Origin of the sequence: Virgisporangium aurantiacum, from assembly GCF_016863635.1 — a bacterium.
Classification (GTDB): domain Bacteria; phylum Actinomycetota; class Actinomycetes; order Mycobacteriales; family Micromonosporaceae; genus Virgisporangium; species Virgisporangium aurantiacum.
Genome location: NZ_BOPG01000069.1, coordinates 1 through 57671 on the forward strand (window position 1 = coordinate 1; position 57671 = coordinate 57671).

Annotated in this window: 56 protein-coding genes and 2 pseudogenes (1 of these 58 running past the window's edge); 43 read left to right on the top strand and 15 right to left on the bottom strand. The window is 69.8% G+C overall.

Translation table 11 applies throughout. The features are described 5' to 3' along the window. On the top strand, positions 1–293 hold a 293-nt coding region (locus Vau01_RS45770), incomplete at its 5' end, for a hypothetical protein (RefSeq protein ID WP_204006734.1). Between the two features lie 51 nt (positions 294–344). On the opposite strand, the gene Vau01_RS45775 is transcribed toward Vau01_RS45770, so the two are convergent. Beyond that, positions 345–782, bottom strand: coding sequence for a hypothetical protein (locus Vau01_RS45775; protein ID WP_204006736.1), 438 nt, complete (start codon positions 780–782; stop codon positions 345–347). A 114-nt stretch (positions 783–896) separates the two neighbouring features. Here Vau01_RS45775 and Vau01_RS45780 point away from each other — a divergent pair, with 114 nt between their 5' ends. Further along, complete coding sequence (locus Vau01_RS45780) at positions 897–1379, top strand: PH domain-containing protein (protein WP_239152378.1); 483 nt, start codon at positions 897–899, stop codon at positions 1377–1379. Here the strand turns inward: Vau01_RS45780 and Vau01_RS45785 are convergent. Then, positions 1357–3315 (bottom strand): SpoIIE family protein phosphatase, encoded by a 1959-nt coding sequence (locus tag Vau01_RS45785; protein ID WP_204006737.1) that lies wholly within the window; start codon positions 3313–3315, stop codon positions 1357–1359. The genes Vau01_RS45780 and Vau01_RS45785 overlap by 23 nt on opposite strands. 113 nt (positions 3316–3428) lie before the next feature. Between Vau01_RS45785 and Vau01_RS45790 the strand changes: the two genes are divergently transcribed. Further along, entirely contained in the window at positions 3429–7853 is a 4425-nt protein-coding gene (locus tag Vau01_RS45790) for a HAMP domain-containing protein (protein WP_204006740.1), read from the top strand. Continuing rightward, positions 7850–8422, top strand: a complete 573-nt coding sequence (locus tag Vau01_RS45795; protein ID WP_204006742.1) for a response regulator — start codon at positions 7850–7852, stop codon at positions 8420–8422. The genes Vau01_RS45790 and Vau01_RS45795 overlap by 4 nt, the downstream gene beginning before the upstream one ends. Here Vau01_RS45795 and Vau01_RS45800 read toward each other — a convergent pair. Beyond that, positions 8419–8739: an STAS domain-containing protein gene (locus Vau01_RS45800; RefSeq protein WP_204006743.1), complete on the bottom strand. Its 321-nt coding sequence runs from the start codon at positions 8737–8739 to the stop codon at positions 8419–8421. The genes Vau01_RS45795 and Vau01_RS45800 overlap by 4 nt on opposite strands. Before the next feature lie 118 nt (positions 8740–8857). On the opposite strand from Vau01_RS45800, the gene hemL reads away from it, so the two are divergent. Genes hemL through Vau01_RS45845 form a run of 9 tightly spaced genes read left to right on the top strand, consistent with a single transcriptional unit; the run spans position 8858 to position 17519 of the window. After that, positions 8858–10186, top strand: coding sequence for a glutamate-1-semialdehyde 2,1-aminomutase (gene hemL / locus Vau01_RS45805; protein WP_204006851.1), 1329 nt, complete (start codon positions 8858–8860; stop codon positions 10184–10186). After that, complete coding sequence (locus Vau01_RS45810; RefSeq protein ID WP_204006745.1) at positions 10183–10827, top strand: histidine phosphatase family protein; 645 nt, start codon at positions 10183–10185, stop codon at positions 10825–10827. Before hemL ends, Vau01_RS45810 begins: the two co-directional genes overlap by 4 nt. 2 nt (positions 10828–10829) lie before the next feature. Beyond that, a complete protein-coding gene (locus Vau01_RS45815; protein ID WP_204006747.1) occupies positions 10830–11327 on the top strand; it encodes a TlpA disulfide reductase family protein in 498 nt (165 codons plus the stop codon). Positions 11328–11332: 5 nt separating this feature from the next. Further along, entirely contained in the window at positions 11333–12082 is a 750-nt protein-coding gene (locus Vau01_RS45820; RefSeq protein ID WP_204006852.1) for a cytochrome c biogenesis CcdA family protein, read from the top strand. Next, positions 12079–13677 carry a cytochrome c biogenesis protein ResB gene (gene resB / locus Vau01_RS45825; protein WP_204006749.1) on the top strand — a complete coding sequence of 533 codons (1599 nt, stop codon included), beginning with the start codon at positions 12079–12081 and terminating at the stop codon, positions 13675–13677. Before Vau01_RS45820 ends, resB begins: the two co-directional genes overlap by 4 nt. Then, the gene (gene ccsB / locus Vau01_RS45830) at positions 13601–14548 is read left to right on the top strand and encodes a c-type cytochrome biogenesis protein CcsB (RefSeq protein WP_204006751.1); all 948 of its coding nucleotides are present in this window, start codon (positions 13601–13603) and stop codon (positions 14546–14548) included. The genes resB and ccsB overlap by 77 nt, the downstream gene beginning before the upstream one ends. A gap of 25 nt (positions 14549–14573) precedes the next feature. Next, positions 14574–16034 carry a menaquinone biosynthesis decarboxylase gene (locus Vau01_RS45835; protein WP_204006752.1) on the top strand — a complete coding sequence of 487 codons (1461 nt, stop codon included), beginning with the start codon at positions 14574–14576 and terminating at the stop codon, positions 16032–16034. Beyond that, positions 16027–16896, top strand: a complete 870-nt coding sequence (mqnP, locus tag Vau01_RS45840; RefSeq protein WP_239152379.1) for a menaquinone biosynthesis prenyltransferase MqnP — start codon at positions 16027–16029, stop codon at positions 16894–16896. Before Vau01_RS45835 ends, mqnP begins: the two co-directional genes overlap by 8 nt. Next, positions 16896–17519: a UbiX family flavin prenyltransferase gene (locus Vau01_RS45845; protein ID WP_204006757.1), complete on the top strand. Its 624-nt coding sequence runs from the start codon at positions 16896–16898 to the stop codon at positions 17517–17519. Before mqnP ends, Vau01_RS45845 begins: the two co-directional genes overlap by 1 nt. Positions 17520–17543: 24 nt before the next feature. On the opposite strand, the gene Vau01_RS45850 is transcribed toward Vau01_RS45845, so the two are convergent. Then, the gene (locus Vau01_RS45850) at positions 17544–17750 is read right to left on the bottom strand and encodes a BldC family transcriptional regulator (protein ID WP_239152392.1); all 207 of its coding nucleotides are present in this window, start codon (positions 17748–17750) and stop codon (positions 17544–17546) included. A 134-nt stretch (positions 17751–17884) separates the two neighbouring features. On the opposite strand from Vau01_RS45850, the gene Vau01_RS45855 reads away from it, so the two are divergent. Beyond that, positions 17885–18340 carry an Lrp/AsnC family transcriptional regulator gene (locus Vau01_RS45855; protein WP_204006761.1) on the top strand — a complete coding sequence of 152 codons (456 nt, stop codon included), beginning with the start codon at positions 17885–17887 and terminating at the stop codon, positions 18338–18340. A 58-nt stretch (positions 18341–18398) separates the two neighbouring features. Continuing rightward, on the top strand, positions 18399–19499 hold the full coding sequence (locus tag Vau01_RS45860) for a MalY/PatB family protein (protein WP_204006853.1): 1101 nt from the start codon (positions 18399–18401) through the stop codon (positions 19497–19499). Here Vau01_RS45860 and Vau01_RS45865 read toward each other — a convergent pair. Further along, positions 19476–19907, bottom strand: coding sequence for a hypothetical protein (locus Vau01_RS45865; RefSeq protein WP_204006764.1), 432 nt, complete (start codon positions 19905–19907; stop codon positions 19476–19478). The two genes, Vau01_RS45860 and Vau01_RS45865, sit on opposite strands and share 24 nt — an antisense overlap. Positions 19908–21438: 1531 nt before the next feature. On the opposite strand from Vau01_RS45865, the gene Vau01_RS45870 reads away from it, so the two are divergent. Next, positions 21439–21996, top strand: a complete 558-nt coding sequence (locus Vau01_RS45870; RefSeq protein ID WP_204006766.1) for a hypothetical protein — start codon at positions 21439–21441, stop codon at positions 21994–21996. Between the two features lie 440 nt (positions 21997–22436). Here Vau01_RS45870 and Vau01_RS45875 read toward each other — a convergent pair whose 3' ends face one another. Beyond that, positions 22437–23816: a C40 family peptidase gene (locus Vau01_RS45875; protein WP_204006768.1), complete on the bottom strand. Its 1380-nt coding sequence runs from the start codon at positions 23814–23816 to the stop codon at positions 22437–22439. Between the two features lie 185 nt (positions 23817–24001). Here Vau01_RS45875 and mqnE point away from each other — a divergent pair, with 185 nt between their 5' ends. The 4 genes from mqnE (at position 24002) to Vau01_RS45895 (ending at position 27825) form a co-directional block, all read left to right on the top strand. Then, positions 24002–25171: an aminofutalosine synthase MqnE gene (mqnE, locus tag Vau01_RS45880; RefSeq protein ID WP_204006770.1), complete on the top strand. Its 1170-nt coding sequence runs from the start codon at positions 24002–24004 to the stop codon at positions 25169–25171. 78 nt (positions 25172–25249) lie between these two features. Beyond that, positions 25250–25645: a hypothetical protein gene (locus Vau01_RS45885; protein ID WP_204006772.1), complete on the top strand. Its 396-nt coding sequence runs from the start codon at positions 25250–25252 to the stop codon at positions 25643–25645. Positions 25646–25650: 5 nt separating this feature from the next. Then, complete coding sequence (locus tag Vau01_RS45890; RefSeq protein WP_239152394.1) at positions 25651–25899, top strand: DUF4229 domain-containing protein; 249 nt, start codon at positions 25651–25653, stop codon at positions 25897–25899. 90 nt (positions 25900–25989) lie between these two features. After that, complete coding sequence (locus tag Vau01_RS45895; protein ID WP_204006776.1) at positions 25990–27825, top strand: M14 family metallopeptidase; 1836 nt, start codon at positions 25990–25992, stop codon at positions 27823–27825. Between the two features lie 30 nt (positions 27826–27855). Here Vau01_RS45895 and Vau01_RS45900 read toward each other — a convergent pair whose 3' ends face one another. Genes Vau01_RS45900 through Vau01_RS45915 form a run of 4 tightly spaced genes read right to left on the bottom strand, consistent with a single transcriptional unit; the run spans position 27856 to position 32277 of the window. Beyond that, positions 27856–29502 carry an alpha-amylase family protein gene (locus tag Vau01_RS45900; RefSeq protein ID WP_204006778.1) on the bottom strand — a complete coding sequence of 549 codons (1647 nt, stop codon included), beginning with the start codon at positions 29500–29502 and terminating at the stop codon, positions 27856–27858. A gap of 30 nt (positions 29503–29532) precedes the next feature. Continuing rightward, on the bottom strand, positions 29533–29925 hold the full coding sequence (locus tag Vau01_RS45905; RefSeq protein WP_204006780.1) for a hypothetical protein: 393 nt from the start codon (positions 29923–29925) through the stop codon (positions 29533–29535). Continuing rightward, positions 29918–30277 carry a hypothetical protein gene (locus Vau01_RS45910; RefSeq protein WP_204006781.1) on the bottom strand — a complete coding sequence of 120 codons (360 nt, stop codon included), beginning with the start codon at positions 30275–30277 and terminating at the stop codon, positions 29918–29920. Before Vau01_RS45910 ends, Vau01_RS45905 begins: the two co-directional genes overlap by 8 nt. Further along, the gene (locus tag Vau01_RS45915) at positions 30274–32277 is read right to left on the bottom strand and encodes a HelD family protein (protein WP_239152380.1); all 2004 of its coding nucleotides are present in this window, start codon (positions 32275–32277) and stop codon (positions 30274–30276) included. The genes Vau01_RS45910 and Vau01_RS45915 overlap by 4 nt, the downstream gene beginning before the upstream one ends. A gap of 287 nt (positions 32278–32564) precedes the next feature. Here Vau01_RS45915 and Vau01_RS45920 point away from each other — a divergent pair. Together Vau01_RS45920 and Vau01_RS45925 are read left to right on the top strand one after the other, a co-directional pair. Next, positions 32565–32780, top strand: a pseudogene (locus Vau01_RS45920) (type II toxin-antitoxin system RelE/ParE family toxin); the annotation flags it as partial. Further along, a complete protein-coding gene (locus tag Vau01_RS45925) occupies positions 32777–33097 on the top strand; it encodes a helix-turn-helix domain-containing protein (protein WP_204006783.1) in 321 nt (106 codons plus the stop codon). The pseudogene Vau01_RS45920 and the gene Vau01_RS45925, both read left to right, overlap by 4 nt. Here the strand turns inward: Vau01_RS45925 and Vau01_RS45930 are convergent, their stop codons facing one another. Beyond that, positions 33098–34474 (bottom strand): ATP-binding protein, encoded by a 1377-nt coding sequence (locus Vau01_RS45930; protein ID WP_204006784.1) that lies wholly within the window; start codon positions 34472–34474, stop codon positions 33098–33100. It lies immediately after the preceding gene. 102 nt (positions 34475–34576) lie between these two features. Between Vau01_RS45930 and Vau01_RS45935 the strand changes: the two genes are divergently transcribed. Further along, positions 34577–35194: an ArsR/SmtB family transcription factor gene (locus Vau01_RS45935; RefSeq protein WP_239152382.1), complete on the top strand. Its 618-nt coding sequence runs from the start codon at positions 34577–34579 to the stop codon at positions 35192–35194. A gap of 71 nt (positions 35195–35265) precedes the next feature. After that, positions 35266–36492, top strand: a complete 1227-nt coding sequence (locus Vau01_RS45940) for an MFS transporter (protein ID WP_204006785.1) — start codon at positions 35266–35268, stop codon at positions 36490–36492. On the opposite strand, the gene Vau01_RS45945 is transcribed toward Vau01_RS45940, so the two are convergent. After that, positions 36478–37347 (bottom strand): hypothetical protein, encoded by an 870-nt coding sequence (locus Vau01_RS45945; RefSeq protein WP_204006786.1) that lies wholly within the window; start codon positions 37345–37347, stop codon positions 36478–36480. The two genes, Vau01_RS45940 and Vau01_RS45945, sit on opposite strands and share 15 nt — an antisense overlap. 37 nt (positions 37348–37384) lie before the next feature. Here Vau01_RS45945 and Vau01_RS45950 point away from each other — a divergent pair, with 37 nt between their 5' ends. Next, the gene (locus tag Vau01_RS45950) at positions 37385–38221 is read left to right on the top strand and encodes a menaquinone biosynthetic enzyme MqnA/MqnD family protein (protein ID WP_204006787.1); all 837 of its coding nucleotides are present in this window, start codon (positions 37385–37387) and stop codon (positions 38219–38221) included. Positions 38222–38254: 33 nt separating this feature from the next. Further along, positions 38255–40510 (top strand): reverse transcriptase domain-containing protein, encoded by a 2256-nt coding sequence (locus Vau01_RS45955; protein WP_204006789.1) that lies wholly within the window; start codon positions 38255–38257, stop codon positions 40508–40510. Here the strand turns inward: Vau01_RS45955 and Vau01_RS45960 are convergent, their stop codons facing one another. Beyond that, entirely contained in the window at positions 40511–41371 is an 861-nt protein-coding gene (locus tag Vau01_RS45960) for a serine hydrolase (protein ID WP_204006791.1), read from the bottom strand. A 165-nt stretch (positions 41372–41536) separates the two neighbouring features. Here Vau01_RS45960 and paaA point away from each other — a divergent pair, with 165 nt between their 5' ends. The 7 genes from paaA (at position 41537) to Vau01_RS45995 (ending at position 46575) form a co-directional block, all read left to right on the top strand. After that, the gene (gene paaA / locus Vau01_RS45965; RefSeq protein WP_204006792.1) at positions 41537–42571 is read left to right on the top strand and encodes a 1,2-phenylacetyl-CoA epoxidase subunit PaaA; all 1035 of its coding nucleotides are present in this window, start codon (positions 41537–41539) and stop codon (positions 42569–42571) included. After that, complete coding sequence (gene paaB / locus Vau01_RS45970) at positions 42568–42849, top strand: 1,2-phenylacetyl-CoA epoxidase subunit PaaB (protein WP_204006794.1); 282 nt, start codon at positions 42568–42570, stop codon at positions 42847–42849. The genes paaA and paaB overlap by 4 nt, the downstream gene beginning before the upstream one ends. Positions 42850–42925: 76 nt before the next feature. After that, positions 42926–43609, top strand: a complete 684-nt coding sequence (gene paaC / locus Vau01_RS45975; protein WP_204006796.1) for a 1,2-phenylacetyl-CoA epoxidase subunit PaaC — start codon at positions 42926–42928, stop codon at positions 43607–43609. Continuing rightward, on the top strand, positions 43606–44088 hold the full coding sequence (paaD, locus tag Vau01_RS45980; protein ID WP_239152384.1) for a 1,2-phenylacetyl-CoA epoxidase subunit PaaD: 483 nt from the start codon (positions 43606–43608) through the stop codon (positions 44086–44088). The genes paaC and paaD overlap by 4 nt, the downstream gene beginning before the upstream one ends. Then, the gene (gene paaE, locus Vau01_RS45985; protein ID WP_204006800.1) at positions 44088–45194 is read left to right on the top strand and encodes a 1,2-phenylacetyl-CoA epoxidase subunit PaaE; all 1107 of its coding nucleotides are present in this window, start codon (positions 44088–44090) and stop codon (positions 45192–45194) included. Before paaD ends, paaE begins: the two co-directional genes overlap by 1 nt. Before the next feature lie 59 nt (positions 45195–45253). Beyond that, positions 45254–45823 carry an ECF RNA polymerase sigma factor SigK gene (gene sigK / locus Vau01_RS45990; protein ID WP_239152386.1) on the top strand — a complete coding sequence of 190 codons (570 nt, stop codon included), beginning with the start codon at positions 45254–45256 and terminating at the stop codon, positions 45821–45823. A 2-nt stretch (positions 45824–45825) separates the two neighbouring features. Further along, positions 45826–46575 carry an anti-sigma factor gene (locus Vau01_RS45995; RefSeq protein WP_204006802.1) on the top strand — a complete coding sequence of 250 codons (750 nt, stop codon included), beginning with the start codon at positions 45826–45828 and terminating at the stop codon, positions 46573–46575. Here the strand turns inward: Vau01_RS45995 and Vau01_RS46000 are convergent. Next, positions 46559–47500, bottom strand: a complete 942-nt coding sequence (locus Vau01_RS46000; protein WP_204006857.1) for an aldo/keto reductase — start codon at positions 47498–47500, stop codon at positions 46559–46561. The two genes, Vau01_RS45995 and Vau01_RS46000, sit on opposite strands and share 17 nt — an antisense overlap. A 44-nt stretch (positions 47501–47544) precedes the next feature. Here Vau01_RS46000 and mqnC point away from each other — a divergent pair, with 44 nt between their 5' ends. From mqnC to Vau01_RS46015, 3 genes are all read left to right on the top strand, one after another. Next, the gene (gene mqnC, locus Vau01_RS46005; RefSeq protein WP_204006804.1) at positions 47545–48729 is read left to right on the top strand and encodes a cyclic dehypoxanthinyl futalosine synthase; all 1185 of its coding nucleotides are present in this window, start codon (positions 47545–47547) and stop codon (positions 48727–48729) included. Between the two features lie 150 nt (positions 48730–48879). Further along, the gene (locus tag Vau01_RS46010) at positions 48880–50409 is read left to right on the top strand and encodes a DUF11 domain-containing protein (protein WP_204006806.1); all 1530 of its coding nucleotides are present in this window, start codon (positions 48880–48882) and stop codon (positions 50407–50409) included. Between the two features lie 74 nt (positions 50410–50483). Further along, the gene (locus Vau01_RS46015; RefSeq protein ID WP_373320411.1) at positions 50484–51176 is read left to right on the top strand and encodes a demethylmenaquinone methyltransferase; all 693 of its coding nucleotides are present in this window, start codon (positions 50484–50486) and stop codon (positions 51174–51176) included. A gap of 14 nt (positions 51177–51190) precedes the next feature. Here Vau01_RS46015 and Vau01_RS46020 read toward each other — a convergent pair whose 3' ends face one another. Then, positions 51191–52087 (bottom strand): type IV toxin-antitoxin system AbiEi family antitoxin domain-containing protein, encoded by an 897-nt coding sequence (locus Vau01_RS46020; RefSeq protein WP_204006810.1) that lies wholly within the window; start codon positions 52085–52087, stop codon positions 51191–51193. A gap of 199 nt (positions 52088–52286) precedes the next feature. Here Vau01_RS46020 and Vau01_RS46025 point away from each other — a divergent pair, with 199 nt between their 5' ends. The 7 genes and pseudogenes from Vau01_RS46025 to nuoF all read left to right on the top strand — a co-directional run. Next, on the top strand, positions 52287–53546 hold the full coding sequence (locus Vau01_RS46025) for a geranylgeranyl reductase family protein (RefSeq protein ID WP_204006812.1): 1260 nt from the start codon (positions 52287–52289) through the stop codon (positions 53544–53546). A 108-nt stretch (positions 53547–53654) separates the two neighbouring features. After that, positions 53655–54020 carry an NADH-quinone oxidoreductase subunit A gene (locus Vau01_RS46030; RefSeq protein WP_444546053.1) on the top strand — a complete coding sequence of 122 codons (366 nt, stop codon included), beginning with the start codon at positions 53655–53657 and terminating at the stop codon, positions 54018–54020. Position 54021: 1 nt separating this feature from the next. Continuing rightward, positions 54022–54696: a NuoB/complex I 20 kDa subunit family protein gene (locus tag Vau01_RS46035; protein ID WP_204006816.1), complete on the top strand. Its 675-nt coding sequence runs from the start codon at positions 54022–54024 to the stop codon at positions 54694–54696. 80 nt (positions 54697–54776) lie between these two features. Beyond that, positions 54777–55520, top strand: a complete 744-nt coding sequence (locus Vau01_RS46040; protein ID WP_239152388.1) for an NADH-quinone oxidoreductase subunit C — start codon at positions 54777–54779, stop codon at positions 55518–55520. Then, positions 55517–56827 (top strand): NADH-quinone oxidoreductase subunit D, encoded by a 1311-nt coding sequence (locus Vau01_RS46045; protein ID WP_204006818.1) that lies wholly within the window; start codon positions 55517–55519, stop codon positions 56825–56827. Before Vau01_RS46040 ends, Vau01_RS46045 begins: the two co-directional genes overlap by 4 nt. Further along, a pseudogene (nuoE, locus tag Vau01_RS46050) lies at positions 56824–57501 on the top strand (NADH-quinone oxidoreductase subunit NuoE); the annotation flags it as partial. The gene Vau01_RS46045 and the pseudogene nuoE, both read left to right, overlap by 4 nt. Positions 57502–57506: 5 nt before the next feature. Continuing rightward, positions 57507–57671, top strand: the beginning of a protein-coding gene (gene nuoF, locus Vau01_RS46055) for an NADH-quinone oxidoreductase subunit NuoF (RefSeq protein WP_204006822.1). It continues 1155 nt past the right edge of the window; only the first 165 of its 1320 coding nucleotides appear in the window; the start codon lies at positions 57507–57509; its stop codon lies off the right edge, out of view.

Below are 57671 nucleotides of genomic sequence, written 5' to 3' on the forward strand. Positions count from 1 at the left end.
GGGCCGATCGGCCGCTGAACGGGTCGATCGCGCCGAAGCTCAACCAGGCGCTGGCGCAACTGGACGCCGATGCGGCGAGTCCGATCGTGGTCGACCTGGTCCGGGTGGCCGCCCTTGACGAGGGCGTGACGCTGGTGCTCGCGGCCGCGGCCGTGCGCGCCGGGCGGCGGGGGCGCGGCCTCGAACTGCGGCTTTCGAGGGGACGCTCAGCAACCGTGGCCAACGAGGCCCAGTTGCGAATGGTCCTCCGCGAAGCGTTCCCGACCGATGAGGCATTTCCGAACGCGGCATAAGGCGTCGAGAGCAACGCGGCGTAAGAGAAGCGCGGCGTAAGAGCCACACGCTCAGACGAACACGGGCTCGCGCCCGAACACACGGTGCAGCGCCGCGGCCGACGCCTCGACCGCGGCCGTACGGATCCAGAAGTGCTCCCGCACGCCGTCGATGGCGGTCGCCGACAGCGCGATCGCGCCCAGCTGCGGCTCCGGCGTCCAGATCACGTCCATCAGGTGGCGCGGGTCGGCATTCAGGTGCAGGTGCTGGCGGCGCAGCACCCGGGTCTCCCGGGTGACGACCAGCCGGCGGTTGGTGAGCAGCAGCAGATAACTGGCCCGGTCACCGGGACGGCTGGCGCGTGCGACGAGCACCGGCTCGTCGTCCTTCGGCAGGCAACTGTGCAGGATCGGCAGGTGCCGGCAGACCGTTGCGGCGTCTGCGCCCGTCCGCTTGGCTGCTGCGACGAGGCGGTCGAGCAGGCGTCGGGTCTTGGCTCGCGGCTCCATGTCACGGGTAACGACCCGCTCGCCGCGCAGGCTGCGGCCTGTTCTCCGGATCGCACACGCGGTGCGGTGATCAACTTAGCTGGCTCTTAAATGTCCGGCCGATAGGCTGACCGCGTGGACCTACGCGCCCCGATGCCGGATCCCCCTCCGGGCGAGAGCGAAACACCGATACCCACCGAGGCGACCTGGCGGGTCGACATGCGCCTCACGGTGGGCAAATGGGCCGGCGCCGCGATCTTCGTGCTCGCTGCGGCGATCGGATTCCGCGATCCCGGCCAGCTGATCGTGGTCGGTATCGCGGCGGCGCTGCTGCTTGTGCTCGGCCTGCGTGACGTGATCGCGCCGGTGCGGCTGGCGGCGGGTCCGCCCGGCGTCACGGTGGTGACGGGCTTCGCCGGCCGGCGATTGATCCCGTGGGAGCAGATCGACCGCATCCGGGTCGACGCCCGGCGCGGCATGCTGCTGCGCAGCCAGGTCCTCGAACTCGACGCGGGCGACCAGTTGTACTTCTTCAGCGTGAACGAGCTGAACACGCCGTGCGACGAGGTCGCCGGCACGCTGCGGGCGATGAGCGTCAGGTTTCTATCCGAACGGTGAGCACCGCGATGTCGTCGCGGGGCGGCTCGGGGGAGAACGTCACCGCGGCGGTGCGCAGCCGGGCGGCCACCACCTCGGCCGGGAACCCGGCCAGCGTCGACGCCTCGGCCCGGAGCCGGTCGACGCCGAACAGCACGCCCCGGTGCCGCCGCTCGGTGACGCCGTCGGTGGTGAAGATCAGCATGTCGCCGGCGTTGAGCTGCACCTGCTCGACCGGCGACTTGACCACCGGCAGCAGCCCGAGCGCGGTGCCGCAGCGCCCGACGAGCCGGGTGCGCCCGTCCGGGTGCACCAGCACCGGCTGATCGTGCCCGGCCAGGTGCAGCGCGACGTCGACCACGCCGTCCGGACGCCGGGCGAGCACCGCCAGTGCCAGCGTGCAGAACCGGCCGGATCCCCGCTCGACCAGCGTCTCGTTGAGCCGGCTCAGCGTCTCCGCGATCGGCCGGCCGTCGCGCACCAGCGCCCGCGTGACGTCGCGGACCAGCCCGGTGACGATCGCCGCCTGCACACCCTTGCCCGACACGTCGCCGATCACCACGAGCCACCGGCCGTCGGGCAGCCCGACGATGTCGTAGAAGTCGCCACCCACGTCGACCTCGGTCGAGTAGGAGCCGGCCGGCACGTACTCGGCGCCGAGGTCGACACCCTCGATCTCGGGCAGTTGCGGCGGAAGCAGCGAGCGCTGTAGCGCGGTGGCGATCGCGCGTCGCTCGGCGTAGATGCGGTTGTTGTCGATGGCCACGGCCGCGCGCCGGGCGAAGTCCTCGATCGCGGCGATCTCGTCGGCGCCCTGCCGGCCGTCGGCGTCCCGGCCGACCGCGATCGTGCCGAGCCGCTGGCCGCGGGCCACCAACGCCACCGCCACGCCGTCGGCCGGCGCCGCGAGCGGCACCGGCGCGTCGAGGCCGAGCGCTTCGAGAAGCTGCGGCCGCGCGGCGTCGAGAAGATCCAGAAGCTTCGGGACGGACGCCTCGTCGCTGTGCGTGCTGGTGGCGAGCCGCAGTTCGCCGTCTTCGCCCAGGGCGTGCACCGCGCACCACAGCCCGAGCCGGGGCACGATCAGGCGCGGGATCAACGCGAACGTGAGCTCGACGTCGAGCGACTGGGCGAGCAGTTCGCCGGCTTCGGCGAGGAACGTCAGCCAGCCCTGCCGGGCCAGGTCGGCGCGGCGCAGCCGGTGGTTCTCCACCAGCAGACCGATCCGCTCGGCCGCGAGCGCCACCAGCGGCTCGGTGCCCGCGTACGCCGGGTGCAGCGTCAGTTCGCCGCGCCAGGGGCGGGACAGCCGCAGCGGGACGCGGGTGCTGCCGTCCGGCGGAACGCCGGTGCCGAGCGCGGCGGTGGTGCGCGGGCCGTGGTCGTCGCCGTGGTCGATCAGGATCGTGGCGCTGGTCGCGGCCGTGGCGTGGGCGAGCCGGCGGAGCATGTCCTCCAGCTGCTCGGACAGGCCGCCGTTGTCGGCCAGCGAGCCGAGGACCGCCAGCGGGTCGACCGTCGGCCACGGGGTGGTACCGGGTGCCGTCGGCGCCGCCGCCGTGCCCGGCCGGGCCAGGTGGAACCACACGCCCTTGCCACCCGGGTGATGCACTGTTCCCCAGCGCTGCGACATCCCGTTCACCAGCAGCAGGCCGCGGCCGCGCTCGTCTTCGGCGCGATCACCGTCGGTGTTGGGGAGGAGCGGCCCGGGCAGCTCGTCGAGCACGGTGATCGTGAGCCCGGTGGCGTCGGCGGACACCTCGACGGTGACCTGGGTGGCGGCGTGCACCACGGCGTTGGTGACCAGTTCGGTGGTGAGCAGCAGCGCCTCGTCGAGCACGTCGGTGAGATCACCCTCGGTGGCGACAGCACGCACGATCGACCGTGCTGCACCCGGCGAGCGAAGCTCGGCCGGCAGCAACGTACGCCGCACGATCGGCGCGCCCGAGGCGGTCACAGTCGCAGTCTCCCCTGCCTGGCTGTAACAATCCAACCGGGGCACGCTTCATGCGCCGGGCTTACAGCCGGGTGGGTACCCGCCCTCCGTGGGACACCCGGAAAGGGGACACCATGACCACAGTCGACCAGGTCAAGTCACCGCGAGCGGATGGCGACACGCCGGATGAAACACTCCTGCGTGAACTCACCGATGCACTCGATCGGGTGGCTGCCGGCGACCTGAAGGTCCGGTTGGGCCGCCGTACCGGTGCCGCCGGTGAGGTGGTCGACAGGTTCAATCGCCTGATCGAGATGCAGCAACGGCAGACCCGCGACCTGTTGCGCATCAGCCGGGTCGTCGGCCGGGAGGGCCGGCTGACCGAGCGGCTCGACGAGGAGGGCGTGGAGGGCGCCTGGGGTGACCGCGTCAAGGCGGTGAACTCGCTCATCGACGAACTGGGCCGGCCCACCCAGGAGATTGCCCGGGTCATCGCGGCTGTCGCCGACGGCGACCTCACCGAGCACATGGCCCTGGAGATCGAGGGACGTCCGCTGCGCGGTGAGTTCCTCCGCATCGGCCGCACCGTGAACACGATGGTCGACCAGCTGTCGTCGTTCGGCGAAGAGGTCACCCGGGTGGCCCGCGAGGTGGGTACCGAGGGCAAGTTGGGCGGCCAGGCCGAGGTCCGCGGCGTCGCCGGCACCTGGAAGGACCTCACCGACGCGGTGAACACGATGGCCGCGAACCTCACCGGTCAGGTGCGGTCGATCTCGACCGTGGTCACCGCCGTGGCGAAGGGCGATCTGTCGCAGAAGATCACGGTGGCCGCGAAGGGCGAGGTCGCCGAGCTCGCCGAGACGATCAACTCGCTCACCGACACGCTGCGCGTGTTCGCCGACGAGGTCACCCGCGTGGCGCGCGAGGTGGGCACCGAGGGCAAGCTCGGCGGTCAGGCACAGGTCACCGGCGTGAGTGGTACCTGGCGCGACCTCACCGACGCGGTCAACTACATGGCGTCGAACCTCACCGGCCAGGTCCGGAACATCGCCCAGGTGGCCACCGCGGTCGCCCGGGGCGACCTGTCGCAGAAGATCACGGTGGCGGCGCTCGGCGAGATCCTGGAGCTGAAGGACACCGTCAACACGATGGTCGACCAGCTGTCGAGCTTCGCCGACGAGGTCACGCGCGTGGCGCGCGAGGTGGGCACCGAGGGCAAGCTCGGCGGTCAGGCGCAGGTGTCCGGCGTCGCCGGCACCTGGCGCGACCTCACCGAGAACGTCAACCAGCTCGCCGGGAACCTCACCGGCCAGGTGCGGAACATCGCCCAGGTCACCACCGCGGTCGCGAAGGGCGATCTGTCGCAGAAGATCACGGTGGACGCGAAGGGCGAGATCCTCGCGCTCAAGAACACCGTCAACACGATGGTCGACCAGTTGTCGAGCTTCGCCGACGAGGTCACGCGCGTGGCCCGCGAGGTGGGCACCGAGGGCAAGCTCGGCGGCCAGGCCCAGGTGAAGGGCGTGAGCGGCACCTGGCGCGACCTCACCGACAACGTCAACTACATGGGCTCGAACCTCACCGCGCAGGTCCGCAACATCGCCCAGGTGGCAACCGCGGTCGCGAAGGGCGACCTGTCGCAGAAGATCACGGTGGACGCCCGCGGCGAGATCCTGGAGCTGAAGTCCACGGTCAACACGATGGTCGACCAGTTGTCGAGCTTCGCCGACGAGGTCACGCGCGTGGCCCGCGAGGTGGGCACCGAGGGCAAGCTGGGCGGCCAGGCACAGGTCACCGGCGTCTCCGGCACCTGGCGCGACCTCACCGACAACGTCAACTACATGGCGTCGAACCTCACCGCGCAGGTCCGGAACATCGCCCAGGTCGGTACGGCGGTGGCGAAGGGCGACCTGTCGCAGAAGATCACGGTGGCGGCGCAGGGCGAGATCCTGCAGCTGAAGGACACCGTCAACACGATGGTCGACCAGTTGTCGAGGTTTGCCGACGAGGTGACCCGCGTGGCCCGCGAGGTGGGTACCGAGGGCAAGTTGGGCGGTCAGTCGCAGGTCACCGGCGTGAGTGGTACCTGGCGCGACCTCACCGACAACGTCAACTCGATGGCGTCGAACCTCACCAGCCAGGTGCGGAACATCGCCCAGGTCACCACCGCCGTGGCAAAGGGCGACCTGTCGCAGAAGATCACGGTCGACGCGCAGGGCGAGATCCTCGAACTGAAGAACACCGTCAACACGATGGTCGACCAGTTGTCGAGCTTCGCCGACGAGGTCACCCGCGTGGCCCGCGAGGTCGGCTCGGAAGGAAAGCTGGGCGGCCAGGCCAGGGTCCGCGGCGTCTCCGGGACGTGGGAGGACCTCACCGAGAACGTCAACCAGCTCGCCTCCACGCTCACCACGCAGCTGCGCGCGATCGCCCAGGTGTCCACGGCGGTGACCCGCGGTGACCTGACCCAGCGCATCGCCGTCGAGGCGCAGGGCGAGGTCGCGGAGCTGAAGGACAACATCAACCAGATGATCGTGACGCTCCGCGAGACCACGAAGAAGAACGCGGAGCAGGGCTGGCTCGACTCGAACCTGGCCCGCATCGGCGGCCTGCTGCAGGGCCAGCGCGACCTCGACGAGGTCTCCCGCATGATCATGACCGAGGTCACCCCGCTGGTCGACGCGCAGATCGGCGCGTTCTTCCTGGCCGGCTCCACCGACGACGGCGCGTTCCGGCTGCGGCTGGGCGCCAGCTACGGCTACGCCGCTCCGGACCACCCGATCACGTTCGCACCCGGTGAGGGCCTGGTCGGGCAGTCCGCGATGTCGCGGCGGGCGATCCGGGTCAGCGCGCCGCCGGACGGCCGGCTGGTGGTCCGTTCCGGACTCGCGGCGACACCGCCGGCCGACCTCGTGGTGCTGCCGGTGCTGTTCGAGGGCGAGCCGCTGGGCGTCATGGAGTTCGCCTCGGTGGCCGCGTTCAGCGAACTGCACCTGAGCTTCCTCGACCGGCTGGTGGTCACGATCGGCGTCGCGCTCAAGACGATCCTGGCGAACCGGCGCACGGAGGAACTGCTCTCGCAGTCGCAGCGGCTGGCCCTGGAACTGCAGGACCAGTCGGCCGAACTGCAGCGCACCAACGCCGAGCTGGAGGAGAAGGCGGCGCTGCTGTCGGAGCAGAAGGCCAGCATCGAGATGCAGAACCGCGAGATCGAGATGGCCCGGCTCGGCCTGGAGGAGAAGGCGCAGCAGTTGGCGCAGGCGTCGCAGTACAAGTCGGAGTTCCTGGCCAACATGAGCCACGAACTGCGGACGCCGCTCAACTCGATGCTGCTGCTCTCGCGTCTGCTGGCCGAGAACACCGACCACAACCTCACGGGCAAGCAGACCGAGTTCGCCCGCACCATCCACAGCGCCGGCTCCGACCTCCTCGGCCTCATCAACGACATCCTCGACCTGTCGAAGATCGAGGCGGGTCGCATGGACGTCGAGCCGGGCGAGGTGGCGTTCGACGACGTCCGCTCCTACGTGGAGCAGGCGTTCGGGCCGCAGGCCGAGGAGAAGGGCCTCGACTTCACGGTCAACATCGCCGGCGACCTGCCGCCGGTGATGGTCACCGACCCGCAGCGGGTGCAACAGGTGCTGCGCAACCTGCTGTCGAACGCGGTGAAGTTCACCGACACCGGTTCGGTGGAGCTGTCGATCGCGCTCGCGGCGGCCGACACCCAGTTCGACGTCCCGGCCCTCGACGGCGCCCGGCGCGTGATCGCGTTCTCGGTTGCCGACACCGGAATCGGCATCTCGCAGGACAAGCTCTCGCTCATCTTCGAGGAGTTCCAGCAGGCCGACGGCACCACCAGCCGCAAGTACGGCGGCACCGGCCTCGGGTTGTCGATCTGCATGAAGCTGGCCCGGCTGCTCGGCGGCGTGATCCAGGTGTCGTCGTCGCTCGGCGAGGGGTCGACGTTCGTCCTGTACCTCCCCGACGTGCTGCGCACCGACCTGCTTCCGGTGCCCGGCTCGTACGACGGCGCGGCACCGGCCACCCCGATCCTCGGCGGGCTTCCCGCGTCGTTGCCGGCGCTACCGGTGCCGCCGCCGCTGCGCGCCGCGCCGAGCCCGTTGCGTCCGATCAAGGACGGCGACCGCCGGGCCACCTCCGCCGCCCAGCAACTCGACGGTGCCACGGTGCTGATCGTCGACGACGACGTCCGCAACGTGTTCGCCCTGACCAGCGCGCTGGAGATGCACGGAATGACGGTGCTCTACGCCGACAACGGCGCCGACGGCGTACGGCTCCTGTCCGAGCACCCGGAGGTCGACGTGGTATTGATGGACGCAATGATGCCCGAAATGGACGGCAACGAGACCACCCGGGCGATACGCCGCAACCGGCGCTTCGCCGATCTGCCGGTCGTCTTCCTCACTGCGAAGGCGATGCCGGGTGACCGGGAGTCGAGCTTCGCGGCCGGCGCCAGCGACTACATCACCAAACCGGTCGACCTCGACGAACTGCTGGAGACCATGGCCGGCTGGGTGACCGGGCGGCGCTCCTCATGACGGTGGCCCGGGTACTGCTGGTCGACGACCGGAAGGACAACCTGCTCGCCCTGGAGGCGATCATGCAGGGCCTTCCGGTGCAGACCGTCGCCGCGCACAGCGGCGAGGAGGCGCTGAAACACCTTCTGGTGGAGGACTTCGCGCTGATCCTGCTTGACGCCCAGATGCCCGACATGGACGGCTTCGAGACCGCCCGGCACATCAAGCGGCGCGAGCGCACGCGGCACGTCCCGATCATCTTCCTGACGGCCGCCGACCGCGACTCCCACCTCGCGATGCGGGGGTACGCGGTCGGTGCCGTCGACTACCTCACCAAGCCGTTCGACCCGTGGGTGCTGCGGGCGAAGGTGTCGGTGTTCGTCGAGTTGTGGGCGAAGACCGAGCAGCTGCAGGCGCAGGGGGAGGCGGCCCGGGTGCGCGACAACGCCATGCGGGCGGCCGGCGTGGCGGTCGGCGAGGCGTTGACGGCGCTGAACAGCACCGAGACCACGGGCGGCGACCTGTTGCCGGCGCAACTCGACCGCGCGCTGGCCGCCCTCGACCGGGCGCAACGTCACCTGGGAATTTAATTGATCATGAGGGCGCCGCGCAGGCCCGTGATGTCGAGCACGCGCAGCAGGAAGTCGCCCACGTTGGTGAGCACGAGATGGCTCTGCACCAGCCCGGCCTTGCGGCTCAGCACCACCAGCGTGCCGAGGCCCTGCGAGTCGCAGAACGTGACCTCGCTCAGGTCGAGCACCACGCGCGGCGGCGGCTCGTTCGCGAGCATGTCGCCGACCACTTTGGACAGTCGCTGAACCGTGGACATGTCGATCTCGCCTGCCAGCTTGACGACTGCCTCGGCAGCCGTTCGCTCCACAGCGATACTGAGATCCGGCCGATCCACGTCGGAAGCTTAACCTGGCGCATCGGGGGCGGCAGGTCGGGCCGCCCGGTAGCCCCGGAAGTGGCCCGGAAGTGACTTAGTGCGCACCGGCGAGGCCCCGATCGGTGATCCCCCGTTCGTGGGTCACAATGGGCGCACCGTGGAAAGTCGAACCAGCGCCAGCGCAGAATTGTTCGCCCGTGCCCGGGCCATCGTGCCGGGTGGGGTGAACTCTCCCGTGCGCGCATTCCAGGCGGTGGGCGGCACGCCCCGGTTCATGGTGCGCGGCGAGGGCTGCCACATGTACGACGCCGACGGCAACCGCTACGTCGACCTGGTGTGCTCGTGGGGCCCGCTCATCCTGGGTCACGCGCATCCCGAGGTGATCGCGGCGGTCACGGCCGCGGCCGTCAAGGGCACCAGCTTCGGGACGCCGACACCGGGCGAGGTCGAGCTCGCCGAGGAGATCGTCGCCCGCACTCCGGTGCAGCAGGTGCGCCTGGTCAACTCCGGCACCGAGGCCACGATGACGGCGATCCGGCTGGCCCGCGGCTTCACCGGCCGAACGAAGATCGTCAAGTTCGCCGGCTGCTACCACGGCCACGTCGACGCGCTCCTGGCGAGCGCCGGTTCCGGCGTCGCGACGCTCGGCCTGCCCGACACTCCCGGCGTCACCGGCGCGAGCGCGGCCGACACGATCGTGCTGCCCTACAACGACGTCGGCGCAGTCGAAGCGGCCTTCGCCGAGCATGGCGCGGGCATCGCGGCGGTCATCACCGAGGCCGCGGCCGGCAACATGGGCGCGGTCGCCCCGCACGACGGGTTCAACGCGGCGCTGGCCCGCATCGCCCACGCCAACGGCGCGCTGCTGATCGTCGACGAGGTGATGACCGGGTTCCGGGTGAGCCGCGCGGGTTGGCACGGGATCGACCCGGTCGACGCCGATCTGTACACCTACGGCAAGGTCATGGGCGGCGGCATGCCGGCGGCGGCGTTCGGCGGCCGGGCCGAGATCATGGGCCGGCTCGCCCCGGCCGGGCCGGTGTACCAGGCCGGCACGCTCTCCGGTAACCCGCTCGCCTGTGCGGCGGGCCTGGCCACGTTGCGGAACTGCACTCCCGAGGTCTACGGCCGCCTTGACGAAACCGCGTTTACCATCGGGAAGATGGTCACCGAGGCGCTCACCACTGCCGGCGTGCCGCACCGCCTCTCCACAGCGGGCAGCATGTTCTCGGTGTTCTTCACCGATTCGCCGGTGGCGAACTTCGCCGACGCCAAGACCCAGAACGTGGCCGCGTTCAAGGCGTTCTTCCACGCGATGCTCGACCGGGGCGTGTACCTGCCGCCGAGCGCGTTCGAGGCCTGGTTCGTCAGCGCCGCGCTCGACGCCGAGGCGATCGAGGTGATCGCGGGGGCACTGCCCGCGGCGGCTTCGGCCGCCGCGGAGGCTTTTGAGGGACGCGCATGAGGACGGTCGTTCACGTGCTGCGCCACGGCGAGGTCCACAACCCCGACAAGATCCTGTACGGCCGGTTGCCCGGGTTCAAGCTCTCCGAACTCGGCCGCCAGATGGCGAAGGCGGCCGCCGAGGCGCTCGTCGACAACGACGTCACGCACATCGTCTCCTCGCCCCTGGAACGCGCGCAGGAGACGGCCGAGCCGTTCGCCGCCCGGTTCAAGGTGACACCCGAACTCGACGAGCGGCTGCTGGAGAGCGTCAACAAGTTCGAGGGCAAGGAGTTCGGTGTCGGCGACGGCGCGCTGAAGCATCCCCGGAACTGGTGGATGCTGCGCGACCCGTTCACACCATCGTGGGGCGAGCCCTACAAGAAGATCGCGGCGCGGATGTTCGGCGCGGTCGAGTCGGCCCGCGACGCGGCCCGGGGGCACGAGGCGGTGTGCGTCTCGCACCAGTTGCCGATCTGGACGCTGCGCCGGTTCGTCGAGCGCAAGCGGCTGTGGCACGACCCGCGGCTGCGCCAGTGCGCGCTGGCCAGCCTCACCTCGATCCACTTCGACGGGGACACGGTCGTCAAGATCACGTACGAGGAGCCGGCGGCACACCTCATCGCCCTGCACCCGGACGCCCGGACGGCCAAGGGGGCCTGACCATGCGGCTGCTCGCGGCCATCCTGCTCGCCGCCGCCCTGGTGTTCGCCGGGGCGGGTTGCGGCAACGACGAGAAGCCGCACGAGCCGGTGCTCACCGGCGACCTGGTGGCCGGCGGCACCTACGACCCGGCCGGGCACAAGGGCAAGGTCACCGTCGTCAACTTCTGGGGTTCGTGGTGCCCGCCGTGCCGGGCCGAGATGCCCGACCTGGTCAAGGCGTACGACGACCTGAAGGGCGACGACGTCGCGTTCCTCGGCATCAACGTGCGCGACCCGAACGTCGATCAGGCCAAGGCGTTCGTCGAGCAGTACAAGGTGCCGTTCCCGAGCATCCGCGACACGCAGAGCAAGCTCGCCCTGGAGTTCGACGTCGTGCCGGTGAACATCCCCACCACGCTGATCCTCGGTAAGGACGGCAAGCCGAAGAAGACGTTCCGCTCGGCGGTGCTGGAGCCCGACCTGGTGGCGGCGGTGCGGGAGGTGCTCGGCAGTGGGTGAGAACGGTGGGTGAGACGTTCGCCGGCATCGTCGACAGCGGCCCGCTGGTCGGCGCGGTCGCGGTCGCCGCGGTCGCCGGGCTGCTGAGCTTCCTCTCGCCGTGCGTGCTGCCGCTGCTGCCCGGCTACCTCTCCTACGTCACCGGGCTCGCCGGCGCCGACCTCGACGCCGGCCACCGGCGCGGCCGGATCGCCGCCGGTGTCCTGCTGTTCATCGCGGGCGTCGGCGTGGTGTTCATTCTCGGTGCGGTGCTCGCCTCGCAGGCGGGGTCGACGCTGTACCGGCACCAGCGCGCGATCGAGATCGGCGTCGGGATCCTCATCATCGCGCTGGGTCTGCTGTTCGCCGGGTTCGTGCCGGACGCGTTGCAGCGCGAGTGGCGGATGCAGAAACTGCCGTCGGCCGGGCTGCTCGGCGCGCCCGTGTTCGGCGTGGTGTTCGCGCTGTCGTGGATCCCGTGCACCGGCCCGACCCTCGGCGCGATGATCCTGCTGGCCTCCACCGGTTCGACGGCCCGCGCGGTCGCCCTCGCCGTTGCCTACTGTCTGGGGATGGCGCTGCCGTTCCTCGCGTTCGGGCTGGCCTACCGGCGGCTGCTCGGCGTGTTCCGGGCGGTGCGGCGCAACAGCCGGTGGGTCACCCGCATCGGCGGCGGCCTGCTGATCCTCACCGGTCTGGCCCTCGTCACCGGCGCCTGGGGCTGGTTCATCGACTGGCTGCGCGTCTCCCTCCCGGTTACGGAGTTCTTCGTATGAGCCGGGCCTGGGGGGTACTGCGAAACGGCTGGCGCCAGCTCACCAGCATGCGCACCGCGCTGGTGCTGCTGTTCCTGCTCGCCGTCGCCGCGATCCCGGGTTCGGTGCTGCCGCAGAACCGGATCAGCCCGGAGAAGGTCGCCGAGTACGCGCGGAACAACCCGACCTCGGCGCCGTGGTTCGACCGGCTGCAGCTCTTCGACGTCTACACGTCGGTCTGGTTCTCGGCGATCTACCTGTTGCTGTTCGTCTCGCTGGTCGGGTGCCTCGTACCGCGGTTCCGCGACCACGTGGTCGCGCTCATCCGCGTCCCCCCGAACGTCCCGAAGCGGTTGGAGCGATTGCCGGAACATGCCGATGGCATCGACCACGACGGCGATCTCGCGGCAACCGCGCAGCGGTTGCACGGCCTCCTGCGCAAGCGGCGGTTCCGGGCCGTGGTGCGGGGATCCGGCGACGAGTACACGGTCAGCGCCGAGAAGGGCCACCTCAAGGAGACCGGAAACCTGCTGTTCCACTTCTCGTTGCTGGCGCTGCTGATCGGCATGGCGGCCGGCGGGCTGTACGGGTGGCACGGCAACCGGATCCTGGTGCGGGGCGACGGCCTGTGCAACAGCCTGCAGCAGTACGACGAGTTCGTGCCGGGCAACCGGGTCGACGGCGAGCGGCTGCCCAAGTTCTGTATGTCCCTTGTGGACTTCAAAGCGTCCTATTTGGACAGTGGGCAGCCGAAGTCGTACCGGGCGCGGATGGCGTACGAGGTCGACGGGCGCAGCGGCGAGCGGTCGGTCGCCGTCAACAACCCGCTGCGGCTCGGGCCGGCAACCGCCTACCTGCTGGCGAGCGGGTACGCGCCGGAGGTCCGGTACACCGACCGCACCGGTCGGTCACAGACGATCGCGGCGCCGTTCCTCACCACCGACCTCACCATGACGAGCCAGGGCGTGCTCGCGTTCCCCGACGCGAACATCGGCGTGGTCGACAAGACCTACGGGCCCACCGGCAAGGTGCAGGTGGCGTTCGACGGCGTCTACCTGCCGACCGTCCCCGACGACGTGCACGCGGCGAAGTCGGCGCACCCCGACGAGCGGGACCCGCGCCTGATGCTGCGCGTCTACATGGGCGACCTCGGCCTCGACGCCGGCACCCCGCAGTCGGTGTACACGATCAACCAGGCGCAGCTCGGCAACGGCCTGCTGCGGCAGGTCGGCGGCCCGATCGCGTTGCGCAAGGGCGAGTCGGCCACCCTCCCCGACGGGTCGAAGATCGAGTTCCTCGCCACCCGCCCGTGGATCGCCGTCTCGGTGCGGCACGACCCGGGTGAGGAGCTGGTTCTGGGCGGTGCTGTACTGCTGGTGGTGGGTCTGCTCGGATCGCTGGCGGGGCGGCGGAGGCGGATCTTCTTCCGGGTGACGCCCGGTGGCGTCGAGGCGGGTGGGCTACCGCGTACCGACTACGCCGGTTTCACCGCGGAGTTCGAGGCGATCGTGCGTGAAGCACGGGAGGGGGCCGAACCGGATGGCGAGCTTGTCCGACCAGCTTCTGGTGGTCACGATTCTGGCGTACCTGGCGGCGATGCTGTGCTACGCGGTTGAGTACGCGTTCGGTTCACAGGGACTGATCGCCCGGGTCGCGAACCGCGACCTGGTGGCGGTCGGTTCGCTCGGGTCTTCCGCTTCGGAGGTCGAGCCTTCCGAGCCGCCGCCGTCGCGGGCCGGTGCGCGGTTCGGGCTGCTGGCCGTCGCCGCCACGGTGCTCGGCGTGCTCGCCCACGCGGCGACGCTCGTGACCCGGTCGGTCGCCGCCGGCCGGGTGCCGTGGGGCAACCTGTACGAGTTCCTGCTCGTGCTGTGCCTCGTCGGCGCGATCAGCTGGCTGGTGGTGCTGCGGCAGTGGCCGGCGATGCGCCCGCTCGGGCTGCTCATCACCGCGACGCTGGTGATCCTGCTGGGCTCGGCCGGCATGGTCTACACCGATGCCGGTCCGCTGGTGCCGGCGCTGAACTCCGCGTGGCTGAAGATCCACGTCACCACCGTGGCGACCGCCGGCGGCGGCCTGCTGGTCGGGTTCGTGTCGGCGGTGCTGTACCTGTTGCGGGAGGGCTACGAGGACGGCCGGACCGGCTTCCCGTGGGCCCTGGCCGCGAAGGCGCCCCGCGCCGAGGCGTTGGAACGCATCACGTTCCGCATCCACGCGTTCGCGTTCCCGTTGCTCACGGTCGGCATCATCTGCGGGGCGATCTGGGCCGAGTCGGCCTGGGGTCGCTACTGGGGCTGGGACCCGAAGGAGATCTGGTCGTTCATCACCTGGGTCGTGTACGCCGGTTACCTCCACGCCCGCGCCACCCCGAGCATCCGCCGCCGCACCGCCACCTACCTGGCGCTGGCGGGCTGGGCCGCGCTGATGTTCAACCAGTACGGCGTGAACATGTTCTTCACCGGCCTGCACAGCTACTCGGGTACGTGAAACCGGCCCTGGCAGACTGGGCACCATGGCGCGTGGCTTTCCGTACAACGACCTGAAGGACTTCCTGGCGGCGCTGGAGAAGGCCGGCGAACTGCACCGCGTTCGGGTGCCGGTCGACCCGACGCTCGAAATGAGCGAGATCGTCACGCGTACTGTGCGCGCCGGCGGCAAGGCGTTGCTGTTCGAGAAGCCGACCCGGGGCGAGATGCCGGTCGCCATCAACCTGTTCGGCACCCCGCGCCGCATGGCGATGGCGCTGGGCGTCGACGACCTCGACGAGATCGGCCAGCGCATCGGCGCGCTGGTCAAGCCGGAGCTGCCGGTCGGGTGGTCGGGCATCCGCGAGGGCCTGGGCAAGCTGATGCAGCTCAAGTCCGTCCCCCCGAAGCGCGTGAAGAGCGCGCCCTGCCAGGAGAAGGTCTTCAAGGGCGCGGAGGTCGACCTCGGCCGGCTGCCCGGCCTGTGGACCTGGCCCGACGACGGCGGAATCTTCCACAACTACGGCCTCACCCACACGAAGCACCCGGAGACGGGTAAGCGCAACCTCGGCCTGTACCGCCTGCAGCAGCACGGGCGCGACACGCTCGGCATGCACTGGCAGATCCACAAGGACAGCACCGCGCACCACGCGGTGGCCGAGCGGCTGGGGCAGCGCCTGCCGGTGGCGGTCGCGATCGGCTGCGACCCGGTGGTGAGCTACTCGGCGAGTGCGCCGCTGCCCGGCGACATCGACGAGTACCTGTTCGCCGGGTTCCTGCGCGGCGAGCGGGTCGAGATGGTCGACTGCCTCACGGTTCCGTTGCAGGTGCCGGCGAACGCCCAGGTGGTGCTGGAGGGTTACGTCGAGCCGGGCGAGCGGCTGCCGGAGGGCCCGTTCGGCGACCACACCGGCTTCTACACGCCGGTTGAGCCGTTCCCGGTGCTGCACGTCGAGTGCATGACGATGCAGAAGAACCCCGTCTACCACTCGATCATCACGTCGAAGCCGCCGCAGGAGGACGGCCCGATCGGCAAGGCCACCGAGCGCATCTTCCTACCGCTCATCAAGATGCTGGTGCCCGACATCGTCGACTACGACCTGCCGGCGGCCGGCGGGTTCCACAACTGCCTCATCGTCTCCATCGACAAGCGGTACCCGAAGCACGCGCAGAAGGTGATGAGCGCGGTCTGGGGCGCACACCTGTTGTCGCTCACCAAGCTCGTCGTGGTGGTCGACGCCGATTGTGACGTCCACGACTACCGCGAGGTCGCCTGGCGCGCGTTCGGAAACGTCGACTACGCGCACGACCTGTTGCTCACCAGCGGCCCCGTCGATCACCTGGATCACGCGTCGTACCAGCAGTTCTGGGGCGGCAAGGCGGGCGTCGACGCCACCCGTAAGCTGCCGGCCGAGGGCTACCACCGGGGCTGGCCGGAGGAGGCGACGATGTCACCCGAGATTGCGTCCATTGTGGACAAGCGGTGGAAAGAGTACGGAATTGGCTAGGGTCCGGGCCTTTCTCAAGCTGGTCGCGATCGAGCACTCGGTGTTCGCGCTGCCGTTCGCGTACCTGTCGGCGCTCGTGGCCATGCGCTCGCACGGCTTCAACGCGGTCGACCTGGTGCTCATCACGGTCGCGATGGTTGGCGCCCGCACGTTCGCGATGGCCGCGAACCGGTTGATCGACCGGCACATCGACGCGCGGAATCCCCGTACGGCACAACGGGAACTGGTCACCGGTGCGGTCAGCGTGCAGACGGCCTGGATCGGCGCGGTGGTCGCGTTGGCGGTCTTCCTGGTCGCCGCCGCGCTGCTGAACCCGTTGTGTCTGGTGCTCGCGCCGCTCGCGGTGGTGCCGCTCGTCGTCTACCCGTACGGAAAGCGGTTCACCGACTGGCCGCACGCGATCCTCGGGCTGGCGCAGATGGTCGGACCGGTGGGCGCCTGGCTCGCGGTCACCGGAACGTTCGCGGGATCCGGGCCGGCGTTCGTGCTCGGTGCGGCCGTCGGGTTGTGGATCGGCGGGTTCGACCTCATCTACGCCTGCCAGGACGCGGAGGTCGACCCGCAGATCGGCGTCCGTAGCGTGCCGGCGCGGTACGGCGTCCCCTTTGCTCTTGCACTGTCCACAGTGGTGCATGTGGTGACGTTCGGGCTGTTCGTCTGGTTCGGCGCGCTCGTCGACCTCGAATGGCTGTGGTGGGTGGGCCTGGTGCTCACCGCGGTCGCCTTCGCCTACGAACACTCCATCGTGAAGGCCGCCGACCTGAGCCGCGTGAACCGCGCGTTCTTCACCGCCAACGGTTTCGTCGGCATCGCGCTGTTCGTGTTCGCGCTCGCCGACCTGGTGACGCGGAGCGCGTTCTGATGCGGGAACCGTGGGTCGTCGGCGTCACCGGCGCGTCCGGAACCCCGTACGCGGCAGCGGTTCTGCGCGCGTTGTTCGACGCGGATCGACCCGTCGACCTGATCGTGTCGCGCGCGGCGCGACTGACCATTCTGGACGAAACCAAGAGCCCGTTCCGGGACGCACACTGGCGCGCGGACCTCGACGCGTGGATCGGCCGCAAGACCGCGCAGGGCGACGTGCGCTACTGGCCGGCCGGCGACCTCGCCGCCGGACCCAGTTCGGGCTCGTACCCGACGAGCGGCATGCTCGTGGTGCCGGCGAGCACGGCGTCGTGTGCCGGCATCGCGCTCGGCCTGTCGAAGGACCTGTTGCAGCGCGCGGCCGAGGTGAACCTGAAGGAACGGCGACCCGTGGTGATGGTGCCCCGGGAAACGCCGGTGACCCGCAGCCACCTCGAACACCTCATCGCCCTGCACGACGCCGGCGCCACCGTGCTGCCGGCCAGCCCCGGCTTCTACGCCGCCGGTGCCGCCGCGTCAGCGGAGCAGCTTGTCGACTTCATCGCGGGCAAGGTGCTCGACGCCGTGGGCGTTCCACACACGTTGTTCAGCCGCTGGAGCGGTCAGCTCGGTGCGCATTGAGCATGCTCAACGCGCACCGACGCGTCAAACCGGTGACTCCTCGCCCAGCTCGCCATCGAGCAGGGCACGAACCTCAGACTCCCGAAAGCGCCGGTGTCCGCCAGGGGTGCGGATGCTGCTGATGCGGCCAGCTGCCGCCCAGCGCGTCACCGTCTTCGGATCCACCCGGAACAGCGCTGCCACTTCTCCCGGAGTGAGAAGACGATCTCCCGTGTCCACAACCCCTCCCAGTTTTGATCACGCGCCGCCAAACGCGTGATCATCGAGGCTTACGGCCAATTAGAGCACCGTCCGTGTGACGTGTCCGAAGAACATGGAAATAGCACGGGTTTGGGCGGATCGGGGCTTAAGCTAGGGTACTTTTCGTGGACGCCATCGATCGTCGCCTTCTCGATCTGCTGCGTGCCAATGCCCGACTCTCCTACGCAGAACTCGCGCGTCAGGTGGGATTGTCGGCGCCGGCGGTGCACGAGCGGGTGGGCAAACTGGAAGCGGCCGGAACCATCCGTGGCTACCGGGCCGACGTACTACCCGAGGCGGTCGGGCTCGGTGTCACCGCGATCATCGGCGTCGTACAGGACAGCGGTGGCGACACCCAGGACGTGCTCGAGGCGCTGCAGGCGATGCCGTCGATCGAGTCCTGCTACTTCATGGCGGGCGAGGAGTCGTTTCTGGCGACGGTGCGCGTCGGCACCATCCTCGAACTCGAACACTTCATCGTCGAACTGAACCGGACGCCCGGTGTCGCGCGCACACGCACCGCGATCGCGCTGTCGACGAAGTGGGAAGGCCGGCCGAAGCCGTTGGCCGATCAGGATTGAGGCCCGTGTGAACCCGTTGACCCAACTGGATCTGTCCACCCTGCGTCGCCGTCGGAGCATGAAGTGGCGGCACTACCCCGACGACGTGCTGCCGCTCTGGGTCGCCGAGATGGACACGCCGTTGGCGCCGCCGATCGCCGCCGCTCTGGAAGAGGCGATCGCGTTGGGTGACACCGGATACGCCGACATCGGCCAGCTCGCCGAGGCGTACGCGGCGTTCGCGAAGCACCGGTTCGGGTGGTGGCCCGATCCCGCGCACTGCGTGCTCGCGGCCGACGTGGCCCAGGGCGTCATCGACGTGTTGCGGGTGGTCACGGAGCCCGGCGACACGGTGCTGATCAACGAGCCGACGTACCCGCCGTTCCGGCGGATCATTCCGAACGCGGATCGGGTGCTCCGCGCGTCACCGATGACCCGGAGCGCCGACGGCCGCTTCCGCCTCGACCTGGATCGCCTGGACGCCGATCTGGCCGATACTGCGGTGCGGGCGTTCCTGTTGGTCAATCCGCACAATCCGACCGGAACGGTACTTACCCGGGACGAATTGTCAGCGGTAGTTGCGCTGTGTTCCCGCCACGACGTGCGCCTGCTGTCCGACGAGATCCACGCGCCGCTGGTGTATCCGTCCGAAGCATCCTTTGTGCCGCTTTTGAGCCTGCCCGAGGCGCAGCGGTCGATCGTGTTCGTGTCCGCCACCAAGGCGTGGAACCTGGCCGGGCTGAAGGCATCGCTGGTCATCGCCGGGGCCGAGGCGGTCGCCGACGTGCGGGCAATTCCAGCGGACGCGGCGGTGAATGCCGGTCTGCTCGGCGTGCTCGCCTCGGAGGCGGCGTTCCGGGCCGGCGGCCCGTGGCTCGACGACCTGCTGGCCGGCCTCGACCACAACCGCACCCTGCTCGACTCGCTGCTGGCCAAGCACCTGCCCGGCGTCGGGTACGTGCCACCCGCAGCGACGTTCCTGGCCTGGCTCGACTGCTCCAGCCTGGGGCCCGATCCCGCGGCCCGCTTCCTGGAGCAGGCGCGGGTGGCGTTCACCCCCGGGCCGGATTTCGGCCCGCTGGGCGCGGGCTTCGTCCGGCTGAACCTGGCGACCAGCCCGGAGATCCTCACCGAGGCGGTGGCCCGGATGGCCAAACTAGCCGAGGGCCCCACCAAGTAGGTCGCTGATCATATCGTTGAACAGCGTCGCGGCGAGCAGCCCGAGCAGGACCATCACCACGAGCACCACCGCCAGAATGATGACCACCTTGGCCGTGCGACTCTTCGGCGTCGGTGTGTCGGCCCGCCCCTGCCCGAGAATGTGACCCGTCAGCGACCCCGACGACTCCACCGGGTTGGGCGCCTGGAACGCCGGCTGCTGCTGGTTCGGGTAGTAGCCCTGGTTGCTGGCCGGTCCGCCGACGTTCCGCAGCCCCGGCGTGGCCGCCCCGTACGGATCGCCGGTGTTGGCGGGCGGCGCACTGCTCGGACCCGCCTCATGGGCACCGTAGACGGTTCCGCCGTGGCTGGACGGATACTGCTGCCCTTGCCGGGGTTGCTGTGCCTGTTGCTGGTTGGGCCAGAGCATCTGCCCGGGTGCTTCTGAGGGTGGTGGTGGCGTGTGCGCGCCACTCGGGCCGAACGCCTGCTGCGCCGGTGCGTTTCCGTAGGTGGATCCGTAGGTGCCCGGCGTGCTCTGTCCCGAAGCCGGAGGCCCATAGGCGGACGCGCCGTAAGTCGAGGGTGGCGGCCCGTATTGAGAGGCGGGCGCCTCACTCGGCGGTTGCCCGTAGGAGGGGGCAGGCGCCGCGCTCTCGCTCGACGGCGGCGGCCCGTAGGGACTTTCACTCGACGGCGGCCGCCCGTATGGAGACGCGGGCGCCTCACTCGGCGGTTGGCCGTAGGACGGTGCGGGCGCCGCACTTTCGCTCGGTGGCGGTGGCCCGTATGGAGATGCGGGTGCTTCGCGTGATGGCGGCGGCCCGTACGGCGAGGCGGGCGCCGCGCCCTCACCCGATGGCGGCCCGTATGGCGAAGCCGCTCCCTCGCTTGACGGCGTGCTGAACCGGCCCGGTGCCTCCGGCCTGGCATGCGCCCCCGCCGACTCGGTGTACGTCCCACCCGAATAACCGACCGACGGCGGCGTCGGTACCGGCGACGGTGGCACCGGTCCCGGCCCAGGCGGCGGCCCTCCGGGGCCAGGCGTCGGATCCGGCAACGGCGGAGTTGGCGCCGGCCCCGGCGAAGGAAACGGCGACGGCTCCGAAGGCCCCGGCCGCCCCGGCTCAGGTCCTGGCCGATGCGGATCCGGCCCGAGCCCGCCGCCGAACGACGCGCCGCCACCGGACGGTTCGCGTGCCCCACCTAACGGCTGACGCCCAGCGCCGCCACCCGGGTCGGTCCCCGACGGATCCCCCCGCAAAGCCTCAACAGCCTGCAACGACTCCACAGCCCGCAGCGACTCGGCCCGATCACTCCGCGGCCGGCTGCTCCCGTACGTCCCCGGACTACTCGGCCCCGCGGCCGCGGCCGCCGCAGCCGCCTCCGCGGCCGTAATCTGGCTGTACTGCGGCACCGAGGCAGTTGCCCGAGCACCGGCGGACCCCCCAGGCGAAACACTTGCCGCTCCCGCTGCGGGCGACAACCCAGCCGACCCCGCAGCCGGCGAGACACTGGCCGATCCGGCGACGGGCGGCAGGCCGGCCGATCCGGCAGCCGGCGAAACGCTCGCCGATCCGGAGACCGGTGGCAAACCAGCCGATCCGGAGACCGGTGGCAGGCTGGCCGATCCGGCGGCCGGCGAAACGCTGGCCGATCCCGCGACCGGTGGCGCACTGGCCGGCCTGGCCGCAGCCCCGTGCCGCCCCGATTCCGGCGTCCCGCTCAGCTCCGCGTTCTCTCCAGCCGGCGCGGACCACCCACCCCGAGCGGGCAGGCCCCCGCCAGCGGAACTGTTCCACCCACCCGCAGCCGCCGGCGCTGGCACCTCGGATTCGGGTGGACTGTTCCAGCCGCTCGCGCGCTCGGGCTCGGCCGCACTGTTCCAGCCGCCGCTCGCGCGCTGCTCGGGCTCGGCTGAACTGTTCCAGCTGCCGCGGGCGGGCTGTTCGGGCTCGGGCGTGGTGTTCCATCCGCGGCTCGGGCTGCCTTGCGCGGGCGCCTCGGGTTCGGGCTGGCTGGTCCAGCCGCTGCTGGCGTGCGCCGGTGGGTCGGGTTCGGGCGGCGGTGCCGGCGCTCCACCACGGCCCGGTGATTCCCCGAAAGGCTGGGCGAACGCTGCCCACGGGGACCCGCCTAGGTCAGGGGCACTGGGCTGCCGGCGCGGCAGTTCGCCGCCCCTGCCCATCGAGATCCCCTCGGGCGGAGAGACCGGATCCAACGACGAAGCGCCGGACGGTGCCGCGGGCGAGAACGGTGCCGCAGGCGAGAAGGGCGCTGCCGGTGAGAACGGTGCGGCCGGCGGCTGCGGCGGAGGTCCGAACGGCGAGGCGGGAGACTGCCCGCCGGATCCGAACGTCGGCTGCGGCGAGCCCCCGCCAACAGGCGGCGACGGCGGCTGCGGCGGCGATCCGCCGAACGGCGAAGGCGGCTGGGATCCGCCGAACGGCGACGAGGACGGTTGCGGCTGCGGCGGCTGCGGCGGCGATCCGAACACCGACGAACCGGGCTGCGAATAAGGCGAAGCCGGCGGCACCGGAGGAGCAGGCGGCGCCGGCGGAGAGGACGCAGGCGCGGGCGGCGAGGACGGTGACGCCGGCGGGGTCGCGCCCGGCCACAATGTGCCGCCACTCATCAACATCGATGGCGGGTTGTACTCATCGTCGTCGTCTTCGACCGGGTCGCCCAGCGGCTCCAGCGTTGCGCCCATCGGGGGCGGTGGGGGGAGCGGCGGAAGTTCTTCGCCGGAGGTTGGCGCGCCCTGGGCGGCCTCGGCAAGCGGGCCGCCCGGCCAGGCCGATGGCTCCGCCTCGACACCCGCGGCGACCGCTGTGCCACAGGTTGGGCACGCCCGCGCCCGACCTGGCAAAGGGTCCCCGCAGGCTCGGCAGCGAACCGCCTCTGGCCCTTCCATGACCGCCTCCTAGCCTGCAGAGCTTGGAGCCCCGCAGTCTAGCCGCTATGGTCCCGAACTCCCCGCGCTGGAGCTACTCGGCGGTCTTGTTGTCGTTGCTGACCGGGAAGTACTCGTCTGGCCGCTTTGCGACTGCCCGGGATCAGGCGTTCGCGACGTCGAACCGGACGGACTGGTCGACGGCTCCTGGGTAGCGGGCGCCGAGCTCGACGACGAGGATCCCGGCTGCGACGAAGAAGATCCCGGCTGCGACGACGACGAGTTACCCGGCTGCGACGACGACGAGGAGGACGACGAAGAGGAGGAGGAAGAAGACGACGAGGACGATGACGACGATCCGCCCGTCGCCGACGAATTGACCGGAATCGCCGGCCATGGCCGGGCCGCGCCGTAGTACCGCGACCACCACACCGAGGAGATCTGCACCTTCTTGCCGGTGGTGGGCGCCTGGATCATCTTGCCGCCACCGATGTACAGGCCCACGTGGTGAATGCCCACCCACGAGCCCGACGGGCCGAAGAACACGAGGTCACCGGGCAGCAGGAACTCCTTGCTGGCGACCTTCGGGGTGGCCCGGTACTGCTCGTTCGCGATGCGGGGCAGCTGGTTGTAGCCGGCACTGCGGTACGCCGCCCACATGAGGCCGGAGCAGTCGTACGTGTTCGGGCCCTCGGCGCCGAACTCGTACCACTTGCCGATCTGCCGGCGGGCGAACTCGATCACCTGCGCGACGCGTGGGTCGGGCATGTAGCCGTTGGACGCGCCCAGGTTGTACGCCGCGCCGACCGACTGCTCGTAGGCCTCGAGTTCGGCCTCGGCCAACGGGTTCGACGTGAGTGCCGCCTTCGCCTGGTCGTACGCGAGTTGGGCGGAGTTGCGCTGGGCCACCAGGCCGGCCTGCGTGGCCTGCGCGGCGATGACGGCCTCGGCGGCCGTGCGCGCGATCGCCTCGGCGCGGGCCAGTTCGCGGGCGAGACCCTCGCCGCCGGCCTGCTGCCCGAGCGCCGGGGTGACCTTGGAGAGCCGGTGCAGGTCGTTGGCGTACTCGCCGAACGGGCCGAGGGCCTTGGACGCCTTGTACGCGTCGGCGGCGGCGGAGTCGGCCTGCTGCCGCAGCTCTTCGACCTTCCGGTCGGCCGACTGGGCCTCGAACTCCTTGGCGCGCAGGTCGGCGTCGCCGAGGGCGACCCGCTCGTCGAGCTTCTTGAGCTGGCCCTCCAGGGTCTGGACGGTGTAGGTCGCGTTCTGCTGCTGCTGGGCGGCGGGGCTGAGACCGGCCGGCACGTTGTTCTGGGTGCCACCCGACTCGCTGGCACCCGCGGCGGTCGCCGGCGGCCGGGCACCGGAATCGGGGACGGCCGGATCGCCCGGCACTGCCACCGCCGGGTGGGCCAGGATCACCGCAGCGGCCGTGCAAACGGTCATAACCGCTGCGAGGACGCCTGCCCGAGCCCTGCCGATCTTATGGATCATGCCTCCGCCTCGTCGCGTGCCGCCGCCGTACCGATCCTTGTTACCTCAAACACGCTCCGAGTGTCGACAGTCATCGAACAGTTCGCACCCAATTGCCAGCTTCGAGGGTGCCCTCGACGACGGCTAGGCTCGTCTGCGTGGACGCCGGACGTAAGCGGGAACTGGAAGCCAAGGTCTACTCGGGTGAGCGCCTGACCAGGGAGGACGGCGTCGCCCTCTACGAGAGCGACGACCTCACCTGGCTCGGACGCCTGGCGCATCACGTGCGCACCGAGAAGAACGGTGACAGGGTGATGTTCAACGTCAACCGGCACCTCAACCTCACCAATGTCTGTTCCGCATCCTGTGCATACTGCTCGTTCCAGCGCAAGCCGGGCGAGAAAGACGCCTACACGATGCGCGTCCACGAGGCCGTCGCGAAGGCCAAGGAGATGGAGGGTGAGCAGCTCACCGAGCTGCACATCGTCAACGGCCTGCACCCGACGCTGCCGTGGCGGTACTACCCCAAGGTCCTCCGCGAGCTCAAGGCCGCGCTGCCGGACGTCTCCTTGAAGTGCTTCACCGCGACCGAGATCCAGTGGTTCGAGAAGATCTCCGGCCTCGGAGCCAGCGAGATCCTCGACGAACTGATCGACGCGGGCCTGGCCTCCCTCACCGGCGGCGGCGCCGAGATCTTCGACTGGGAGGTGCGACAGCACATCGTCGACCACGCCACCCACTGGGAGGACTGGTCGCGGATCCACCGCCTCGCCCATGAAAAGGGGCTGAAGACCCCGGCCACGATGCTCTACGGGCACATCGAAGAGCCAAAGCATCGAGTGGACCACGTGCTGCGCCTCCGCGAACTCCAGGATGAAACCGGTGGCTTCGCGGTGTTCATCCCGCTCCGCTACCAGCACGACTTCGTCGATTCCGCCGACGGCAAGATCCGTAACCGCCTGCAGGCCCGCACCACCATGGCCTCGCCGGCGGAGTCGCTGAAGACCTTCGCCGTGTCGCGCCTCCTGTTCGACAACGTTCCGCACGTGAAGTGCTTCTGGGTCATGCACGGGTTGTCGCTGGCCCAACTCTCGTTGAACTTCGGTGTCGACGACCTCGACGGCTCGGTGGTCGAGTACAAGATCACGCATGACGCCGACAGCTACGGCACGCCCACCACGATGCACCGCGAAGACCTGCTCACCCTCATCGGTGACGCCGGCTTCGTCCCGGTGGAGCGCAACACGAAGTACGAGGTGGTCCGCGAATTCCCCGGGCCGGTCTCGCTGGCCGAACGCCGCGCCGTGCCCCAACAGGTGATCGCCTAGATTTCCACCGGTTATCCACAAGGCCCAGCCAAACCCTGTGGATAACTCCCGCGTTATCCACAGGGCTACGCTCGGGCGGTGTCTACCGCTGCCGTGAAGCCGCCGCGTGGGCTGGCCGAGTTGCTGCTCGCCGGCGCCGGTGGAGTCGTGCTGGGCGCGGTGCTGGTGATCGTCGTCGATCTGGTGTTTGCCCTGGCCAGCCTCGGTGGATTCGGCAGCGCCAGCGGCGTGCTCGCCGTTTTTCCGGCGGCATTCGTCTACTACGAGGAGTACCGGAAGCGGCCGCTTTCGTGGCTCGCCATCCTGTGTGCCCTCCTTGCCCTGATTCTCGCGGCGGGCGTCGGGTACGGCGTCGCCGCGGCGACGGGGCTGCCGCCGCTGGGGTCGGGGATTGCCGCGGCTTTCGTCGCCGCCGTCGTCTACGCCGTTCTCTGGCACACCGGAACGAGAGGAACGAGAGGGAACAATCCGTGAACCCGATGATGAAGTACACGATCGCCCGGCTGGGGCTGTTCATTGTGGCCGCGGCGGTGCTACTGGTGGTCCCGATCGAATTGAACCCATTTCTGAAGCTCGGGATCGCGCTCATCGCGTCCGCTATTTTGTCCTTTTTCCTCTTGCGCAAGCTTCGTGACGATGTGGCCAACCAACTCGCCGACGGAGCCCGCCAGCGCGCCGACCGCAAGGAAAAACTACGCAGCGCACTCGCCGGCGACGACCAGGACTGACGGTATAGGGGCGCCGCTATATAGGCGCCTATTGATTCCGATCACGTACAGCGGAGAACATGAGCGGAACCCGATCGCAGGAGGCGACGCATGGGTTCCACAAAGAAACTCGTCCTCGGCATCACGGCGGCCATCGCCCTCGTGATCGCCGCCGCGCCGGCCGGTGCCGAACCACGGCCCAACCCGACCGGCGCGACCTCCGCTCAGTACCAGGTCATCGGCCCGAAGACCTGGGCAGACGCCAACAACGTCGCCGCGACCGGCGCGTCGGTCGACGCCGTCGAGCACGGCAAGCTGTACATCACCGCGACGCCGGCCGAGGCGACCGCGATCCGCAAGCTCGGCTTCACGCTCGTCGAAGAGCCAAAAGTCGCGGATGGAATCGGAACGTTCGACTTCCCGCCCGCGGACTCGGCGTACCACAACTACGCCGAGATGACGGCCGAGCTCAACCAGATCGTCGCCGACCACCCGACGATCGCCCGGCTGCAGACGATCGGCACCAGCTACGAGGGCCGCGCCCTCTACGCGCTGAAGATCTCCGACAACGTCGCCACCGACGAGAGCGAGCCCGAGGTCCTCTACAACGCGCATCAGCACGCCCGAGAGCACCTCACCGTGGAGATGGCCCTCTACCTGGCCAACATGTACACCAACGACTACGGGTCGGACTCCCGGGTCACGAACGTCGTGAACTCGCGCGAGATCTGGATCCTGCCCGACGTCAACCCCGACGGCGGCGAGTACGACATCGCCACCGGTTCGTACCGGTCGTGGCGCAAGAACCGCCAGCCGAACAGCGGTAGCTCCGCGATCGGCACCGACCTCAACCGGAACTGGGGCTACAACTGGGGTTGCTGCGGCGGCTCGTCCGGCACGCCGTCCTCCGAGACCTACCGCGGCCCGTCGGCGTTCTCCGCGCCGGAAACTCAGGCGTTCCGGAACTTCGTGAACTCGCGCGTCGTCGGCGGCACGCAGCAGATCAAGATGAACATCGACTTCCACACCTACTCGCAGCTGATTCTCTGGCCGTACGGCTACACCACGGCCAACACCGCGCCCGGCCTGAACGCCGACCAGGAACTCACGTTCCGCACCATCGGCAACCAGATGGCCGCGCTCAACACCTACACGCCGGAACAGTCCAGCGATCTGTACATCACCGACGGCGACAGCCTCGACTGGATGTGGGCGACCCACGGCATCTTCGCCTACACGTTCGAGATGTACCCCGGCAGTTCCGGCGGCGGCGGCTTCTACCCGCCCGACGAGGTCATCCCGGCGCAGACGTCGCGTAACCGCACGGCGTCGCTGCTGCTGGCCGAGTACGCCGACTGCCCGTACCGCGCGGCCGGGCTGCAGGGCACCTACTGCGGCACGCCGGGCACGACCGTCTACACCGACAACTTCGAGACGGCCACCGGCTGGACCACCAACGCCAACGCCACCGACACGGCCACCACCGGCGCGTGGGAGCGCGCCAACCCGGCCGGCACCAACTCCAGCGGCGTCAAGCAGGTCGACGTCACGCCCAGTGGCAGCAACGCGCTCGTCACCGGCGCCGCGGCCGGCGCCAGCGCGGGCGACTTCGACGTCGACGGCGGCACCACGAGCGTGCGGTCGCCGGCGGTCACGCTGCCGTCGACCGGAACGCTGACGCTGAGCTACCGGTGGTACCTGGCCCACGGCGCCAACGCGTCGAACGCCGACTTCTTCCGGGTCAGCATCGTCCACAATGGAGGGACGACGGTGCTGTTCACCCAGGCCGGCGCCGCCAGCAACAGAGACGGTTCGTACGGGCTCGGCAGCGTCAACATCAGCGCCTATGCCGGCCAGAGCGTGCGCATCATCTTCGAAGCGGCCGACGCCTCGACGGCAAGCCTGCTGGAGGCCTCCGTCGACGACGTGACCATCGTCCAGAGTTAAAACCTTATGGGACGCGCGCAGCGTCGCCGTTCACGCGGCGGCGCTGCGGCGCAGTCTGATCCAGCGGTAGCCGTATCCGGTCAACGCCAGATCCTTGAGCCCGTCGAGCGGCTCGTAGTCCTGGTCGGCGAACACCTGGTTCAACTCCTCGGCCTCGCCGCGCAGCGAACTCAGGTCCACAGTGGACGGTTCGGCGGAGAGGTTGTGCAGGAACAGCATCGTCCCCGCCGCGCCGTCGGCCCGGTGTACCAGTACACCCCGCCCGACCGGGACGTCGACGTGCGTGCACGTGCCGCAGCCGACCTCCGGGCTCTCCCGGAGCGTGTGGATCATCCGCTCGAACCAGTTCAGCAGCGAGCCGCGGTCGTGCCGGGCGTCGTCCACATTGATCTTCTTGAAGGCGAAGTCGCCGCGCGACACCACCGGCCGGATGAGGTCCTTCGACGGCGCCGTCGAGAAGCCGGCGTTGCGCGCGCCGGACCACTGCATCGGCGTCCGGATCGCGTAGCGGCCGTCCTGCGACAGGTCCTCGCCCATGCCGATCTCGTCGCCGTACCGCAGCACCGGCGTGCCGCGCAGCGTGAACTGCAACGAGTAGGCCAGTTCCAGCCGGCGCCGGTCGCCTTTCATCATCGGGGCGAGGCGCCGCCGGATGCCCCGGTCGTACAGCTTCATGCGCTCCTCGGGGCCGAACTCCTCGAACACGTCGGCCCGCTGCTCGGCGGTGAGCCGCGACAGGTCGATCTCGTCGTGGTTGCGCAGGAACGTGGCCCACTGCGCGCCGTCGGGCAGCTTCGGCGTGTCGCGCAGCGCGTCGATGAGCTGCTCGGCGTCTCCGCGGGCGAGCGCCAGCACCAGGCGGCCGTTGAGCATGAAGTCGAAGAGCATGTGGAGCCGGCTGTGCGCGCCGCCGTCGTCGGTGAAGTAGCGCTTGAGCTCGTCGGGCTCGACGTTCGCCTCGGCCAGCAGGATCGCGTCGCCCCGTCGCCACTGGGTGTGTGAGCGCAGTTCGGCGAGGAAGTCGAAGTTCTTGGGGCTGTTCTGGTTGCCCGGCTCGGTCTCCTCGATGATGAACGGCACCGCGTCCATGCGGAACCCGGCGACCCCGAGTTGCAGCCAGAACGCCACGATCCGCTTGATCTCGTCGCGTACCTCGGGGTTCTCGATGTTCAGGTCGGGCTGGAAGTCGTAGAACCGGTGGTAGTACCAGGCCTGGACTTCCTTGTGCCAGGTCCACGTCTCCTTCTGCTCGCCCGGGAACACCATGCCCTGGAACCGGTCGCTCGGCTCCTCGGCGGACCAGATGTACCAGTCCTTCTTCGGCCCGCCGGCGACGGCTTCGCGGAACCACGGGTGCTCGTCGGACGTGTGGTTCACGACCAGGTCGATCATCACCTTGATGCCGAGGTTCTTCGCGCGGTACAGCAGTTCGGCGAAGTCGCCGAGGCTTCCGAGCCGCGGGTCGACGCCGTAGAAGTCGGTGACGTCGTACCCGTCGTCGCGGCCGGGCGTCGGGTGGATCGGGTTCAGCCACAGGCAGGTGACGCCCAGCCGGCTCAGATAGTCGAGCCGCCCGATCAGTCCCCTGATGTCCCCGATGCCGTCGCCGTTCGAGTCGGCGTACGTGTCGACGTCGAGGGAGTAGATGACGGCCTCGGTGTACCAGCGGGGATCCATGTGCTCCCGCTTGCCCCCGGGACCGTTTTCCTAATCCCTGCCGGCCCTGATCAACCAGATCAGACCCAGCACCGGCAGCACGACGGGTATGAACCCGTACCCCTGCCCGAAGTGCGACCACACCGTGGCGTCGGGGAAGTCGTCGGGCTGCACGTAGCTGATCGTCCCGACCGTGAGCACCCCCACGAGCTCGATCGAGCAGGCGACCAGCGCGACCTTCCGCGCCGTTTCGCCACCCTTCGCGAGCGCGACCGTCGCCACCACGTAGATCGCCGCCGCGAACGCGGAGAGCAGGTACGCGACCGGCGCCTCGTCGAACTTCGTGACGAGCTGGTACGCGGCCCGCACGCTCGCGCTCAGCGCGAACACCGCGTACACGAGCAGCAGCGCCCGTCCTGGCCCGATGTTGATCTTTCTAGCCACCGAGCCCCCAGATCTGCAGCAACCGCAGGAACAGCGGCGCCAGCACCAGCGCACCCGCGGCCAGGATCACCGATCCCCACTTCGTGGGTTCGAGTTTCGCCAGGTAGATCGCGGCCGGTTCGAGGATCACCGCGGTGAGCAGGTACCCAAGCAGCAGGCCGAGTTGCACGTCGTGCCCGCCCGCGATCAGGACGACCGCGGTGACCGTCCACACACCGACCAGCGCCGAGAGCACCCACGCGGCGGTGAACAGGGCACGCCCGGGTGCGCGGTCGAGGCGGGCCGCCACGAACCCCCACACCGCGTACGCCAGCCCGGCCGCGATGACCACGTAGCCCAGCGCGTCGATCACCCGGAAAGTGTGTCAGACAGCTGATGCGGCAGCGCCTTCGCGTGCACGATGTCGAGCCGCGACACCGCACGGGTCAGCACGACGTACAGGCGGTTGAGGCCGCGCGCCTCCGCCGCGACGATGTCGGCCGGTTCGACGATGATCACGTGGTCGTATTCGAGGCCCTTCGCGACCGTCGCCGGAAGCAGCGTTACCCGCTCCGCGGCTTCCACCTCGTCGGCGGTCGCGGTCTCGATGCCGACCTCCGCGAGCGCCGTGCGGAGCCCGGCCACGGCGGCGTCGGGCGCGATCACGCCGACCGACCCCTCGATCGCGAGCGCGCGGCGGACCGCGGCGATCGTCGCGCCGGGCACGTCGTGGTCGTTCGTCACGCGCAGCTCACCGTCGGCGCGCAGGGAAACAGCCGGGGGGACGTCGACAGCGAGCGCCGGCAACAGCCGGTTCGCGAGGACGAGCACCGCGGCCGGAACCCGGAACCCGGTGGTCAACGGCACCACCCGCCCTTGCGGCTTGCCGAGGTGGTCGAGGCTCTCCGTCCACGTCCTGGCGGCCCACGGCGCGGTGCCCTGTGCGAGGTCGCCGAGCACGGTGAGCGCCGCGTGTTCGCTGCGGCGGGCGATCGCCCGGCACTGCATGGGGGAGAGGTCCTGCGCCTCGTCGACCACCACGTGCCCGAAGCTGGTCGGACGTTCGATCAACCCGTTGGCCTCGTCGACGAGGACGGCGTCGGCATGGGTCCACCGGGCGGATTTCCAGGTTTTCGGGGGTTTCGCCCAGCGGATGGCCTCCTGTTCCGCCGGGGTGAGCTCGGTGGTGCTCGGGTCGGTGAGCAGTTCCGCCACCAGCTCCGGACCGGTGACCGCCGGCCACACCTGGTCGAGGAGCGCGGTGACCGGCTTGCTCCGGCCCATCCGGCGGAGCCAGGTGTCGCTGGGCGAGTCGCCCCGCCGGGTCTCCGACTGCCGCTGCAGCAGCCCGACCACCCGGGCCCGGACCCGTTCCCGCCCCACGCCGTACGCCGGGTTCTCCCGTCTCACGTCGTCGACGATGCGGCGCAGCCGTTCGATGGCGATCCGCCACCGGTAGGAATCGTCGGGGACGGTCAGCGGCTCGGTCGGCTTGCCGATGCGCCGCCAGAGCGCGTCCGACAGCACCGCGGCCATCTTCGCGTCATGCTTGACCCGCGCCGCTTCGGGCGTGTCAACCGCCTTGACCGGCACGGTGTCGACCAGCGCGTCGACGGTGGACTGGTGCACGTCGAGTTCGCCGAGGGCCGGCAGCACGCTCGCGATGTAGTGCAGGAACGCCGTGTTCGGCCCGACGATCAGCACGCCCGACCTTCGCAGCCGTTCGCGGTGCGTGAAGAGCAGGAACGCCGCCCGGTGCAGGCCCACCGCGGTCTTGCCGGTACCCGGTGCGCCCTGCACGCAGATCGTGTCGCCCAGCTCGGCGCGGACCAGTTCGTCCTGTTCCGGCTGGATCGTGGCGACGATGTCGCGCATCGGCCCGACGCGGGGCCGCTCGATCTCCGCCGTCAGGATGCGGCTGGCGGTGCCGAGTTCCTCCCCGCGGTCGAGGTGCTCGTCTTCGAAGCTGGTGAGCCGGCCCTTCACGAACCCGAAGCGCCGCCGGGTGCGCACGCCCTGCGGGTCGCGCGCACTGGCCTGGTAGAACGACCGCGAGACGGGTGCCCGCCAGTCGAGCACCATCGGCTCGCCGGCCGCGTCGGTGACGTGTCGTCGCCCGATGTGGAACCGGTTGTCGTCGCTCAGTTCGAGCCGCCCGAAGAAGAGCGGCGTGTTCGGGTCGTCGGCGAGCTCCCGCATCCGCCGGGACATGTGCCGGCCGAGCTGCTCGGCGGTGTAGGCATCACCGGCGACCCTGTCGCCCGTGGCGAAGAGCACCTCGGCCAGCTCGCGCATCCGTTTGAGCGCGGCCCGGGACTCGGTGAGATGTTGACGTTCTGCTGCGAGGTCGGAGTCAAGATCGGACACAGGCACGTGGCGTTCCCTTACGGACCATTCGTGGCTCGCTCGCGTATCCGGGGCGGCGTGGGCAAACCCAGGCGCGGTGACGTCCGCTGCGGTGCAACACACCGCGGCCGTCAAGCGGCCAGCCAGGTTACGCCGATACCCCCAATCCCTCCACCGATTTACAACGCAGGGCTTGTTTGCCAGCCCCTCTGTCCCCTGTTAATAATATTGTTAACCTGGGAGGTTGGTTGGAATGGCATGGGACATTTTCGTCACCTCGCAAGTAAAGGAGTTCCTCGACTCCACCACGGCGATCGTGCATAGCGAACATGAAGGAACTCCGGCCACCGTCCGCCGGCCGATCCGAGGTCAGAATCCTGTTCGTCTTCGATCCTTGGCGGTCGGCGATTCTGCTCGTGGCCGGCGACAAGTCCGGCCAGTGGAGCAGCTGGTACCGGAGGGCGATCCCAGAAGCGGAGCAGCTCTACGCGGAGTACCTAAAGGACCGGGAAGAGGAGCAGGGTCGATGAGCGAGTATGTTCGCTGGCGCGACACCGAACACTATGCCCGTGCCGTGGCGGACGCCGGCGGGGAAGAGGCGTTCAAGGCGCGCGCTCGGGAGCTGGATGACTGGGCCCGCGGTTGGCGGCTCGTCGAGATGCGCAAGCACCGCGGCATGACCCAGGAGCAGGTCGCCACCCACATGGGGATATCGGTGGCCCGGGTTTCCCAGATCGAATCGGGCAAGGTGTCCACCCAGGATGTGCTCGCCCGCTACGTCGCGGCTCTCGGTGGCACGCTCATCCTGGTTGCCGACTTCGGCGACGAGCAGATGCACGTCGCCTGATCAGAGCAGATCCGCGGGCGTGAACGTCCGGACCTCGGGGTGGCCGCCCAGCGACGCGTCGGGGCCGCCCCTCGACCAGAACGCGTACGTCAGGGCCGTACCGCCGGGTTCGGGGAGGTGGGCGGCCCTGCGCTGAAGGTCACCCAGGTCGCGGACGGTCAGCGGACCCGCCTGCCAGCGGCATTCGCCGACCAGAACGGGGTGGTCGCCGGCCAGGCCGAGCACGTCGATCTCCACCGTTTCGTCCTTCCACCAGCGGCCGACCACCGTGTCGGGCGGGAGGTCGCCGGCTGCCACGAGGCGGCCGGCGTGGTCGCGGGCGGCGGCCTCGAAGACCTGCGCCAGGTGCGACTGCCACCGGCCGGCCGTGCGGCGCTGGACGGCCGGGCCCTGCCCGCCCTCGATCAGGTCGGCGTCGTCGCGGAGGACGCGGAACCAGTAGGCAAGGTAGTGGTCGGCGATCTCATAGAGCGGATCGGGCGAGCCGGTGCTCCCCAGGGAGCGGACCGTGCGGACGTAGCCGGCCCGCCGCAGCCGGTCGAGGGTGTAGTCGATGCGTTGCTGGGCCCGGCCGGCGATCCGCGAGCGGCGACGGGCGCCACCGGCCATGGCGGTGAGCACCCGTTCGTAGCCGCCGCGCCAGTCGAGGTCTTCGGAGAGGATGTCGGGCGCGTCGCGCAGCAACAGGCCGCCCGGGGTGAAGGCCAGTTCGCGCAGGTTGTCGTTGGTCGAAAGGCCGGGTGACCAGCGGCTCAGGTGGAGCGGGTAGCCGCCGCAGGCCGCGTACGCCTCGACGAACGTCTCCGGTGCCAGCGAGGGCTGGAACGCCCGCGCCTCGGCGAGCGGAAAGGGGTCCATCCGGCGCTCGACGCCGGCCCTGCGGTGCAACCCGCCCTGCGGGCCCAGCATCTGCTCCATCACCGCGACCGCGGAGCCGGTGATCACCAGCATGAGCCGCTGGTTCCGGACGTGGTTCTCCCAGACGGCCGACACCGTGTCGGCGAAGTCGGCGCGCCCGCCGGTGAGGCGCGGCGCCTCGTCGAGGACGACCAGCAGCGGCTCGGTGCGGGCCAGCCCGGCGACGAACCGCAGCGCGGCCTCCCACGTGGGGAACGTCTCGGGGACCAGGTCTCGCACGTCCTCTTCCAGCTGCTCGCGGAGCGCACCGGCGAACCGCCGTAACTGCCGGTCGTCGGTGTCCTGCCGGGTGGCGGTGAAGTAGACCGCGCGCTTGTCGCCGGCGAAGTGCGAGAGCAGAAAGGTCTTTCCGATGCGACGCCGACCCCAGACCACCGCGAGCTCCGGGTGACCGCCGGCGGCCCGCGCCCAGGCCGCGTTCAACTCGGCGAGCTCGGCCGTGCGTCCCACGATGGCCACCGCACCAAGGTACTACAAACAGCTTGTAGTACAAACTCTTTGTACCGGGTAAGTGCGACGCCTCGTGGGAGGCGTGTTGCGGTGAATGGCACCCTTAGGGGCGTGGCGGAGGACGAGGGCGTGGCAGACGAGGCACCCAAGCGGGCCAAGATCAGCGACCCGCTCGTGATGCGGGCGCTCGCCCATCCGGCCCGGTTGACGATTCTCGAGGAGCTTGCCCTCGGTCGGGCCGGCACGGCCACCGAGTTCGCCGCGGTGTGCGGCCTCACCCCGAGCGCGACCAGTTATCACCTGCGCGCGCTGGCCCGGGCCGGTCTGGTGCAGGAGGCTCCCGGCCGGGGTGACGGTCGCGAGCGGGTCTGGCAACTGGTGGTCTCGGGCGGCTACGAGGTCGAAATCAGGCCCGGCAGCGACGCCGAGACGATCAAGGCCGAGCAGGAACTCGTTCTGATCTGGCTGGCCAGGTCGGAGGCCCGGGTCCGGAACTGGGTGGTGCGGTGGCCCGACGAACCCCGCGAGTGGTACGAGGCGGCCTCGCTGAGCGAGACGATGATCGTGGCCACCGTCGATGAACTCAGGGACCTGAACCGGAAGGTCGCCGCGCTGCTCCAGCCGTACGCGCTGTCGCACCGGGCCGAGCCGCCGCCCGAGTCGAGGATGCTCGCGATCGGCTACCGCACGGTCCCGCTGCCGGATAAGCCGGATAAATCCGGCCACTAGCCCGCAAAGAAACGAACAACATCAACACAAGGGGATTGTCCGGCCGAGATGTGAAGTGGATACTTCGAAGTATGTCCTTCGCATCGGAAGAACAACAGCGCGACGACTGGCGCGACGTCTGGGTCGCCGCCAGCGCCCGGGCGGTCTCCCTCGCCGGCGACTTCCTCGCCGCGACCGCGCTGGTCCTGGCCCTCCAGCAGCGCGGCGACGACGGCTTCGGGGTGGCCGCCCTCCTGCTGGCCAGCACCGTGCCGATGGTGCTGCTCGCCCCGGTGGGCGGGCGCCTCGCCGACCGGTTCGACAGCCGCCTGCTGCTCACCACGGTCGGCCTGGCACAGGTGGTGTGCTGCGTGGGGATGGCCTTCACCACGAACACGGCGGCGCTGGTCGCCCTGGCCGCGCTGCTGTCGACCGGGCTCGCGATCAGCCAGCCGACGTTCGTCGCACTGATCCCGGCGATGGTGCGCCGGGCGAGCCTGCCCAGGGCGATGGCGATCGGTCAGACCGCCAACTCGGTCGGCATGATCATCGGGCCGGGACTGGCCGGGTTCCTGGTGGGCGGGTTCGGGCTGCGGCTCCCGTTGCTCCTCAACGCCGTCACGTATGTCGCGGTGGTCGTGGCGGGGCTGGTCCTCCGTACCAGACGGGGTGCGAAGGCCACGAAGACCGAACAGGAGCAGACCTGGCGGCTGCGCCAGGACCCGCTGCTCGTCCGGTTGGTGCCGGCGGCGACGGTGGTGATCGGCGCGATCAGCGTGGTGAACGTGGTGCTGGTGTTCTTCGTCCGCGACACGTTGGACGCGTCGGCGATTGCCTACGGCCTGGTCGACACCGTGCTCACGATCGGGTTGGTGGCCGGTGCCTGGGCGGTGGCCCGGTTCGCCCGCGGCGACGACTCGCTGGCCCTCGGCCTCATCGTGTCGCTGGCCGGGATGGGCCTGGTGTTCCTGGTGGCGTCGACCGTGCCCAACGTGCTGTGGCTGGTGCCGTTGTACATCGTCGCCGGCGGGTTCAACGGTGCGCTGAACTCCGTGGTCGGCCTGCTGATGGCCCGCCGGGTGCCGGCGCGGTCGCGCGGCCGGGCCTCGGGGCTGCTCAACGGCTTCTCCAACGGCGCGGTCGCCGTCGGTTACGTGCTCGCGGGCGTGTTGCTGCAGGTGCTCACCCCACGCCAGTGCGTGGCCGCCGCCGGGCTGGCCGGCGTGCTGACCATGGCTGCTCTCGCGGTCCCCATCCTTCGGGCCGCGAAACGGCCGGAACCGACGGTCGAGCCGCAACCGGCGTTAGCCGCTTCTTAGCTGTTCGGCGACCTTGCGGCAGATCCCCGCGCCGTGGTTCTTGCCCAGGCTGCCCGCATGCCGGGCCATGACGCTCAGCGTCCAGCCCCGGCCGATGGCCATGCACGCGATGTGCCACTGCTTGTCGTCGCGCAGCAGCCAGCCGTTCTTCACCGCGACCTGCTCCGCGGGCGGGGCGATCTCGATCACCCCGAACTTGCCCGGCCCGCGCACCGCGCGCATCTCGCCGAGCAGCCAACCGGTCCACTCCGGGCCGGCCGCGCGGCCGTCGGCGATGCAGGCGGCCAGGCGCGCGACGTCGCGGGCCGACATCTTCGTGAGGCTCCACGAGTTCTGCACGCCGGTGGTCTCGGTGAGCCCGCACATCGAGATCATTCGCTTGATGGACCCGAGGTTGCCGTTGGCCTTGTGGAACTCGAACGTGTACGTGGTGTCGCTGTCGCGGATCATCTTGCTGAGCCGCTGCATGATCACGGCGCTCGGTTTCTGTTTCTTCTCGCCGGCGCGGCGCAGGTAGTCGGCGGCGACCCACGCCTTGCTCATCGAGGCGGTGTCGCTGGGCGCGGCGATGTTGGCCGAGCCGGTGATCGCGCCGGTCGCGGTGTCGAGCAGCGCCCACGACCAGAAACCGGGCGTGTTGATCGCCACCGGTTTGGCGGTGAGGAACGGGCCCGCCGTGGTCGGGCTGGCGGCCGGGCTCGCGGTTTGTGCTTCGGAAGGGGCAACGCTCGGCTCGGGGTAGGTGAAATAGGTGCGGCCGTCGTCGGCCGCGGCAAGAACATAGGGGACGGCCACAGCAGCGCCGATCAGCACGGCGACCACGGCCGTGACGACCAGCACTGCACCCCGCCGCACGGAGCGCAATCTACCTCCGGCGGAGCAGTATTGCGGGGTGACAGTTCGCCGTCCCCGCGTGGGCCACATCCAGTTCCTCAACTGCCTGCCGATCTACTGGGGGCTGATGCGGTCGGGTGCCCTGCTCGACGTCGACCTGTACAAGGACACGCCCGACCGGCTCAACGCCGCTCTGGTCGCGGGAGATCTGGACATCGGACCCATTTCGCTCGTGGAGTACCTTCGTCACGCCGACGAACTGCTGCTGCTTCCGGACCTCGCGGTCGGCAGCGACGGCCCCGTGCAGTCGGTGGTCATCGCGTCGACCCGGCCATTACACGAACTCGACGGCCGTCCGGTTGCACTGGGCTCCACCTCCCGTACCGGCGCCCTGCTGGCCCGGATGCTGCTCGCCGACCGGTTCGGCGTGCGGCCCACGTACTTCAGCAGCCCGCCCGACCTCGGCCGCATGCTCCAGGAGGCCGACGCGGCCGTGCTCATCGGCGACGTCGCGCTCCGTACGGTGATCTCGCCCGGCAACCTGCTGGTCACCGACCTGGGCCAGGCGTGGCGGGAGTGGACGGGGTTGCCCATGGTGTTCGCCGCCTGGGCCGTCCGCCGCGATTTCGCTCTCGCGCACCCCGGCCTCACGAAGGACGTCCACGAGGCGTTCATCCGCTCCCGCGAACTCTGCCTCGACGAACTCGACGACGCCGCCACGGCCGCCGCACGGTGGGAGCCGTTCGACGCCCCCACGCTGGCGACGTACTTCCGGGTGCTCGACTTCTCGCTGGGCGAGCGCCAGGTGGCCGGCCTCCGCGAGTTCGCCCGCCGGGCCGCCGACCGCGGCGAGGCGCCGGCCCTTCCGGCGGACGGTCCCGTCTTCTTCGCGTAGTTCTGTCGCACCCCGCCGCTACGGTTCGCGATCGTGATTCCCGATTCGACGACCCGGTTCATCACCGCCGTGAAGCTGCGCGAGCTCCGGGCCCAACGCGACGAGTTGCGCGGGGTGTACGACGATCTCGCCACCCGGGCGGCGGCTGCCACCGATCCGCACGGGCGGTTGACGGAGCTGGCCACCGGTCTCGGCGACCTCACCCTGGCCGGCCGTACGTTGCACCCGGAGCTGGCCGACCTGCGGGTACTGGTCAACGGGTCGCTGGCCGGTGGCCTCACGTCGCCCGACCTCGTCGAGCGCTGGTCCGCCCGGCTGGTCGACGAGCTCGCCTGCGGGCGCCTGCGGTCGGAGTTCGTGTTCCGGTTCGGGGCGTTGCTGGAGGAGTGGGCCGAGGGCGCCGGCGTTCCCCGGCCCGAGGCGGATCCGTCCGGCCATCGTGAACTCCGGGCCCGGATCCTGGCCCCGGCACCGGCCAACCGGCATCGGGACCTCGTCGACGGGCTGCGGCTCGGGTTCGGTCAACCGGGCGCGGGAACCGACGCGACGTCGACGGCCGTGTCCCTCGGCGATCTCACGCCGGTGCTCCAGGCGCTGGGCGACGAGCAGTACCTGGAACCCGGCCTGCGGGCCGAGGCGCGGCGGTTCGCGGCCGACCAGACGCTCGCCGGTGAGCTGGCCGACGTGCTCACCGTTCTCGGCGCCGACGCCGACGGTCTGCGCTGGCCGGCCGGCGGGGTCGCGACCCGGGCGGTGTGGACCCGGAACCGGTGGCGGCTGTACCCGATGCAGGATCTGCCGATGGCGTGCCTGCACGACATCTGGGCCCGGCGGTTCGAGACCCGGCTGAGCCGGCGGACGCAGCCGGAGCGCGAGTACTCCCACTGGTCGGTGCAGGTGCAGACCCATCGCCGCGACCTGCTGGCCAAGTTGCACCGGATGGGTGGCTACCACGACGACCACGAGGGCTTCAACGTCGCGCTGGCCCTGATCGACGCCGAGCTCGAACTCGACGCGGCCGCGTTCGGCCCCCGGCCGATGTACCTGGTGAAGCTCGACATCCGCGACTACTACGCGAGCATTCCCCACGATCTCCTGATGACGGTCCTGCGGAAGATCGGCCTGCCGGACCGCGACCTCGAGCAGGTGGCGGCCTTCCTGGCGATGCCGTTGGCGCCGGAGCCGGCCGACGATCCGGAACCGCCCCGGGCGCGGCGGGGCGTTCCCCTGGGCTACCGGCTGTCCGACGTGCTCGCCGAACTGGTCGGTACGTGCCTGGAGGCGTACGTCGAGGCCCGCACCCCGGTCCGGATCATCCGTCGGGTCGACGACATCTGCCTGCTCAGCGCCGATCCGGGCGCCGTGGTCGCGGCGTGGCAGCACGTGGCGGACTTCGTCGCCGCCTGTGGACTGACGCTCAACGACGACAAGTTCGGCGCTGTCGCGATCGGCGGTTCACTTCCCGACGCGCTGGTGGGAGCGCCGACGCCCCGGTGGGGCATGGTGACGCTGGACGATCGGGGGCAGTGGGGGCTGCACGAACCGGGCTTCGAGGAGTACCTCGCCCGGAGCCGGCGGCTCGCGTCCGCCGCGGGGTCGGTGCTGTCGAAGGTCGACGTCGTCAACAGCGACCTGACCTACCTGGTCGACGCCCTGGCCGTCGGCACCGACCTCGGGCCGCACCATCGCGCGATGGTGAGCGAGGCACTGCTGCGGTTCCACCGCGACCACGGCGGCCCCGGCCGCAGCATCGTCGACGAGTTGTGCGCCGACATCGAGCGGCTCGTCAGCGACAGCGACGGGCAGGCCGGCCCGATCCCGGAGGCCTGGTTGTACTGGCCGGTCACCGCGGGCGGGCTGGGGTTGCGCGCGCCGCAGGTGCTGGCGGGGCAGTTCGCCGAGGCGTTCCGGTGCCGGAGCCGCGTCGGCCCGCCGCCCGGTCCGGCCGGGCCGGGGTGGGACACCGACGACCACCGCTGGGGGGAGTACTACCAGCACCTGACCGCTCCGTTGTTGCCGGCCGCGCCCCGGGAGACGGCGGCGATGAAGGGCATGGTGGCCGACTTCATCGACCGGGGCTCCACCATCTCGCACGGTCGGCAACGCGGGCTGGCCCCGTACTGGCGGTGGATTCTCACCGTGTACGGGCCCGAGATCCGCGAGCGGTTCGGCACGTTCCGGTTCCTCACCACCGAACTGGTGCCGTTGCGCCTCCTCGGCCGGCGGTGGCAGGGCGCCGGGCCCGAGCAGCACCAGGAGGAACTGTTCGACGACGAGCCGCCGTTCTGATCAGGCGGTGGTGCCCAGTTGAACGGCCACCTGTTTGCAGATGTTGGCGCCGTGGGCCATCCCCAGGTCGACCGGGTACTGGGTCAGCACGCTCAGGGCCCAATCGTCGGTGACGGCGAGACAGGCGATGTGCCACTTGCCGTCCTTGCGGTTGATCCAGCCGTTCTTCACCGCGACCTTGGTGGCCACGTCCGGCGGGAACGCGTCGATGATGCCGAAGCGGCCGGCGCCGCGCACCTGGCGCATCTCGTTCAGGAGCCAGGCGGTCCACTTCGGGCCGGCGGCACGACCGTCGGCGACGCACACGGCCAGCCGGGCGCCGTCGCGGGCGGAGACCTCCGTCGTGCTCCACGAGCCGGACGCGACCGGGCGGCTCTCGGTGAGGCCGCAGGTCCGGATCATGCGGTTGATCGAGGTGCTGCCGCCGTTGGCGGTGTTGAAGGTGTTCGCGATCGCGTTGTCGCTGTCGCGGATCATCTGGCTCAGGGCTTTCAGCCGGGTGTCCTCCACGCCGGCGCCCCGCTCGGCCTGGCGGCGGAGGTAGTCGGCGGCGATCCACGTCTTGATCATCGACGCGGTGTCGGAGCGGGCGGCGAGGTTGGCCGAGCCGCTGAGGGTGCCGGTGCGCCGGTCGATCAGCGCCCACGACCAGAACCCGGCGGTGGTGAGGTCGACCTGTCCGGCCCGCAGGGTACGGGCAGTGCCCGCCGGGGCCGGTTGCACGGCCTGCACCGGCGGCGGCACCGCCGCACCCTCGTCGAGGTTGGCCTCCATCGCGGTTCCCGCACGTGGTGGGCGCTGCCCCGGGGTCTGGGCGGTGCTGACCACGTCGGGCATCAGCAGCATGGCGGCGGCGCTCATGACGACCGCCGCAATGAACGGTGTGCCACGAATAACCATATTTGTACCTTGCCTGGTGGAATGTGAGTTAGCTGCCTTCTTGCGAAACAACACGCTTAACCGGGGGTGAGGTTGCGGTGTTACAGCAGATTGCGATCAAGGCGGGTCGGCTGTAACACTTGCGGGGTGTGCGGCAACGACTTCGCGCCGGACGAAACGGGCCTGCTCGCCGAGGTGGAGCGGGCCGAACGTGCGCTGCTCACAGCGCCGGAGGCGCCCAGGGGCGCGGCGGCTGAGGCACCCACGGGCGCGCTCCACTTCGACGAACTCATCGCCGCCGAGCAGAAGATCGAACCGCGCGACTGGATGCCCGACGCGTATCGGAAGACGCTGATCCGACAGATCGCCCAGCACGCCCACTCCGAGATCATCGGGATGCAGCCGGAGGGCAACTGGATCAGCCGCGCGCCCACGCTCAAGCGCAAGGCGATCCTGCTGGCCAAGGTCCAGGACGAGGCCGGACACGGCCTGTACCTGTACGCCGCGGCCGAGACGCTCGGCATCAACCGCGACGAGCTCGTCGAGATGCTCGTCAGTGGCCGGCAGAAGTACTCGTCGATCTTCAACTACCCGACGCTCACCTGGGCCGACATCGGCGCCATCGGCTGGCTGGTCGACGGCGCGGCGATCGTCAACCAGGTGCCGCTGTGCCGGTGCTCGTACGGCCCGTACGCCCGGGCCATGATCCGCATCTGCAAGGAGGAGTCGTTCCACCAGCGGCAGGGCTACGAGATCCTCTACACGCTGTCGCACGGCACCGCCGGGCAGAAGGCGATGGCGCAGGACGCGGTCGACCGCTGGTGGTACCCGTCGCTCGCGATGTTCGGCCCGCCCGACGGCGACTCCACCCACTCCGAGCAGTCGATGGCGTGGAAGATCAAGCGCTTCTCCAACGACGACCTGCGGCAGAAGTTCGTCGACATGTGCGTGCCGCAGGCCGAGATCCTCGACCTGAAGCTCCCCGACCCCGACCTCCACTGGAACGCCGAGGAGGGCCGGCACCACTACACCCAGCCCGACTACACGGAACTGATGCGCGTGATCAAGGGCGACGGCCCGTGCAACCGGCAGCGCATGGCGCACCGCCGCCGGGCCCACGACGACGGCGCCTGGGTCCGCGAGGCGGCCGCGGCGTACGCCAAGAAGAAAGCAGCCGCATGACGGGCTGGGCACTGTGGGAGGTGTTCGTCCGGCCGCGGCGGGGGCTCTCCCACACGCACGTCGGCAGCGTCCACGCCCCCGACGCGGAGACCGCGCTGCGCAACGCGCGCGACGTCTACACCCGTCGCCAGGAGGGCGTGTCGATCTGGGTGGTGCCGGCCGTCGAGATCACCGCGAGCAGCCCCGACGAGAAGGACGCCTTCTTCGACCCGGCCGCCGACAAGGTCTACCGGCATCCCACGTTCTACGACGTTCCGGAAGGCGCGCCGCACATATGACCGAGCACTCGTGCGAGGGCATCATCAAGCAGAGCCCTCCCGGTCAGGGCGGGTCACCACGGAGTGGGGACCCGGCATGACCGACGCCCTTGCGCTCGCCGACGACGCGTTGATCGCGGCCCAGCGCCTGGCCGAGTGGTGCTCGCGCGGCCCGGAACTGGAAGAGGACATCGCGCTGGCTAACATCGCGCTCGACCAGTTGGGCACCGCGCGCCTCCTGCTCACCCACGCCGGCCAGGAGAATGGCCGGACCGAGGACGACCTCGCCTTCCTGCGCACCGACCGCGAGTTCCGCAACTGCCTGCTGGTCGAACTGCCTGACGGCGACTTCGCGGTCACCATGGTCAAACTGCTGTTCCTCGCGGCGTACCAGAAGCCGTTGTACGAAAGCCTGAGCGAAGACGGAGAGCTGGGTCCGATCGCCGCCAAGGCCGTCAAGGAGAGCACCTACCACCTCGACCACGCCAAACTGTGGACGATCCGGCTGGGCGACGGCACGGAGGAGTCGCACCGGCGGGCCCAGGCCGCGGTCGACGACCTGTGGCCGTACACCCACGAACTCTTCGAGCCCCCGTTCGATCCATTGCGTACGACGTGGCTCGAAACCGTACAGACGACGCTCGAGGAAGCCACGCTGACCCGGCCCGAGGACCGCTGGCGGCCCACCGGCGGCCGGAGCGGCGTGCACACCGAGCACCTCAGCCTCCTCCTGGCCGAGATGCAGGTGCTGCACCGCGCCCACCCGGGGGCGACATGGTGACCGTCGAATCCGCCGTCGAAGCGGCCATCGCGGCGGTACCGGACCCCGAGATCCGCGTCCTCACGATCGCCGACCTCGGGATCCTGCGCGGTATCGAGGTCGCCGCCGACGGCCGGGTGGTCGTGACGATCACGCCCACGTACACCGGCTGCCCGGCCATGGACGTGATCCGTCGCGACATCGTCGCCGCCGCGACCAGGGCCGGCGCCGCCGGGGTCGAGGTCCGCACGGAGCTGTCACCGCCGTGGACCACGGACTGGATCTCGGCCGACGGACGCGCGAAGCTCGCCGCCGCCGGAACTGTTCCGCCACCGGCGACAGCCAAACCGGGCGCGACGATGCTGCGGCTGACCATGCGCTGCCCCCGGTGCGGCTCGCCGGACACCGAGGAGCTGTCCCGGTTCGGGTCCACCGCGTGCAAGTCGCTCTGGCGCTGCCGGTCGTGCCGGGAACCCTTCGACTCGGTCAAGGCGCACTGATGACGGAGGTCGTCGTGCGGCGTCCGGTCAAACGGCGCCCGGTCTTCCATCCGCTGCCGGTGGCGGCCGTCGACCGGCTCACCGACGACGCGGTCGCGGTGACGTTCGCGGTGAGCGAGGACCTGCGGACGGCGTTCGCGTTCCGCGCCGGTCAGCACCTCACCGTCCGCCGCCCGATGCGACCGGGTGAGGTCGACGCGCGGCGGAGCTACTCGATCTGCTCGACGCCGCGCGAGCTCGCCGAGCACGGCCGGCTCCGGGTCGGCGTGAAACTGGTGCCCGACGGCGTGTTCTCCACCTGGGCGTGCGGCGACATGCGACCCGGCGACGTCGTCGACGTGCTGCCGCCGCTGGGCCACTTCACCACCGACTTCGACCCCGCCCGCACGAGGCACTACGGCGCCGTCGCCGCCGGGTCCGGGATCACGCCGGTCCTGTCGCTGGTCGCCACGGCCCTGGCCACCGAGCCCGGGAGCCGGTTCACGCTGCTCTTCGGCAACCGGTACGCGCGCAGCGTCATGTTCGCCGAGGAACTGGCCGACCTGAAGGACCGCTACCCGGCCCGGTTCCACCTGGTGCACGTGCTCTCCCGCGAACCGCAGGGCGCCGACCTGCTCTCCGGCCGGCTCGACGGCGACCGGCTCACGCGGATCTTCGAGAGCGTGCTCGTCGACGCGGCCACGGTCGACGAGTGGTTCCTGTGCGGCCCGTACGGTCTCGTACTCGACGCGAAGGCCGTGCTCGGCGAGCGCACGCGCGTCCACTCTGAGCTTTTTCATGTGGACGACGAGCCGCCGCCGCCGCGCGAACGCCCGGCCACGCCGGGCGCCGCGACCACGGTCACGATCCGGTTGGACGGCCGGGAGTCGACCTTCGACATGGCGCCCGACGCGCGGGTGCTCGACGCGGCGCTCGCGGTGCGGCCGGAACTGCCGTACGCCTGCAAGGGCGGGGTGTGCTCGACCTGCCGGGCCATGGTGGTCGAGGGCCAGGTCGAGATGGCCCGCAACTACGCTTTGGAACCGGACGAAACGGCCAGGGGATACGTTTTGACCTGTCAGTCGGTGCCGATATCGGCCACTCTCGTGGTCGACTATGACGCGTGACCAATCCGTCGGACGGTGAGCCTCGAACAGAGGGCATGCCCCCGCTGTCCCGAGGCCGTGTGTACCGGAGCGAGCCGGTTCCTGAGCCGGCATCCGACCCCAACGAACTGCTGAACCGGGTCGCCCGCGGCGACGAGGCCGCGTTCGCCACCCTGTACGACCTGGTCTCCGCCCGCCTGTACGGCCTGGTACTGCGGGTCGTGCGCGACCCGGCGATGGCCGAGGAGGTGGCGCAGGAGGCGATGGTGGAGGTGTGGCGCGGCGCGACCCGGTTCGACCAGGCCAAGGGCTCGGCGGTGTCGTGGATGCTCACGATCGCCCACCGGCGCGCCGTCGACCGGGTGCGCAGCGAGCAGGCCGCCTCCGACCGGTTGCGGAAGGCAGCGACGGTGGAGGTCGCGTACGACGACGTGGTCGAGCAGGCCACCACGCGGATCGAGCGCCAGCAGGTGCGCCGCTGCATCGCCGGCCTCACCGAGCTGCAACGCGAGGCCGTGCTGCTCGCGTACTACCGGGGGTACACGTATCGCGAGGTGTCGGAGCTGCTGAACACTCCGCTGCCGACGATCAAGACGCGGATGCGCGACGGGTTGATTAGATTGAGGGATTGCTTGGGGGTGACGGCGTGACCATGAGTGACATTCATTCGTTGTCCGGCGCCTATGCCCTCGACGCGGTCGACGACATCGAGCGGGCCGCGTTCGAACGGCACCTGCGCGAGTGCTCGTCCTGCTCGCTGGAAGTGCTCGAGTTGCGGGAGACCGTCGGGCGGCTGTCCGACTCGGTGGCGGTCGAGCCGCCGCCGGGGCTGCGGGCGTCGGTGTTGCAGGCCGTGGCCCGCACGCCGCAGGCTCCGCCGGGTCGCGCCGCGCGCGGGGGGCCGGCCGCGTCGGCCCAGCGCTGGCGCCGCTTCGCCGCGGCGTCCGTCGCGGCCGGGGTGATCGCGGTCGGCATCGGCGCCGGCACGTGGACGGTCGCGAACCGCAACGTCGACGACGCGCGCCGCGCGACCGCGGCCGCCGAGGCGCAACTGGCCAGGGTCGGGCAGGTGCTGGCCGCGCCGGACGCGAAGCAGTACACCACCGCGGCCACCGGCGGTGGCACGGTCACCGTGACGGTCTCCCGGTCGATGAACGCCGCGGTCGCGGCGATGGGCGGCATGCCCAACGTGGGCGCCGGGAAGATCTACCAGCTGTGGATGATCCCGGCGGGCGAGCCGAAGGTGGTGGCCCGGCCGGTCGGCCAGACGCCTCCGGGCGGCACATCCACCATGCAGGTGATGCCGGTCGGCGACGCCGAACTCTTCGGCGTCACGGTCGAGCCCAGGGGCGGCTCCAAGAAACCCACCACCGACCCGGTGGCGCTCATCGCGCTGGCGTAACGTCCAAGATCTTTGGATCGTCCGGACGCCAGACGGCGGCCGCGGCGTTCGCGCGGACCTGTTCCCCGCTGGTGGCCCCCGCGATGACGCTGGCCACGGCGGGCTGCGCGAGCAGGCCGCCGATCGCCACCGCGAGCATCGACACGCCGTTGTCGGCGGCGTACCGCTCGAGCCGCTCGATGGTGTCCCACGGCGCGTCGGCCAGCCAGCGGTTGAAGCCGTCGCCGGCCAGGCGGGTGCCGGCCGGCGCCTGCTCGCCGCGCCGGTACTTGCCGGTGAGCAGGCCGCTCTCCAGCGGGAAGTACGGCAGCAGGCCGAGGCCGAACTTCTCGCACGCGGGCAGCACGTCGCTCTCGACCTCGCGGTTGATCAGGCTGTACCGGTTCTGCGCGCTGACGAACGGGGTGAGGTTGGCGGTGCGGGCGATCCAGGCGGCGTCGGCGATCTGGTGCCCGGCGAAGTTCGAGTGCCCGATGTACAGCACCTTGCCGGCCCGGACCAGGTCGTCGAGGGCGGCCATGGTCTCCTCGACCGGCGTGCCCGCGTCGGGGAAATGGAGCTGGTAGAGGTCGATGCGGTCGGTGCCGAGCCGCTTGAGGGACGTCTCCACGGCCGTGCGGATGTACCGGCGGGCGCCCCGGGCGCCGAGGTCGCGGCCGTTGGTGCCGTGCACGTCGCCGCCGAACTTCGTGGCGATCACGGCGTCGTCGCGGCGCTTGCCGAGGGCGGCGCCCAGCACCTCTTCCGAGTTGTGCGCCTGGTCGCCGTAGATGTCGGCCGTGTCGAAGAGGTTGATGCCCAGGTCGAGGGCGGTATGGACGACATCGGTGGCGCGCTCGTCGTCGATGCGGCGGCCGAAGTTGTTGCAGCCGATGCCGATCGTGGAGACAACCAGGCCGGACGACCCGAGACGGCGGTAAGCGATGTCGGTCACGGCCATGATCCTATGCCGGGCGTTACGCTCGAACCGTGACCCAGGTGATCAGCGACATCCTGCAGCGGGCCGCCGACGGTGGGCGGATCACTCACGACGAGGCCCTCCTTCTCTACACGGACGCACCCCTGCATCCGCTGGGTGAAGCGGCCGACGCGGTGCGTCGCCGCCGGTATCCGGACAATGTGGTCACATACCTGATCGACCGCAACATCAACTACACGAACGTCTGCGTGACGGCCTGCAAGTTCTGCGCGTTCTATCGCGCGCCGAAGCACTCCGAGGGCTGGTCGCACCCGATGGAGGAGATCCTGCGCCGGTGCGGCGAGGCGGTCGAACTGGGTGCCACGCAGGTGATGCTGCAGGGCGGCCACCACCCCGACTACGGGGTCGAGTACTACGAAGATCTGTTCTCCTCGGTGAAGCAGGCCTATCCGCAGCTCGTGATCCACTCGATCGGCCCGAGTGAGATTCTGCATATGTCCAAGGTGTCGTCCGTTTCGATCGAGGAGGCCGTGCGGCGCATCAAGGCCGCCGGGCTCGACTCGATCGCCGGCGCCGGCGCCGAGATGCTGCCGTTGCGGCCGCGCAAGGCCATCGCTCCGCTGAAGGAGTCGGGCGAGCGGTGGCTGGAGGTCATGGAGGTCGCGCACGGCCTCGGCGTCGAATCCACCGCGACCATGATGATGGGGACGGGAGAGACCGCGGCCGAGCGCATCGAGCACCTCCGGATGATCCGCGACGTGCAGGATCGCACCGGCGGGTTCCGGTCGTTCATTCCGTGGACCTACCAGCCCGAGAACAACCATTTGAAGGGACGCACGCAGGCGACCGCCCTGGAGTACCTGCGCCTGATCGCGGTGGCGCGGCTGTTCTTCGAGACCGTTCCGCACCTGCAGTCGTCGTGGCTCACCACGGGCAAGGACGTCGGCCAGTTGTCGCTGCACATGGGCGTCGACGACCTCGGATCGATCATGCTCGAAGAGAACGTGATCTCCTCGGCGGGCGCCAAACACCGGTCGAACCTGCACGAGCTCATCTCGCTGATCCGGTCGGCCGACCGGATTCCGGCCCAGCGCGACACCCTCTACAACCGGCTGGCCGTGCACTGGACGCCCGACGACGATCCGACCGACGAGCGTGTGGTTTCCCACTTCTCGTCGATCGCTCTTCCCGGTGGTGGAGCCGGTCGTCAGCTGCCCTTGGTAGACGCGCGGTAGTTTTGCTTTCACCCACTGTCTCAAGTGGACAGAATCGTTACTGCCTCGTCATCGCTTCGCCCGAATTGGCGCTGATTGTAGGGTGGCGTCGGGGGTTAAGACTTCGATAAGTTGCCGCGGTCCTTCCAACTCTCTTCCCTCGGGGGAGTCATGGGCTTGCTACGCAACCGATCCCTCGTGGTCACCGGTGCTGTTGCCGCCGCCGTACTGCTCGCCGCCCCGCCCGCGTTCGCGGAACCGGCGGGTGCCGATGTCGAGTTCCGGGTCGTCGGCAACACGGTGGTCGAAGCCGTCGGCAAGCCGGTGTTCGTCCAGCTCGCCAACAAGGGCCCGGACACGGCCGACAACATCGTGGTGAAGGTCGACATCAGCAAGGTCGACACCGACAAGGTCGAGGCGCGGACCCCGGCGGGCTGCAGCGACCCCGACGGCGGCATCTTCCTGTGCAGCGTCGGCAGCCTGACTCCCGGCGAGACCAACACCGGCTTCTCCCCGTTCGACATCATCTCGGTGAGAAAACTCAACAGCGGCGAGTCCGGTGCCGCGGGATCGTTCAGCGTCGAGGTCACGTCCGACACCCCGGACCCCAATCCCGGAAACAACAAGAAGGTCGACGTTCCGCTGACGGTCAAGCCGTGGGCGTACGACCTCAACGTCGCCGTCCAGGACATCTGGGCCGCGCAGAGCGGCGAGCCGAACCCGGTCAAGCCCGGTGACGAGGCGCCGTTCGTCGCCCAGTTCTCCAACACCGGCGACGCGACCGCGCTCGATCCGGTGTGGCAGGTGTCGCTGCCGCCGTACGTCACGTTCGTCCGCGAGGACGCATCGTGGGCCGGCGAAAGCAAAACCACCGAGTTCTGTACCTTCAACGCGCCGAGGACCGTGGCCTCCTGCAAGGCGGCCGGGGTGGCGATCCCCAGGAATTTCGTCTTCGGTAGCGCCTTCACCGTGCGGGTCGCCAAGGACGCGCCCGGCCCGGCCGCGCTGACCGGCGGCATCGCCGACGGTGGCGCCCTGGGCATCCTGAAGGATGCGCCCCCGCCGCCCGAGGAGGCTGTTTCGCTCGCGGCGTCGAAGGGCCTCAAGCTCTCCACGATGACGGCCCAGCAGCGATCGGCCGTCGATGGTGGCGACGACGCCGACCCGAGCGACAACGGGGCCTTCTTCTCCGCGCACGTCGCCGCCAACGGGGCCGACCTGGCGGTCACCGCGACCTCGGCCAGCGGCGCGGTCGGCGCTGTTGTCAAGATCACGGTGACGGTCGAGAACCACGGCGACGCGTCGTCGCCGGACACGACGCTGACGGTCACCGCGCCCACCGGCACCGAACTGGTCGACATGCCGACCAACTGCGTGTTCGTCACCGCGGGCAAGGTCGGCAAGTGCGAGGGGCTGCTCTCGGCGGGCGAGAAGAGCGCGGGGCAGTTCTCCTTCAAGATCGCTTCCACGTCGGTCGCGAAGGACGGCAAGGCGCACATCGAGGGCCCGCTGTTCGACAGGAACCCGGCCAACAACGACGCGGCGATCGTCATCACGATCGACAACGGGCTGCCGATCACCGGCGCCAAGGTGTCGGTGATCGCCGGTACCGGTGTGGCCGTGCTGCTGGCCGGCGCGCTGCTGTTCTTCCTCGCGCGGCGACGCCGCGTCGAACTGGTGACGCCCTCGCGCGACGCCTGAATCTTTACCGCATATAGCCGGCGGCCGGTGCACCTGTGGGTGTGCCGGCCGTCCGTGCGCATAGGGTGTTCCTCGTGGGTAGGGCGTCTTTGGAGAAGGAGCCGCACGAGGTCGCGGCGATGTTCGACGGTGTGGCGGAGAAGTACGACCGCACCAACACCGTCCTGGCGCTCGGCCAGGACCGGATGTGGCGGCGGTGCACGCGCGAGGCGCTCGACCTGAAATCCGGTGAACGCGTGCTCGACCTGGCCGCCGGAACCGGCGTGTCCACACAGGAACTGGCCCGCTCCGGCGCCACCGCGATCGGCGCCGACTTCTCCGTCGGGATGCTCCGCGCCGGCCGACGCGCCCGCCCGTCGGTGCCCCTGGTGGCGGCCGACGCGCTGGCCCTGCCGTTCGCCGACGACTCGTTCGACGCGGTCACCATCTCGTTCGGCCTCCGGAACATCGTCGATCCGGCCGCCGCGCTCCGCGAAATGGCCCGGGTGACCAGGCCCGGCGGCCGCCTCGTCGTGTGCGAGTTCAGCCACCCGGTGCTCCCGCCGTTCCGGCTGGTGTACCTGGGCATTGTGCTCCGCACGCTCCCCGTCGTGGCGCGGCGGGTCGCCAGCAACCCCGACGCGTACGTGTACCTGGCCGAGTCGATCCCCGCCTGGCCCGACCAGGAGGCCCTGGCCGGCGTGATCCAGCAGGCCGGCTGGGCCAAGGTCGCCTGGCGCAACCTGACCGGCGGCGTGGTCGCCCTCCACCGCGCGACAAAGCCGTAACCCCTCTGCCGCGATCATGGGTGGCCCGAGCGGCAGAGGGCGGCCCGGATTGTCGCGATCACCCCTTCCGGCCGGTCGTGGAGGTCGGCCCAGGTGAACCGGAGGACCGTCCACCCCGCCGCGACGAGGCGGTTCTGCCGGGTGCGGTCGCGTTGGAAGCGGACCGCGTCACTGTGGAATGCCCAACCGTCCAGCTCGACGACCAGCCGGGCAGCGGCGAAGACCAGGTCGCCGTAACCGATCAGGCCGGCGCGGTCGCGGATCTCCACATTCGCCGCCCAGCCGGTGATGCCGGCCGATCGCAGCAATGCAGCCGCCCTCCGTTCGGCCGCCGAGTGCGCTCCGGCGCCCGCCGCCCGGATCAGCCGCACCAGGCGGGGCGCGCCGCGCCGGCCGGCATGGTCGTGGAGTCGCCGGACCATTTCGCCGTGGTTGGTCCAGCCCTGTTGGATTGCGCGGTCCATCACTTGCATGGCGGCGTCTTCGGGGAGGAGGCGGAGGCAGTCGAAGACGGTGCGGTCGGTTGAGGTGATCGGGATGCCGTCGGCGCGGCAGATGTCGGCCTTCGCCAGCGGGTCACGAAGGATCCGGACGCCCGGCACGGACGCGCGGCCCCGCGGCCCGGTCCACAACCAGCGGATCGTGCCGTCGGCGGGCAGGCCGTACCAGAGTGCCGCGGACGGCCCGGCAACGACCGATCCCGGAACGGTCAGTTGTGCCGCGGCGGCCATGATCAGCGGGGTGACCTGGCGTCCCTGGAAGGCGAACACCTTGCCGTACACCCGTTGCCACTCGCCGGATCCGAGGCGGCGGCGTACCTGGTACTCGCTGAAGCCGCAGCGCATCGCGTCGGCGCGGGTGAAGAGGCCGAGGTGGCGGGCGGCGGCGCGGCGTAGGCGCTGGTCCTTCACGGCGAACCACGATCGCGGATCGGAAGAATGCGGTCCAACCCGAGCGACCGGGCTGTGGATAACCTGTGGAAAACCGGGCGAGCTGCCCGTTCGCTGGAAGTTAGTGTCCCCTAAGAAAATCGTGCCAACGGCACCAGTTCTAGACTGCACCACTGGATGCTTGTGAAGACTTTCACGAGCATCGGGAGGAGGTGCAACGATGACGGATGCGGATGTCATCGTCGTCGGCGCTGGACCGGCCGGGTCCACGGCGGCGTACCACCTGGCCCGGCACGGCCTGCGGGTACTGGTCCTGGAAAAGTCGCAGTTTCCGCGGGAAAAGGTCTGCGGCGACGGGCTGACGCCACGGGCAGTGAAGCAGATCATCAAGATGGGCATCGACACCGATCCGGCCAAGGGCTGGCTGCCCAACAAGGGACTGCGGGTCATCGGCGGCGGCGTCCGACTGGAACTCGACTGGCCCGACCTGGCCGCCTTCCCGGGTTACGGCCTCACCCGCACCCGGCTCGACTTCGACCAGCTGCTCGCCGACAAGGCGACCGAGGCGGGCGCGATCCTCAAGACCGGTCACACCGTCACCGGCCCGATTCTCGACGACGACGGCCGCGTCGTCGGCGTGAAGGCCACCGTGAACGGCGAGCCGCTCGACTTCCGGGCCACCGTCACCCTCGCCTGTGACGGCGTCAGCGCCCGCCTCGCGCTGGCGATGGGCCTCAACAAGCGCGACGACCGCCCCATCGGGGTGGCGGTGCGCCAGTACTTCCATTCGCCGGCGCGCCATGACGACGAGTACCTGGAGTCGTGGCTCGAGTTGCGGAGCAAGGAGGGCGGCGAGAAGCTGCTCCCCGGGTACGGCTGGATTTTCGGACTCGGCGACGGCCGCATCAACGTGGGCCTCGGCGTGCTCAACAGCAGCGTGGCGTTCGGTAAGACCAACTACCGGCGGATGTTGGCGGAGTGGTTGGCCGCGACCCCGGCCGAGTGGGGCGCGAGCGACCCGGCGAACGCCGACGGGGAGGCGCAGGGTGCCGCCCTGCCGATGGGCTTCAACCGGGTGCCGCATTACACCCGCGGGGTTCTGCTGGTCGGCGACAGCGCCGGCATGGTGAACCCGTTCAACGGTGAGGGCATCGCCTATGCCATGGAATCGGCGGAACTCGCGGCCGAGATCGTGGTGCAGGCGCTCGACCGGCCGGAAGGCCCGGAACGGGAGCGTGCCTTCGCCGCCTACGGAACCGAGCTCAAGGCCCGCTACGGCGGGTACTACCGGCTCGGAAACCAGTTCGTCAAGATCATCGGAAAGCCGCGCCTGATGCGGCTCGTGACCCATCACGGGGTGCCTCACCCCGTCCTCATGAAGTTCGTCCTGAAGTTGTTGGCGAACCTCACCGAACCGCGCGGCGGCGATGCCATGGACCGGGTCATCAACGCGATGACCAAAGTGGTTCCTGCTGCCTGAAGTGACGACCCGCAACGACGCAGCCAGCGCCGATAGCTCAGCGGGCGCCAACAACAGCGCATAGTGTGTAAATCGTAAAGCCGGTAGGACAAATGGATGGAGCAGGCGGTGTCGCTCTCGCCGTACATACCCATCATCGGGCTCTTCGCGCTCGCTGCGGGGTTCGCGCTGTTCTCGGTGGGCATTGCGCCGTTCGTCGGCCCGCGTCGCTACAACCGCGTGAAGCTCGACGCGTACGAATGCGGAATCGAGCCCACGCCGCAACCGGTGGGTGGCGGGCGGTTCCCGGTCAAGTTCTACCTGACCGCGATGCTCTTCATCATCTTCGACATCGAGATCATCTTCCTGTACCCGTGGGCCGTCTCCTTCGACGCGCTCGGCCTCTTCGGGTTCGTGGAGATGGTGCTTTTCATCCTCACCGTGTTCATCGCGTACGCCTACGTGTGGCGGCGCGGCGGGCTGGACTGGGACTGACATGGGTATTGAAGAGAAACTTCCCTCCGGAATTCTGCTGACCACCGTCGAGAAGCTCGTGAACTGGACCCGCAAGTCCAGTTTCTGGCCGGCCACGTTCGGCCTGGCCTGCTGCGCGATCGAGATGATGGCCACCGGCGCGGCCCGCTACGACCTGGCGCGGTTCGGCATGGAGGTCTTCCGGGCCAGCCCCCGCCAGGCCGACCTGATGATCGTGGCGGGACGCGTGAGCCAGAAGATGGCTCCGGTGCTGCGGCAGATCTACGACCAGATGCCCGAGCCCAAGTGGGTGCTGTCGATGGGCGTCTGCGCGTCGAGCGGCGGCATGTTCAACAACTACGCGATCGTCCAGGGCGTCGACCACATCGTCCCGGTCGATATGTACCTGCCGGGCTGCCCGCCGCGTCCGGAGATGCTGATCGACGCGATCCTGCGCCTGCACGACAAGATCATGCACGAGCCGCTCGGTGACCGTCGCCGCAAGGCACTCGCCGAGAAGGAGGCGCCGATCGTCGCGCCGGGCGCGATGCCGTCGAGCTACCGCTTCAACCCGAAGCTCAAGGAAGAGTGGACCCGCGCGGCCGCGCAGGGTCGCGAGGAGCAGCTCCGGATCGAGAAGTGGATGACCGAGCGCGCGGAGCTGCTTGAGGCAGCCCGCAAGGGAGGTAAGAAGTGACGGCGCCGCAGATGCCCGGCCCTGATGCGTCGGTGCCGGCTCCGGGGGCGGTGAAAGAGCAAGGGGACGCGCAGCCTGAGGTGACCAACCCCGCGAACCCGAGCGACGTTCCGCCGTCCGGCGTTCCCGTGGCGGCCGCACCGATCGGTGCGCAGACCGGTGCACCGGCCGACTTCCCACCGTCCACTGAGGCCGGTCGCGGCCTGTTCGGTGTGCACGGCACCGGCGACACGTCGGGCTTCGGCGGCCTGGTGCGTCGGCGTTCGACGCTGCCCGACACGCCGCGCCCGTACGGCGGCTACTTCGACGAGGTCGTCGACGCGCTCGCCGACGCCTACGCGGGTGCGGGCGATGCCGTCGAGCGGGTCGTGGTCGACCGCGGCGAGCTGACCCTCCACATTGAACCGTCGGCGATCGCCGACGTGTGCAAGGCGCTGCGCGACGATCCGTCGCTGCGCTTCGAGCTGTGCTCGTCGGTGTCCGGTGTGGACTACCTCGGCCACGACGAGAAGCGGCTGCACATCACCTATCACCTGGCGTCGATGACGTACCGGCGCCGGATCCGGTTGGAGTGCGCGATCCCGGCCGAGGACCCGCGGCTGCCGAGCGTCACCCAGGTCTATCCGACGGCCGACTGGCAGGAGCGGGAGACCTGGGACATGTTCGGGATCATCTTCGAGGGTCACCCGAACCTGACCCGGATCCTCATGCCCGACGACTGGGAGGGCTTCCCGCAGCGGAAGGACTACCCGCTCGGCGGCGTGCCGGTGGAGTACAAGGGCGCCGAGATCCCGCCGCCCGACCAGCGGAGGAGCTACCAGTGACCTACGCGAAGGAACGGAAGACCACCGAGGGCAAGGTATTCACGGTCACCGGTGGCGACTGGGACACCATCGTCGAAGAGGCAGGTGCCGAGGAACGCATCGTCGTCAACATGGGTCCGCAGCACCCGTCGACGCACGGCGTGCTCCGGCTGGTGCTGGAACTCGAGGGTGAGACGGTCACCGATGCCCGCCTGGTGATCGGGTACCTGCACACCGGTATCGAGAAGAACCTCGAGTACCGCAACTGGACCCAGGGCACCACGTTCGTGACCCGCATGGACTACCTGGCCCCGATGTTCAACGAGACCGGCTACTGCCTCGCGGTGGAGAAGCTGCTCGGCATCGAAGACCAGATCACCCAGCGGGCCAACACGATCCGGGTCCTGATGATGGAGCTCAACCGGATCTCCTCGCACCTGGTGTGGCTCGCCACCACCGGTATGGAACTCGGCGCGCTGTCGATGATGATCTACGGCTTCCGCGAGCGGGAGTACATCCTCGACATCTTCGAACTCGCCTCCGGCCTGCGCATGAACCACGCGTACATCCGACCGGGCGGTCTCGCGCAGGACCTCAACGACGAGACGATCGCGCGCATCCGCGATTTTCTGAAGTTCATGCCCGACCGGATCGACACGTACGAGGACCTGTTGTCGGGCAACGTGATCTGGCAGGAGCGCACGCAGGGCGTCGCGGTCCTCGACGTCGCCGGTTGCCTCGCGCTCGGCATCACCGGGCCGGTGCTCCGCTCGGCCGGACTGCCGTGGGACCTGCGCAAGACGATGCCGTACAGCGGCTACGAGACGTACGACTTCGACGTGCCCACGAGCACCGACGCCGACGTCTGGGGCCGGTACCAGGTGCGGATCAACGAGATGCGGCAGAGCCTGCGCATCGTCGAGCAGGCACTCGACCGGCTCGAACCGGGTCCCATCATGGTGGCCGACAAGAAGATCGCCTGGCCCGCACAGCTCGCGATCGGCAGCGACGGCCTCGGCAACTCGCTGGAGCACGTCGCGCACATCATGGGCCAGTCGATGGAGGCCCTGATCCACCACTTCAAGCTCGTCACCGAGGGCTTCCGGGTACCGGCCGGCCAGGTGTACGTGGCCATCGAAGCGCCGCGCGGCGAACTCGGTGTGCACGCGGTGTCCGACGGCGGCACCCGGCCGTACCGGGTCCATTACCGCGAACCCAGTTTCGTCAATCTCCAGTGCATCCCGGCGATGGCGGAGGGCGGCCTGCTGGCCGACGTCATCGCGGGTGGCGCTTCGCTCGACCCCGTGATGGGCGGATGTGACCGATGACGTTTTCGGCAGAGACGCGTGAGCGCGCGCAACAGATCATCGACCGCTACCCGGTGGGACGCTCGCGCTCGGCTCTTCTCCCGCTGCTGCACCTGGTGCAGTCCGAGGACGGTTACGTGACCCCGCAGGGCGTCGCGTTCTGCGCCGAGGTTCTCGGCATCACCAAGGCCGAGGTCGGTGCGGTCGCGACGTTCTACACCATGTACAAGCGCCGGCCCACCGGCGACTGGCTGGTGAGCGTGTGCACCAACACGGTGTGCGGCGTGCAGGGCGGCGACAAGATCTACGCGGCGCTCGAGGAGCACCTGGGGGTCGGCCACAACCAGACCGCCGGGAACATCACGTTCGAGCACGCCGAGTGCCTGGCCGCCTGCGACTACGCGCCGGTCGTCACCGTGAACTACGAGTTCTTCGACAACATGACCGCCGAGGGCAGCCTCGACCTGGTCAAGGATCTGCAGAACGGCAAGCGGCCGCAGCCGTCGCGGGGCGCCCGCCTGTGCACGTTCAAGGAGATGGCGATCCAGCTGGCCGGGTTCGCCGACGAGCGCGAAGAGGCGCTGAGCGACGGACCGGCCGGCGCCGCGACGCTCGCCGGCAACCGGGTGGCCGAGCGGTTCGGCATCTCGGTTCCCGGTTTCGACCCCGAGACCCCGATCACCAAGCGGGAGGAGAAGGCATGACGCAGGAGCCGTCCCGCGAAGCTCTCGCCAAGCTGGCGCCCGTTCTCACCAAGCGCTGGCTCTCCCCCGACGCGTGGAAGCTCGACACCTACGAGCGCCTCGACGGCTACTCCGCGCTGCGCAAGGCGTTCAAGGCGCACCCCGATGACCTGATCCAGCTC

Coding starts and splice junctions, on each gene's coding strand:
- Vau01_RS45835 (WP_204006752.1), top strand. CDS start 14,574: ATGGCGCGTGGCTTTCCGTACAACGACCTGAAGGACTTCCTGGCGGCG.
- Vau01_RS45925 (WP_204006783.1), top strand. CDS start 32,777: ATGAGCGAGTATGTTCGCTGGCGCGACACCGAACACTATGCCCGTGCC.
- Vau01_RS46035 (WP_204006816.1), top strand. CDS start 54,022: ATGGGTATTGAAGAGAAACTTCCCTCCGGAATTCTGCTGACCACCGTC.
- Vau01_RS46010 (WP_204006806.1), top strand. CDS start 48,880: ATGGGCTTGCTACGCAACCGATCCCTCGTGGTCACCGGTGCTGTTGCC.
- Vau01_RS45790 (WP_204006740.1), top strand. CDS start 3,429: ATGACCACAGTCGACCAGGTCAAGTCACCGCGAGCGGATGGCGACACG.
- Vau01_RS45815 (WP_204006747.1), top strand. CDS start 10,830: ATGCGGCTGCTCGCGGCCATCCTGCTCGCCGCCGCCCTGGTGTTCGCC.
- Vau01_RS45795 (WP_204006742.1), top strand. CDS start 7,850: ATGACGGTGGCCCGGGTACTGCTGGTCGACGACCGGAAGGACAACCTG.
- paaC (WP_204006796.1), top strand. CDS start 42,926: ATGACCGACGCCCTTGCGCTCGCCGACGACGCGTTGATCGCGGCCCAG.
- Vau01_RS45895 (WP_204006776.1), top strand. CDS start 25,990: ATGGGTTCCACAAAGAAACTCGTCCTCGGCATCACGGCGGCCATCGCC.
- Vau01_RS45865 (WP_204006764.1), bottom strand. CDS start 19,907: ATGCTCTGGCCCAACCAGCAACAGGCACAGCAACCCCGGCAAGGGCAG.
- Vau01_RS45875 (WP_204006768.1), bottom strand. CDS start 23,816: ATGACCGTTTGCACGGCCGCTGCGGTGATCCTGGCCCACCCGGCGGTG.
- Vau01_RS45860 (WP_204006853.1), top strand. CDS start 18,399: ATGAAGTGGCGGCACTACCCCGACGACGTGCTGCCGCTCTGGGTCGCC.
- ccsB (WP_204006751.1), top strand. CDS start 13,601: ATGGCGAGCTTGTCCGACCAGCTTCTGGTGGTCACGATTCTGGCGTAC.
- paaB (WP_204006794.1), top strand. CDS start 42,568: ATGACGGGCTGGGCACTGTGGGAGGTGTTCGTCCGGCCGCGGCGGGGG.
- Vau01_RS45845 (WP_204006757.1), top strand. CDS start 16,896: ATGCGGGAACCGTGGGTCGTCGGCGTCACCGGCGCGTCCGGAACCCCG.
- Vau01_RS45995 (WP_204006802.1), top strand. CDS start 45,826: ATGAGTGACATTCATTCGTTGTCCGGCGCCTATGCCCTCGACGCGGTC.
- Vau01_RS45940 (WP_204006785.1), top strand. CDS start 35,266: ATGTCCTTCGCATCGGAAGAACAACAGCGCGACGACTGGCGCGACGTC.
- Vau01_RS45775 (WP_204006736.1), bottom strand. CDS start 782: ATGGAGCCGCGAGCCAAGACCCGACGCCTGCTCGACCGCCTCGTCGCA.
- resB (WP_204006749.1), top strand. CDS start 12,079: ATGAGCCGGGCCTGGGGGGTACTGCGAAACGGCTGGCGCCAGCTCACC.
- Vau01_RS45890 (WP_239152394.1), top strand. CDS start 25,651: ATGATGAAGTACACGATCGCCCGGCTGGGGCTGTTCATTGTGGCCGCG.
- paaE (WP_204006800.1), top strand. CDS start 44,088: ATGACGGAGGTCGTCGTGCGGCGTCCGGTCAAACGGCGCCCGGTCTTC.
- Vau01_RS46025 (WP_204006812.1), top strand. CDS start 52,287: ATGACGGATGCGGATGTCATCGTCGTCGGCGCTGGACCGGCCGGGTCC.
- Vau01_RS45900 (WP_204006778.1), bottom strand. CDS start 29,502: ATGGATCCCCGCTGGTACACCGAGGCCGTCATCTACTCCCTCGACGTC.
- Vau01_RS45810 (WP_204006745.1), top strand. CDS start 10,183: ATGAGGACGGTCGTTCACGTGCTGCGCCACGGCGAGGTCCACAACCCC.
- Vau01_RS45960 (WP_204006791.1), bottom strand. CDS start 41,371: ATGAGCGCCGCCGCCATGCTGCTGATGCCCGACGTGGTCAGCACCGCC.